The organism is Pseudomonas sp. AL10 (genome assembly GCF_029960685.1).
Lineage (GTDB): Bacteria > Pseudomonadota > Gammaproteobacteria > Pseudomonadales > Pseudomonadaceae > Aquipseudomonas > Aquipseudomonas lactis.
Genome location: NZ_JASBQZ010000013.1, coordinates 1 through 57,671, shown reverse-complemented (window position 1 = coordinate 57,671; position 57,671 = coordinate 1). Strand labels below are relative to the sequence as shown.

Genomic DNA, 57,671 nt, shown 5'->3' with positions numbered 1-57,671 from the left:
TTCGTTGACCCCAAGCGCACCCAACTGGGCCAGCCACCCGCACCCGGGCTGCTGCCGAGCAAGGCCGACCTGGAAAAACTGTTCGGCGAACTGGGCCACACCCCGGACGCCACCTATGTGGTCTATGACGACGAAGGCGGCGGTTGGGCCGGGCGCTTTATCTGGATGCTCGACGTGATCGGCCACCAGAAATATCACTACCTCGACGGCGGCCTGCTGGCATGGCTGGAGGAAGGGCACCCGCTTTCCACCGATGTGCCCCCGGCAGCCGGCGGCCCGGTCAGCCTCACGCTGCACGACGGCCCTACCGCCACCCGTGAGTACCTGCAAAGCCGTCTCGGTGCGGCCGACCTGGGGATCTGGGACGCTCGTGGCCCGCTGGAGTATTCCGGCGAGAAAGTGCTCGCAGCCAAGGGCGGCCACATTCCCGGCGCGGTGAACTTCGAATGGACCGCCGGCATGGACAAGGCGCGCAACCTGCGTATTCGCCGTGACATGCCGCAGATCCTCGAAGACCTCGGGCTGACCAAAGACAAAGAAATCATCACCCACTGCCAGACTCACCACCGCTCTGGCTTCACCTACCTGGTGGCCAAGGCGCTCGGTTATCCGCGAGTCAAAGGTTATGCCGGTTCCTGGGGCGAATGGGGCAACCACCCCGACACCCCCGTTGAGATTTAAGGTTTAAGGACAGTTATGAAAAAGCAGTTGTTTATCCTCAGCCAGTACTTGCTGCCGCACCACTTGCTGTCGCGCCTGGCCGGCTGTATCGCCGAGTGCCGCGTGCGCTGGTTCAAGAACGCCTTCACTGCCTGGTTCGCCAAGCGCTACCAGGTGGACATGTCCCAGGCCCTGGTGGAAGACCTGAGCGCCTACGAGCACTTCAACGCCTTCTTCACCCGCGCGCTGAAAGACGGTGCCCGCCCGTTGGATCCAACCCCAGGCGCAGTCCTGAGCCCTGCCGACGGCGCGGTCAGCCAGCTAGGCCCGATCGAACATGGCCGTATCTTCCAGGCCAAGGGCCACAGCTTCAGCGTGCTGGAACTGCTCGGTGGCGATGCGGCGATGGCTGCGCCGTTCATGGGCGGCGAGTTCGCGACTATTTACCTGTCGCCCAAGGACTACCACCGGGTGCACATGCCATTGGCCGGTACCCTGCGCGAGATGGTGTATGTGCCGGGTCGGATTTTCTCGGTCAACCAGACCACCGCCGAAAACGTGCCGGAGTTGTTCGCCCGTAACGAGCGTGCTGTCTGCTTGTTCGACACCGAACGCGGCCCGATGGCCGTGGTGTTGGTGGGTGCGATGATCGTTGCTTCGATTGAAACCGTGTGGGCAGGCTTGGTGACGCCGCCCAAGCGCGAGCTGAAAACCTTTCGCTACGACGAAGCCGCCCGCGCGCCGATTCATCTGGAAAAAGGTGCGGAACTGGGTCGTTTCAAACTGGGATCGACCGCCATCGTGCTGTTCGGGCCGGACCAGGTGAAGTGGGCTGAGGAGCTGGCAGCGGGTACGCCGGTGCAGATGGGCCAGGGTATCGCACTGCCAAAAGCCTGATATTGCAGTTGATCGTTCCCACGCTCCGCGTGGGAATGCAGCCCGAGGCGCTCTGCGCCCAAAGCGTGACGCAGAGCGTCACTGGAGGCGTTCCCACGCGGAGCGTGGGAACGCCTCCAGTGACAGTGAGATCGGCTTATAGCTGACCGTCGCGGTCACGCAAGCCCAGCAGGTACAGCACGCCATCCAACCCCAAGGTCGAAATCGCCTGCTTGGCCGATTGCTTGACCAACGGCTTGGCACGGAACGCCACGCCCAACCCGGCAATCGCCAGCATCGGTAGGTCATTGGCGCCGTCGCCGACCGCGATGGTCTGCTCCAGACGCAAGCCTTCCTTGTGGGCCAATTCCTTGAGCAGGTCGGCCTTGCGTTGCGCGTCGACGATCGGCTCCACCGCCACGCCAGTCACTTTGCCATCCACCACTTCCAGCTCGTTGGCGAATACATAGTCAATGCCCAGCTTGGCCTGCAACTGCTTGGCGAAGTAAGTGAAGCCGCCGGACAGGATGGCGGTCTTGTAGCCCAGGCGCTTGAGTTCGGCGAACAGGGTTTCTGCGCCTTCAGTCAGGCGCAGCGACGCGCCGATCGAATCCAGCACGCCCACGTCCAGGCCCTTGAGCAGCGCCAGACGCTCCTTGAAGCTGGCACGGAAATCCAGCTCGCCGGCCATCGCGCGCTCAGTAATCTCAGAAACTTGCTCGCCCACACCGGCCGCTTTGGCCAACTCGTCGATGACTTCGGCTTCGATCAAGGTGGAGTCCATGTCGAACACCGCCAGACGGCGGTTGCGACGGAACAGGGAGTCTTCCTGGAAAGCGATATCGACATTCAGCTCCTGGGCCACGCTCAGGAAGTCGGCGCGCAGCGCTTGCGCGTCAGCCGGTTCGCCGCGTACGGAGAACTCGATGCAGCCCTTGCCTTTGTCGGCCGGAGTGTCCAATGGCATGCGACCCGACAGACGGTCGATATGGTCGATATTCAATCCGTACTGCGCGGTAATGGAGCTGACGCGCTGCAGCTGCTCAGCCGTTACCTTGCGGGTCAACAGCGTGACAATATGGCGCTTTTTGCCCTGACCTTCGACCCAGTGCTGGTAGTCAGCTTCGGACACCGGGGTGAAACGCACCTGTTGATCGAGCTTATACGCCGTAAACAGGATGTCCTTGAGTACCGAGGAGGCCTGTTCGGTGCTGGGGATTTCCACCAGGATGCCGAACGACAAGGTGTCGTGGATCACCGCCTGGCCGATGTCGAGAATGTTCACACCACCCTGGGCCAGGACGCCGGTAATGGCTGCGGTGAGACCCGGTCGGTCTTCACCCGTGATGTTGATCAGGACAATTTCGCGCAAAGCGCACCCCCAGGCTGGAAAAAAACCGCATTCTACCCACTTTCAGTGACCATCGGGCACAGCCAGCGCTTTGCCGGCCATGGGCCTGTCGCTATACTGCGCGTCAACTTCACGGACCAAGAGCCGAGCGCAAGTGAACCGGCCCACGCCAGTAAAAACCGATAACTTCTTCCTGCTGATCTTCCGGGCACTGCGCCATCGCCGTGTACCGATTGCATTGCGCATCGCCAGCCATAACGTGATCCTGGTCGCTCTGGCCCTGGTGATCTACGCCTGCGTGATGGGTTTGCAGTTCAAGCAGGCCATGCACGAGCAGGCTGATGCCCTGGGCGCAAGCCTGACAACCCAGACCGCCACTTCGGCGACTGAGTTGCTGGTGTCCAACGACATCCTCAGCCTCAACGTGTTGCTCAACAACCTGACCAAGAACCCGCTGGTGGCCCACGCCGCTATCTATAGCGTGGACAACCGGATCATGGCCGAGGCCGGGCAGCGCCCGAAAAACGGCCTGCTCGGTGAGGCCGAAGGCCTGTACCAGAGCAATATTACGTTCCAGGACGTGAAGGCCGGCCAACTGCGTATCAGCCTTGATATGCAACAGTTCCAGCAGCCGATGACCATCAGCCTGCAAAGCATGGGCATCCTGAGCGCGATCCTGCTGGCTTTGGCCCTGGCCTTGAGCCTGCGCCTGGGTCGGCATATTTCCACGCCGTTGATGCAACTGCGCATCTGGCTGCGGGATATCGACGAACACACCCCGGCTACCGATCGCCAGGATGAAATCGGCGACCTCGCGCGCCAGCTCCACGCCAGCTTTGCCCCGGAGCCGAAAGCGCCTGAAGTCGAGCCCGAGCCTGAGTACGACGACACCGAGGACTACAACGACGAGCCTGAGTTTGAAGTGCGCGACCTGCGCGACCCAGGCTTCGATGACAGCGCCCCGGTGGCCGGCCTCAAGCCTGCACCGCGCCATGTGATCAAGGCCGAGGAAGACGAGCTGGACGACGAAGACCCGTTCGCCGACCTGCGCGACACCTCGGCAGTAGCACCGCTTGCCGCACCGAAACCGGTTGTGGTCAAGAACGCCGAGCCGCAGCACAGTGCCGTACTTGCCGTGCAACTGGGTGCCCAGGAGCAACTGCGCCGCCTGCCCCGTGCCCGCCTGACCGAACTGCTCGAACGCTACCGCGACTGCCTCGACCAGGCCGCTTCGCTCTACCAGAGCGAACTGCATACCCTGAACGATGGCAGCACGTTGATGCTGTTCCACAGCGAAGACAGTGGCGAAGACTACCTGACCAATGCCATCTGCTGCGGCGAACTGCTGCGCGCCCTGGGCCACGCCCTGCAGATCGAAGTGGCCGACAGCGGCATTACCCTGCAACTGCAGCTGGGCCTGACCGTGGGTGACGACCTGTTTGGCATGAGCCAGATCGACCTGCTGCTCACTGAAATCGCCCAGGATGCCCTGGCCCTGTCCCAGCACAGCCGCAACCTGCTGTTGGTGGAGCGCAAGATCAGCGAAGACACACTGATCCGCCAACGCGCGCGTATCCGCCCGATTGCCAGCCCTGAGGGGGCCAGCTGTGTGGAGCGATTGATGGAGCCGTATCCGTCGATGCTGGAGCGACAGTTGGCGCGGATGCACGAGACCCGTAAGCCCTGAGGCTAAGGCCTTTTGTAGGAGCGAGCTTGCTCGCGAAAAACTCACAGACGCCGCGTTTATTCAGAAAGCACGCGTTATCGTTGACGCTTTTCGCGAGCAAGCTCGCTCCTACAGAGCAGCCCAATAAAAAGGCCCGCTTATTCAGCGGGCCTTTTGTTTGTGCGCGATTCAGATCAGAACCTGAACACTTCCAAGTCCGTACGAATCGGCGTGGCCATCGGCATCTTCGGTTTTTCCGGGGCCGCAGGCTTGGCCTGGGCCGGGGCCTGTTTACGCGGTTGCACTTCGGCAATTGGTGGCTGGTTGGCCAATGGCTTGAGTGCCACCGACAACTGCTGCGCCAGGTGCTGCAACAGCACACCCTGGGCCTGGACCTGGGACGCGGTGGTGCCGGCGTGTTCTTCCTGCAGGTGCACAATGCGGTTGTCCCGCACCTGCCCGCGACGGTCGATCAGGCGCCACTGCGCATCCAGGATCGCCGGTTGCGACTTGCCGGAATCCAGCCGCGTAATGGTCAGCAACACCTGTACATCCGGAGTGAACCCGGAGGGCCCCGGTGCCAGGACCACACGCTGGCTGTCCAGCTGGCCGGCGACCTGACGCAACATCAACTGGTTGATATCCGACGACAGGCTACCGGCCCAACGACCATCTGTGGAACCTTGCAGGCTGCCGTCGCTCTGACGTTGAAGCAGGGTTTCGCGTTGCAGGTAATCGGCAACGACCACCGGCCCCAGCAATACTGCCATGCCAGCGGTTTGGGCTGGCTGAGCCGGACTTCCGCTGTCCAGCTGGTACAGCGACACGGGTTGGTGTGTGCTGCAACCCGCCAACCCCAAAAGGCCAGCGAGCATCAAAAATAGAGGAAGGCGTGGAGCAGTCATCATCCCATCCAAGTGGCTGCCACAAGGCGAACCACAATGTAATACTAAAAATAACCTGAACACGCTCGGCCACGCCGGCGCTGGAAAGGCCATATCATCCGTGAATATGCGCCATGACTCCAGCGCGAAAGCATCGATCTACGCGTTAAATCGTAGATCGAGGCCTCTAGTACCGATTAAACCGGCGTTTCGACCAGCAAGGCATCCACTCGCTGGAAACCTCGTGGCAGTTTGTTACCCCGCCGGCCACGCTCACCCTTGTAGTGTTCTAGGTCGTCAGGGCGCAATGACAACGTGCGCTTGCCAGCCTGGAGCACCAGGGTAGAGCCTTCCGGGATGACGGCGATGTCAGTCACATACTCTTCGCGACTGGCCACCCGGTCACCGGGAATCCCGATAATCTTGTTGCCTTTACCCTTGCCCAGCTGCGGCAAGTCGCTGATCTTGAACACCAGCAAGCGCCCTTCGGTGGTCACCGACGCCAGCCAGTTGCTTTCACGGTCCTCCACCGGCCTTGGCAGAATCACCTTGGCGTTGTTCGGCAGGCTCAACAGCGCCTTGCCCGCCTTGTTTTTGGCCTGCAGGTCTTCGCCCTTGACCACGAAGCCGTAACCGGCGTCGGAGGCGATGACATACAGCGAATCGTCATCCGGCAACAGCACGCACTCGAAATTCGCCCCCGGTGGCGGCGTAAGGCGCCCGGTCAACGGCTCGCCCTGCCCCCGTGCAGACGGCAGGGTGTGGGCCGGCACCGAATAACTGCGCCCCGTCGAATCGATAAACACCGCAAACTGATTAGAGCGCCCCGCGGCAGCGGTCTTGAAGCCATCACCGGCTTTGTACGAAAGGCCGGTGGCGTCAATATCATGCCCTTTGGCGGAGCGAACCCAACCCTTTTCCGACAAAACGACGGTAATTTTCTCGTTGGGCAACAGCTCGGTTTCGGTCAGCGCCTTGGCTTCAGCGCGCTCGACGATAGGCGAGCGACGGTCATCGCCATAGGTTTCTGCGTCTTTGATCAGTTCGCTGCGCACCAGCTTCTTGAGCTTGGCTTCGCTGCCCAGCAGGGCTTGCAGCTTGGCTTGTTCCTTGAGCAGCGCATCCTGCTCGTCGCGCAGCTTCATTTCTTCCAGACGTGCCAACTGGCGCAAGCGGGTGTCGAGGATGTAGTCCGCCTGGATTTCGCTCAGCTCGAAACGCGCGATCAGCTCGGCCTTCGGGTGCTCGGCGGTACGGATGATATGAATCACTTCATCCAGGTTGAGGTAGGCAATCAGCAAACCGTCCAACAGGTGCAGACGGCGCTCGACCTTGTCGAGGCGAAATTGCAGGCGGCGACGCACGGTCTGCACGCGGAATTCCAGCCATTCCACCAGCAGATTGCGCAGGTTCTTCAACTGCGGCTTGCCGTCCAGGCCAATGATGTTGACGTTGACACGGTAGCTGGACTCTAGGTCGGTGCTGGCAAACAAGTGCTGCATCAGCACTTCATGATCCACCCGGCTGTTGGTCGGGATGATCACGATGCGGCACGGGTTCTCGTGGTCGGACTCGTCACGCAGGTCGGTCACTTGCGGCAACTTCGACGGCTTGGCCTGCATCAACGCGGCGATTTGCTCCAGCACCTTGGCACCCGATACCTGGTGCGGCAGCGCGGTCACAATAATGTCGCCGTCTTCGATGTGGTACACGGCGCGCATACGCACCGAGCCCTTGCCGGTTTCGTACATCTTCAGCAGGTCGGCGCGCGGCGTGATGATTTCTGCTTCGGTCGGGTAATCCGGGCCCTGGATATGCTCGCACAGCTGCTCGACCGTAGCCTTGGGCTCATCCAGCAAGCGCACGCAGGCGGTGGCGACTTCGCGCAGGTTGTGCGGCGGCACGTCGGTGGCCATGCCGACCGCAATACCGGTGGTGCCATTGAGCAGGATATTCGGCAAACGCGCCGGCAAAACCAGAGGTTCGTCGAGGGTGCCGTCAAAGTTCGGGCCCCAGTCGGCCGTGCCCTGGCCCAGCTCGCTGAGCAGCACTTCGGAATAACGCGACAGCCGCGCCTCGGTGTAACGCATGGCGGCGAAGGATTTGGGGTCATCCGGTGCACCCCAGTTACCCTGGCCGTCCACCAGGGTATAGCGGTAGCTGAACGGCTGGGCCATCAGCACCATGGCTTCATAGCACGCCGAATCGCCGTGGGGGTGGAATTTACCCAGCACGTCACCGACAGTACGCGCCGATTTCTTGTGCTTGGAATCAGCGTCCAGGCCCAACTCACTCATGGCGTAGATAATGCGCCGTTGCACGGGCTTCAGGCCGTCGCCGATATGCGGCAAGGCACGGTCCATGATCACGTACATGGAGTAGTTGAGGTAGGCATTTTCGGTGAATTCAGCCAGCGACCGGCGTTCTACGCCATCTAAACTGTCTGCGAGGATGTCACTCATGCGGGCCTCATCATGGGGTAAGGCGCAGCGGAACTGCCGCTGCGCTGATTCAATTCAAAAAAATCTCGATTCATGGCTGGGCACTCCAGCCGCCGTCCGGGGCGGCGAAACGATAGACCATCGGACGTTTTTCACCATCGGCACGCGGGCCGAAATTGTTGTCGATCCCGACCCAGGCACCGTCGGCATCCACCAACAGGGCTTCAGCCAGGCCATACGACTGGGGGTAACGTCGCTGCGGCGTCAGGGCTTCGTCGGCAAACGACCAGCACTGCTCAACCTTGGCCGTGAGCGGGTCGCGCCGGCAGATCTGGAACGCATTGCGCTCCAGGGTAAACAGCTTGCCGTTGAACAGCGACAAGTCGGCAAAGTCCTTGGACACGGCCTTGGCGTTGGGGAACTGCGCCGGCTGCACTTCCTGGCCGGCCTCGCTCAACAATACACAACGACCATCGCAATCCCATACGCTCTGCCCACGCTTGATCGAGACCAGGCCACGGCGTTCGCGCTCGGCAGCCAGCCAGATCTGATTGCCTTCAGGGTTCACCGCCAGGCCTTCGAACAAGGCATTAAAGTGCAGCAACATGCCACTGGCCCTGGCTTCACGCACCATGCCCGGCGCGATTTTCAACCATTCGGGCGCGCCCGTCGCGGGCACCTGCAACACCGCGGCATGGGCTTCGCTGACAATGTAGCGGTTACCTGCGGCATCACAGCTGATGCCTTCAAAGTCCAGGTCACCGCCGCGTATAAACGAAGCGGCCTTGGTGCGCGAACGCAAGCCCCAAGGCAGGCCGGACTCGGGCACGGGCGGCACGTCGATCTTCAGCGCTTGCGCGCTCCAGGCCGGCGCACGGGTATCCAGGCGGTAGATCTGGTCATCATCGCGGTCCGAAACCGTCCACAGCTCGTTGTCACATAACGCCAGGCCCGACAGGTTCCCGCCGCGCATGCCGTCCACCGGGTGTTCCGAGACCAGCTTGAGCTCTGCCATGGGCGCGGCAGCCACCTGGGTGACCGCCAGCCCGCTCAACATCAGGATCGCCAGGGCGACGCCTGTGCGCATCAGCCCAGTACCTCGGCCAGGTTGCCTTTGGATTCAAGCCAGGTCTTGCGGTCGCCGGCGCGTTTCTTCGCCAGCAGCATGTCCATCATTTCCGAGGTGGCGGCGAAGTCTTCCAGGGTCAACTGCACCAGGCGCCGGGTGTTCGGGTCCATGGTGGTTTCGCGCAGTTGCGGCGGGTTCATTTCACCCAGGCCCTTGAATCGCGTGACCTGTGGCTTGCCGCGTTTCTTCTCGGCCACCAGGCGGTCAAGGATGCCATCGCGCTCGGCTTCGTCCAGGGCGTAGAAAATTTCCTTGCCCAGGTCGATGCGGTACAGCGGCGGCATGGCGACATAGACGTGACCGGCATCCACCAACGGGCGGAAATGCTGCACGAACAACGCGCACAGCAAGGTAGCAATGTGCAGGCCGTCAGAGTCGGCGTCGGCGAGGATACAGATCTTGCCGTAGCGCAACTGGCTCATGTCTGCCGCGCCCGGATCGACGCCGATGGCGACCGCGATGTTATGCACTTCCTGGCTGGCCAGCACTTCGCTGCCATCGACTTCCCAGGTGTTGAGGATCTTGCCGCGCAACGGCAGGATCGCCTGGAACTCCTTGTCCCGCGCTTGCTTGGCGGAACCGCCGGCGGAGTCACCTTCCACCAGGAACAGCTCGGAACGCATCGGGTCTTGCCCGGCGCAATCGGCCAGTTTGCCCGGCAGTGCCGGGCCCTGGGTGATGCGCTTGCGCTCGACCTTCTTGCTGGCTTTCAAGCGACGGCCGGCGTTGTTGATCGCCAGTTCCGCCAGGGCCAGGCCCAGCTCGGGGTGCTCGTTGAGCCACAGGCTGAACGCGTCCTTGACCACGCCAGAGACAAACGCCGCCGCCTCGCGGGACGACAGGCGCTCTTTGGTCTGGCCGGAAAATTGCGGTTCCTGCATCTTCATCGACAGCACGAACGCGATGCGCTCCCACACGTCTTCCGGCGCCAGTTTGACGCCGCGCGGCAACAGGCTGCGGTATTCGCAGAATTCACGCATGGCATCCAGCAAGCCTTGGCGCAAACCGTTGACGTGGGTGCCGCCCTGGGCCGTGGGGATCAGGTTGACGTAGCTTTCCTGCACGCTGTCGCCACCTTCGGGCAACCACAGCAGCGCCCAGTCCACCGCTTCTTTATTACCCGACAGGCTGCCGCAGAACGGCTCGTTGGGCAGGCGTTCGAAGTCGCTGACCGAGTCTTCCAGGTAAGAGCGCAGGCCGTCTTCGTAGTGCCACTCGACCTTCTCGCCGGTACCTTTGTCTTCAAAGCTGACCAGCAGCCCCGGGCACAACACAGCCTTGGCCTTGAGCACGTGCTTGAGGCGGCTGATGGAGAATTTGGGCGAATCGAAATACTTGGGGTCCGGCGCAAAGTACACGCTGGTGCCGGTGTTGCGCTTGCCCACGGTGCCGATCACTTCCAGGTCGGTGGCTTTGTAGCCATCGGCGAAAGTCATCTGGTACTCGTTGCCATCGCGCTTGACCTTGACCCGCACCAGGGTCGACAGCGCGTTGACCACGGAAATACCCACGCCGTGCAAACCGCCGGAGAACTGGTAGTTCTTGTTGGAGAACTTGCCGCCGGCATGCAGCTTGGTAAGGATCAGCTCGACGCCCGGCACACCCTCTTCGGGGTGAATGTCCACCGGCATGCCACGACCGTCGTCGGACACTTCCAGGGAATGGTCGGCGTGAAGGATGACTTGCACCGACTTGGCGTGCCCGGCCAAGGCTTCGTCGACGCTGTTGTCGATGACTTCCTGGGCAAGGTGGTTCGGCCGACTGGTGTCGGTGTACATGCCGGGGCGTTTGCGCACCGGGTCGAGGCCCGAGAGGACTTCGATGGCGTCGGCGTTATAAGAGCTAGCGCTGGGAGTGGCCATGGGGTCTCGTCGTGAGTCGTTCGATTAAAAAGTGACCTGCGATTTTCTACAGTGACGAAAAATCGAAGGATTGAAACTGATCTGCGCCAATGCCGGCAAAGCACAACAGTGCCGGCAATTGCTGGGCGAACCCCTGGTAACCATGGTCGCCACCGGCCTGGATGCGCAAGGCGCAGGCCCGGTAATACTGTTGGGCCAGGCGATAATCCAGGGTTTCGTCCCCGGTCTGCAACCACACCTGATAACGCGCGGCATCCTGGGGAGCCGGTACTTCCAGCTCGGCCAGGGCCGTGACGTGGTCCTGTGTCAATTCCCAGGTCTCATCGGTGTAGAGGTTCTTCTGGGTGCCCAGGTAACCGTCGAACATCCGATGGGGGCTGACCGCCGGGTTGACCAGCAGCGCCTTGAGGCCATGGCGTTCGGCAAGATGGGTTGCATAGTAGCCGCCGAGTGAGCTGCCGACCAGCAGTGGCCGGCCCAGTTGCGCAATCGCTTGCTCCAATTGAAGAATTGCCTGACGAGGGTGGTGATGCAGCGCCGGCACACGCAGCTGGTCGGACAGGCCAAGGGCATCCATCACAGTGGTCAACTGGCTGGCCTTGTTGGAAGCCGGCGCACTGTTGAAACCGTGGATATACAGGATCGAAGCGGACATGCCGGGCTCTCCGTGCTGAGGCCAAAGAGGCGCAGTTTACAGGGAATGCAGGCAGAAGCGGACCCAATGTGGGAGCTGGCTCGCCTGCGATGGCGGCGATTGAGTCAACGAGTCAGCGCCAGGTACACCGTCATCGCAGGCAAGCCAGCTCCCACCTTTTGATCAGTGTTTGCAGGCCTTAATAGCCGTTGCTGCCGTAATCGACCGTAAAAGCGAAGCCTTTGACCCGTTCCACCCCCGTTTCCAACCGTCCGTCGCCATGCAAGCGCAACCAGCGATACCCCGGTGCCTGCTCGCTGACCTGGAAATCCTCACTTCCCGGCGCAAACTGGATACAGGTAGACGGCGAAGCCAGCAGCCGCACACCGTCGCGCTCGCTGTCGATCTCCTGATGCACATGCCCCCACAGCAATGCCTTGGTCTGCGGAAAGCGCTCAAGCACTGCAAACAGCGCTTCGGGGTTGCGCAGGCCGATCGGTTCCATCCACGCACAGCCGACGGGCACCGGATGATGGTGGAAACACACCAGGTGATGGCGGCCCGGCGCCTCGCTCAAGGCCTGCGCCAGCAGTTGCAGTTGCGCGTCTTGCAGGTAGCCCGGCACCGACCCTGGTACCGCCGAATCCAACAGAGTGATACGCCAGTTGCCGATATCCACCACCGGTTCGAGCAAATCACTGTGCATGGCAGCCTGGGCCATGACCTGCGGTTCGTCGTGGTTGCCAGGAATCCAGCGCGCCGGAGCGCCAAGGGACGCGGTCAAATCGCGAAACTGCTGGTAGGACGCCAGCGTGCCATCCTGGGACAGGTCGCCGGTCGCCAGTATCAGGTCGATGGCCGGCTGTTGCGCGCGCACCAGCTCGACTACCCGCTGCAGGCTTTCACGGGTGTTCATGCCCAGCAGCGTGGCGTCAGCGTCAGCAAACAGATGGCTGTCGGACAACTGCACCAGCAACACGGCATCAGGATTCACGGCGGATACACTCGGCAAGGCGCTCTCCCTGGCAACTACAGGAATGGATAATTGGCGCGATTATGCTGGGGCAGGACACAAAGAGGAAACCCAAGGAAACAGACGCAGTTCACATCTACCGCACCACTTCAAACTCATGGCCCAAGGCCAGGCAGTGGCTGAGCCATTCGCCGAGGAACACATTGAGCTGTGCTTTCTCATCGGGCTGGTGCATGAACACGTTCGGGTAAGGATAGATGCTGCGAAAGCGTCGCGCATGTTCGGCGCTGATCACTTCGGCCATACGCGCGTCGTGGTACACCTGCACTTCCAATTGCGGCACCGGCAACCACGGCAGGCTGTGCTCCTGGCGTACCCGCAGGGTGGTGGTGTAGGGGCAGGTGAGAATGACTTCCAGGGTCAGCACGCCGAGCATCTGGTCGCCGTGGGTGACAGCAATGCGCCGCGCCTGGGGGGCGTGGCGCATGTCCGGGAGCAGGCGCATCAGCCGCGCATAGTTGGCCTCGCAGGCCGCTTGCAGCCCGATCAGGTCAACTCGATAACGTTCCCGTGCCTTTACTGCCATAACCCCCTCACTTCCGCGCGATTAAGCGCAAGCCATTGCAGGGCGATAATGCTGGCTGCGTTGGAAATCTTGCCGTCGCGCACCGCCTGCAAGGCATCTTCGAAGGCCCAGGCGGTGACGCGGATATCTTCTGCTTCTTCTTCCAATCCATGGACCCCACCCGCGCCCGAGCTGTCGCAACGGCCCAGGTACAGGTGGACAAATTCGGTACTGCCGCCAGGCGACGGGAAATACTTGGTGATCGGCCACAGCGCGGAGAATGTCAGCCCAGCTTCCTCTTCGGCCTCGCGGTGTGCAACCTCCTCGGGTTGCTCATCCTTGTCAATCAGGCCGGCGACCATCTCCACCAGCCAGGGGTTATCGGCACGGCCCATGGCGCCGACGCGGAACTGTTCGATCAGCACCACCTCATCGCGCTGCGGGTCGTAGGGCAGCACGCACACGGCGTCATGACGCACGAACACTTCGCGGTTGATCACCCGGCTCATGCCGCCGTCGAATTTTTCATGGCGCAGTTGCACGCGATCGAGCTTGTAGAAGCCTTTATAGGCATTGTCACGCTGAACAATCTCGATCTTGTTCGGTGTCGACTTCGCGATGTCGGTCATGGTGTCCCTCGTTAAGCTCGTGCAATGGGCGCCATCCTAACGCGCCGACGCCCGTTGATGCAGCCCCTTTGCGGTTGCCGGGAGAGGCGGCGAACGTCAAACTCACTGCAATCAGTTTAGTGGCGAACTGGCGGCCACGTTGGCAGTCCAAGCGCTACTCTTTTCGCTTTCCATCGATTTACGAAGGACACACATGTCGCTTTTAAGAATCGCCTCCGTGGCCTGTATTGCTTTGACCCTGGGTGCTTGCCAGAGCCTGTTCCAGCCCGCCTATCTCAAGCCGCTGGACGTTACCACCGACAAGTCGGAGCAGATCAAGCCCGGCTGCGACAGCCCGGCCTGCCCGCTGGTGAACATCGACACCGTGCATTTCCCTGCCGAGCCACAACTGGACAGCCTGGTGGAACAGCGCCTGCTGCAAATGACCCGCACCACGCCTGGCGCCAGCGTGCCGGCGAGCCTGAACGCCTATCGAAACACCTTCCTGCGCGAGTCGCCAGACCGCCACGGCATGTACTTGCAAGCCAAGGTACGTGACCAGCATGACGGACTGGTGATCGTTGAAGTGTCCAGCTACCTGGACACAGGTGTCGCCCACGGCGAGCCAGGCCGCGGGTTTATCAACTATTCACGGATTCTGCATAAGGAACTGACCCTGGCCGACATGCTGTTGCCCGGCCAGGAGCAAGCCTTCTGGAATACCGCTAAAGTTGCCCACAACAGCTGGTTGATCAGCACCAAGATGGACCGCGACCCAGAATTCGTGAAGAGCTGGCCGTTTCAGAAAACCCCGAACGTGGCCCTGACCAGCGGCGGCGTGGTGCTCAAGTACAACGTCAGCACCATCGCCCCTTACGCACAGGGGCTGATCGAAATCACCCTGCCCTATACGCGCCTCACCGGTGTGATCAAGCCTGAACTGGTGCCGGCACGCCGTTGATCGGTTGACGGTTCAAGGGTGTTATTGCAGAGGGAGATTGGGTGTTTGTCGGATCGTTATCGCGGGCAAGCCCGACTCCCACAGGGGACCGTTTGTGAACACAAAATCTGTGTACCACTCGGCCAACTGTGGGAGCCGGGCTTGCCCGCGATGACGGCGGTGCAGACACCGCCGCCTAAGGATCAGACCTTCTTGTAGAGCTGGCTACCTTCCTGCTTGAACCGCTCAGCCTGCTCGGCCAAGCCCTTGGCCACGTCCACATCCACCGCATCAATGCGCTGGTTGGCCGCGTACTCACGCACTTCCTGGGTGATTTTCATCGAGCAGAACTTAGGCCCGCACATCGAACAGAAATGCGCGACCTTGGCCGAATCCTTCGGCAAGGTTTCATCGTGGTACGAACGTGCGGTATCCGGGTCCAGGCCGAGGTTGAACTGGTCTTCCCAGCGGAACTCGAAGCGCGCCTTGCTCAAGGCGTTATCGCGAATCTGCGCGCCGGGGTGGCCTTTGGCGAGGTCGGCCGCGTGGGCCGCGATCTTGTAGGTAATGATCCCGGTCTTCACGTCGTCCTTGTTCGGCAAGCCCAGGTGCTCCTTGGGTGTGACGTAGCAGAGCATGGCACAACCGAACCAGCCGATCATTGCCGCGCCGATACCCGAAGTGATGTGATCATAGCCGGGCGCAATGTCGGTGGTCAGCGGGCCTAGGGTGTAGAACGGCGCCTCGTCGCAGCATTCCAGTTGCTTATCCATGTTCTCCTTGATCAGCTGCATCGGCACATGGCCGGGGCCTTCGATCATGGTTTGCACGTCGTGCTTCCAGGCGGTTTTGGTCAGTTCGCCCAGGGTTTCCAGTTCGCCGAACTGCGCGGCGTCGTTGGCGTCGGCAATCGAACCCGGGCGCAAGCCATCGCCAAGGGAGAAGCTGACGTCATAGGCCTTCATGATTTCGCAGATTTCGTCGAAATGCGTGTAGGTGAAATTCTCTTTGTGGTGGGCCAGGCACCACTTGGCCATGATCGAACCCCCACGGGAGACGATGCCGGTCACGCGCTTGGCAGTCAGCGGCACATACCGCAGCAATACCCCAGCGTGGATGGTGAAGTAGTCGACGCCCTGCTCGGCCTGTTCGATCAAGGTGTCGCGGAACAGCTCCCAGGTCAGGTCTTCGGCTGCGCCACCGACTTTTTCCAGGGCCTGGTAGATCGGCACAGTACCGATTGGCACTGGCGAGTTGCGGATGATCCACTCGCGGGTTTCGTGGATGTGCTTGCCGGTGGACAGGTCCATCACCGTGTCCGAGCCCCAGCGAATGCCCCAGGTGAGCTTCGCCACTTCCTCTTCGATGGACGAACCCAGGGCGCTGTTGCCGATGTTGCCGTTGATCTTCACCAGGAAGTTACGGCCGATGATCATCGGTTCCAGCTCGGTGTGGTTGATGTTGGCCGGGATGATCGCGCGGCCCCGGGCGATTTCTTCGCGTACGAATTCAGGCGTGATGATTTTCGGCACGCTGGCGCCGAAGCTGTGGCCGGCGTGCTGCTGATCCAGCAAGCCACTGGCACGGGCTTCTTCAAGCTTCATGTTTTCGCGGATGGCGACATATTCCATCTCGGCCGTGATGATGCCTTTGCGCGCGTAATGCATCTGCGTGACGTTGGCACCGGCCCTGGCGCGGCGCGGGTTCTTTACATGGGCAAAACGCAGGGCGGTCAGCTCGGCATCGCTCAAGCGCTGCTGGCCGAAGTGCGAGGTGAGACCGGGCAGGCGCTCGGTGTCGTCGCGTACTTCGATCCACGGCGAGCGCACGTCGGCCAGGCCTTTGCGCACGTCGATAATCACATTCGGGTCGGTGTAGGGGCCGGAGGTATCGTAGACGGTAACCGGCGCGTTGATTTCACCGCCGAAATCGGTGGGGGTCACGTCCAGGCTGATTTCACGCATCGGCACGCGAATATCCGGGCGGGAGCCCTGCACGTAGATTTTTTGCGAGCGGGTAAACGGCTGCACGGAGCCGGAGTCGACCTTGGCCGATTCACTCAGGTGCACGGTATTTTTTAGTTTTGTACTCATCACAGGCTCTCCAACTTATCCAGGCGGTGGATTTTTGTCGGAGCGAACCTGTGACGGACGGACGCACTGGAACCAGTGCTGTGCTTGGCGCACGAGGGCTGTTCGATTGTCGAACAACATCCCGGACGAAGCACAAGAGGACTCGCCGGGTGACGAGAAATCTTGTTCCCTACGCAGGCGCTAACCTGATCAGGTTCAACGGGATCCGGTATTTACCGATCTCAGCCTTCCAACAAGGCACCCCGACAAGAACGCGGCCAGTCTAGACCATGGCGTGGGCAAATTGCCAATAGCGGTTTATTCAGCGTGATGAATGGCGTGATCGTGGGATTGTTGTGCGCAGGCCCCGCTACTACACTCGGGCACGGCCTCAAGGCTTGACGCCAGGCATGGCCAGCCTTAGCCTTGGGCGCTGAATTATCACCGTAATATTCATACTAGGGATCGCCTCATGCTGCGCAAACTCTCACTGGCTGTTGCCGTGTCTTGTGCGACCAACGGACTGGTCTGGGCAGCTGAAGCGCCCTTGTCCGCCAACACCGACCTGGTCAGCGTCTATCAGGAAGCGGCGAACAACAACGCCGACCTGGCCGCTGCCCGTGCCCAGTACGGCGCGCAAAAAGAAGTGGTGCCCCAGGCCCGCGCGGGCTTGCTGCCGAACCTGTCCGCCGGCGCCGATAGCAACAACGTGCGCACCCAGATCGACCAGCCGGCCGCCACGGCCAACCGTGACGCCCACTCCTGGCGGGCCACCTTGAGCCAGCCACTGTTCCGCGCCGACCGCTGGTTCCAGCTGCAAGCCGCCCACGCGGTCAACGAGCAAGCCTCGCTGCAACTGTCGGCCTCGGAGCAGAACCTGATTTTGCAAAGCGCCGAAAGCTATTTCGCCGTGCTGCGTGCCCAGGACAACCTGGCGTCGACCAAGGCCGAAGAAAACGCCTTCAAGCGTCAGCTCGACCAGTCCAACGAACGCTTCGATGTGGGCCTGTCGGACAAGACCGATGTGCTGCAATCCCAGGCCAGCTACGACACTGCCCGAGCCAATCGCATCCTGGCCCAGCGCCAGGTGGACGACGCCTTCGAAGCGCTGATCACCCTGACCAACCGCCAGTACAACTCGATCCAGGGCATCGTCCACACGCTGCCGGTGCTGCCGCCGGCGCCGAACGACGCCAAGGCCTGGGTCGAAACCGCCGGGCGCCAGAACCTCAACCTGCTCGCCAGCAATTACGCGGTAACTGCCGCAGAAGAAACCCTTCGGCAGCGCAAGGCCGGCCACTTGCCGACCCTCGACGCGGTTGCGCAATACGAAAAAGGCGACAACGACGCCCTGGGCTTCAGCAACCCGAATCAGTTGCCTATCCCGTACGGCGGCGATGTGTCGCAACGCACCGTCGGCCTGCGCTTGAACATCCCGATCTACAGCGGCGGCCTCACCAGTTCGCAAGTGCGCGAATCCTATTCGCGCCTCGACCAGACCGAGCAGCAACGCGAGGGCCTGCGCCGCCAAATAGTGGAAAACACCCGCAACCTGCACCGTGCAGTCAACACCGATGTGGAGCAGGTGCAAGCGCGTCGCCAGTCGATCATCTCCAACCAGAGCGCGGTGGAAGCCACGGAAATCGGCTATCAGGTGGGTACGCGCAACATCGTCGACGTGCTGGACTCACAGCGCCAGCTGTACGCGTCGGTGCGCAACTACAACAACAGCCGCTACGATTACATCCTCGACAACCTGCGCTTGAAGCAGGCGGCGGGCACGCTCAACCCAGGGGACTTGCAGGATCTGGCGCGCTATCTCAAGGCCGACTACAACCCGGACAAGGACTTCCTGCCGCCGGACCTGGCCAAAGCCGCTGCCGAACAGCTCAAGGCCCGCCCCGGCTATTAAGCGCACCGCCAACCCAATGTGGGAGCTGGCTTGCCTGCGATGCAGACACCTCGGTACATCAGAGGTACGCCGAGGTGATGCTATCGCAGGCAAGCCAGCTCCCACATTGGGTTGGTGTTGTCAGTGTTTGATCAGTCTGTCCAAGCCATCCAGTAAACGCTTTAACGCGCCCTGGTTGGCCTGCATCACCTTGAGCCCCGCCTGCGCCATCTTGCGTGCGTCCTGAGGCAACTCAAACAACTGTCGCACCGCTTCGGCCAGCCCATCGGCATCGTCCACCTCCCGCAAAGCCCCGGCGTCGCGCATCATCGCGGTGATGTCGAGGAAGTTGAAGACATGCGGGCCCATGATCACCGGTTTACCCAGCGCGGCCGGTTCCAGCGGGTTGTGCCCGCCGGTCGGCACCAGGCTGCCGCCGACGAATGCGCTGTCGGCCAGGGCGTAAAGAAACAGCAATTCGCCCATGGTGTCGCCAAGCAGCACCGAGGTTTGCTCGGTGACCGGCTCACCACTGGAGCGACGCACGGTGGCAAACCCTTGCTGCACACAGCGCTCAAACGTCGGGCCAAAGCGCTCCTGATGACGGGGCACCAGAATCAGCAGTGCATTGGGATAGTTCGCCAGCAACTGGCGATGAGCTGCCAGCACCACGTCGTCTTCACCTTCGTGGGTACTCGCGGCGATCCAGACCGGACGCTCGCTGGCGCCCCATTGTTCACGCAGGGCGGCGGCGCGGGCCGTCAACTGAGGGTCGATGCTCAGGTCGAACTTGATCGAGCCGGTCACTTCCACGGTTTCAGGGCGTGCGCCCAGGCTGCGGAAACGTTCGGCCTCGGTCTCGGTCTGTACGGCGAACAGGCTCATGTCTGCCAGCATCGGCGCCGTCAGCTTGGCAAATCGCGCGTACCCCTTGGCCGAGCGCGCCGACAACCGCGCATTGGCCAGCGCCACCGGGATACCGCGCTGGGCGCAGGCATGGATATGGTTGGGCCACAGCTCGGTTTCCATGATCACCGCCAGCGTGGGCTGCACGCGGTCGAGAAAACGCTTGGCGGCACAGGGCAAGTCGTACGGCAAATAGCAGTGCTGGATGCGCGGCTCATTGGCAAATAGTGCCTGGATACGCTCGGAACCGGTGGGCGTCATGCAGGTGACGGTGATCGGCAACTGTGGATAACGCGCCATCAACCCGCGAATCATCGGGGCGGCGGCAATGCTTTCGCCCACCGACACCGCGTGCACCCAGATACCGCCGGGGCGCATCACCGGCAAGCCATAGGAGAACCGCTCGCCCACACGCTTGGCGTAGGCCGGTGCCTTGCGCGCGCGCAACCACAAGCGTAAGGCCACCAACGGCAGCGCCAGGTAAAACAGACAGTTGTAGAGAGTTCTATTCATGGCGGCGGAGTTTATCGGCTTTTTCAGTCGATCGCCTGCAAGCACTCGGCAAAACGTTTGGCCAAGAAGCGCGCGGCGGGCCCAAGGTGCTCGTCGCGGCGCCACACCAGTTCCACCACCAGGGCGGGCGGGGTCCATTCGCTGGCCAATTCGACCATCTGTTGCTGGTAGGTCGGGTATTGCACGATATGCCGAGGCAGCCAGGCCCAGCCCAGGCCACTCATCAGCCATTCGGCCAATACGTAGAAGCTGTCGGCGCGCCACACCAGGGGGCTGGCCGCCTCGCTGCCGGGGTAGACGCTGGTCTGGGTCGACATCAGCAACTGCCGAAACTGGGCCAGGTGTTGGCACGTCACGTACTGCTCCTTGGCCAACGGGTGATTGACTCCGCACACCGTGACCATTTCCACACTGCCCACCACCCGTCGCTCCAGGGCTTCGGGAATCTGGTCGTGATAGAACAGCAGCCCCAGGTCCGCCTTGCGCTCCACCAGCTTGCGCGCCACATCGCCCTGGGCTGCGCTGGACAACTGCACCTCCAGCAGCGGGTAGTGCACGGCCAGCGCCTCCAGGCTGTCGAGCACAGGCTGGAACAACATCGCCTCATCCTGGGCCAGGCGCAGGCAGGCTTCCTCGCCGCGGGTCAACGATAAGGCCCGGCCCGTGAGGCGCTCACACTGGCGCAGCACCTCACGCGCTTCCTCCAGCAACACACTGCCGGCCTCGGTCAGGCGCGGTTGCCGGCCGCTGCTACGTTCGAACAGCACAACGCCCAAGTCAGCCTCCAGCAGGGCAATGCCATTGCTGACCGCCGATTGCGCCTTTCGCTGCCCCCGGGCCACGGCAGAAAACGAAAGCTGCTCGGCGACGCTGACAAACAGGCGCATCTGCTCCAGATCCCATTGCACGCTCATGGCTCAACCCATCTCAATTCTAGATAGGTAATGACTTTACCCCATCTGGCGAACCTCTAGAATGCCGACCTTATCAAATGCGCATCACCTCGAGGATTGCCCCATGAATGCCGCCTACTATTACTTGGCCATCGCCATCTGCTCGGAAGTGATCGCCACCGTTTCCATGAAAGCCATCAAAGGCTGGAGCACCCCTATTCCGTTGTTGCTGGTGATCGTCGGTTACGGCGTGGCGTTCTGGATGCTGACCCTGGTGGTGCGCACCGTGCCGGTCGGCGTGGCGTACGCGGTATGGGCCGGGATGGGCATCGTGATGGTCAGCATCGCGGCGCTGTTCATCTACGGGCAGAAGCTGGATGTGCCGGCGATGCTGGGGATGGGCCTGATTGTGCTGGGCGTGGTGGTGATTCAGCTGTTCTCGAAAACCGCCGGGCACTGACCGCCACTCAACAGCCTGTATACTGCGCCTCTTGTCTTGAACACTGAGGTCGCCGATGCCATCCGTTATTTCCACCGACGTTCTGATTGTCGGCGCCGGGGTTGCCGGCCTCTGGCTCAATGCGCGCCTGCGCAGCCAGGGGTTTTCCACGGTACTGGTGGAAAGCGCCACCCTGGGCGGCGGGCAAAGCCTGAAGTCCCAGGGCATCATTCACGGCGGTGCGAAATACGCCCTGCATGGCGCCCTCACCGGCGCCTCCGAAGCCATTGCCGATATGCCGCGCCGCTGGCGTGAAGCCCTGGCCGGCAACGGCGAACTGGACCTGTCCGGCGTGCGCGTGCTGTCCCAGGCGCATTACTTGTGGTCGCCCGGCACGATTGCCGGCAACCTCACCAGCTTTTTCGCCAGCAAGGCCGTGCGTGGCCGCGTCGATCAGGTCAAGGGCGACGAACTGCCCCTGGCGCTGCAGAACCCTCGCTTCAAAGGCAAGGTCTATCGCCTGGCCGAGCTGGTGGTGGACGTGCCCAGCCTGATCAACCGCCTGGCGCAATTGGCTGGCGACGGTCTGCTCGCCGGTCAGCACATCGAACCGTTGCTGGACGGTGACACCCTGGTGGGCTTGAAAGTCGATGGCCGTGAGATCCGCGCCCAGCGCATCGTCTTGAGCGCTGGCGGCGGCACGGCGGATGTGCTCGCAGCCCTGGGCCTGAGCCAGCCAGCCATGCAAAAACGTCCGCTGCACATGATCATCGCCAAAGGCCCTGGCCTCAAGCCGCTGTACGCCCATTGCCTGGGCGGCGGCACCAAGCCACGGATCACCGTCACCACCCACCCGGCCGCCGACGGCAACTGGGTGTGGTACATGGGCGGCGATATCGCCGAGGCTGACGGCGTGGCGCGTACGCCTGAACAACAGATCGCCACCGCGCAGAAAGAGCTGGCGCAACTGCTGCCCTGGATCGACATGAGCCAGACCCAGTGGGCCACCCTGCGGGTGGATCGCGCCGAGCCGCTGCAATCGGGGCTGAGCCGTCCCGACAACGCCTTCCTCGCCGAAGACGGCCGCTTGCTGGTCGGCTGGCCAACCAAACTGGCGCTGGCGCCGGACTTCGCCGACCGCGTACTCCACGCCCTGGAGCGCGATGGCATCCAGCCAAGCGCCAGCGCCGCCCTGCCCGAGTTGCCAAAACCGGCAATCGGCCAACCCGCCTGGGAGCAACTGTTGCCATGAGCCTGCCAACCCTGCACGACCTGTATCGCCCGCTGGGCAGCACCGGCATGCTGGTGTCGCCCCTGGGCCTGGGCACCGTCAAGTTGGGCCGCGACCAAGGGGTGAAATACCCCAACGGCTTTCAGATCCCTGGCGACGACGAGGCCCGCATGCTGTTGCGCCAAGCCCGCGAGCTGGGCATCAACCTGATCGACACCGCGCCGGCCTATGGCATGAGCGAAGAGCGCCTGGGGCCGCTGCTGCGTGACCAGCGCAAGGACTGGGTCATCGTCAGCAAGGTTGGCGAAGAGTTTGCCAATGGCGTGTCCCACCACGATTTCAGCGCGGCCCATACGCGAATGTCGATCGAACGCAGCCTGAAACGACTTGAAACTGATTTTATCGACCTGGTGCTGGTGCACTCCGACGGCAACGACTTGCATATCCTCAACGATTGCGAGGTTTACCAGACCCTGGCGCAGTTGAAGAAAGACGGCAAGATTCGCGGTTTCGGCTTCTCCGGCAAAACCGTCGAGGGCGGTGTGAAAGCACTGGAACAGGGCGATTGCGCGATGGTCACCTACAACCTCAACGAACAGGCCGAGAAGGCCGTGATCGACTATGCCGCCGCCCACGGCAAGGGCATCCTGGTGAAAAAGGCCCTGGCCAGCGGCCACGTATGCCTGGAAGCGGGAATGGATCCAATTCAGGCCAGTTTCACCTTGTTGTTCGCGCAAACGGGCGTTGCCAGTGCTATTGTCGGGACCATTAATCCGCTGCACCTGGCCCATAACGTAGCAACTGCTGCCCGGGTCATTCGTCAACTCTGATGCCGCCCACGCGGCCGACCCCGTCGCAAGAAGGAGCCGACATGCCGCGAACGCTCATAAGAAAGAACCCCAGCAACTTCAAGACACTGCCGCTGCACGTCGAAGCCACCCCCGAGGGCCTGAGCTACCAGAGCGTCGGCATGCCGCTCAACTTCGCCCAGACCCTGCAGCGGCGCAAGCCGGTCGAGGTGCCAGACGCCGAACGCTTCGCCCTGGAACTGGCGAACCTCGGCGTCTCGGTACGCCTGACCCTGCACTGGCAAAACAAGGACTACTGGGTGCTGGTGCGCCAACGCCGCCAGGACCGTGGCGACGTGGTGCTCAAGCTGATCTCCGGCTACGTCCCGGCCCATGAACTGAACCTGCCGTTGCACACCGCCATCCAGGAAATCGCCGAGGAGTGCCTGCTCGAAACCCCCGAAGGCTGGCTGGGCGGGCGCTTCAACGACACCTGGCTGCCGGCGCCCTACTCCGCTGCCCTGCATTACCGCGAGGCCCTGCCGTTTCGTCTCAGCCCGCTGTCCGGCGCCGCGCGCCCGGTGCGCTGCGCCACCATGCAACTGATCGAGCGCCCACGGGCCTACGTGCACTTGCCGACCGCCTCGCTGCAATTGATTTATGACCTGCGCCTGGAAGTGCCGAAGGAAGCCAAGTCCCTCAGTTTGTTTCATGTGGATGAGCGTTTGGAGGGTGACCAGTTGGTGGCGCGCCTGGATCGCCAGCGTCCGGACTTGTACTTGATGCCGCTCAAAGATGGCGAGCCACTGGCAGAGTTGTACACGGTCAAGAAAGACCAGCTGTATCCGGCCAGCACGCGCGGCCTGTATCTGGCGGAAAGTTTTGCCCAGCAAGAGGGCTGGCTGGTGCGCGATGAGCGCATTCGCTGGAAGGACTGGCTCAGGCAGCAGGGCCTGGCAGAGCCGGAAAAGGACTCAAAACTCAAGCGCTTGACCGGCAAGGCGCGGCAGATGCTGCGCAAGATCGTGCCGAAGAAAAGCTAGGGGCGAGCAGGCTCGCCCCACGGGGTATCACTCGTTGTTGCGGATCTTCTCGACAATCGCGGTGGTCGAGCTGTTTTCAACCAGCCCCAGCACTTTGACCGTGCCACCGTAGGCGCTGACGATGTCCGCACCCACCACCTGGTCGACACTGTAGTCACCGCCCTTGACCAACACGTCGGGCTTGACCTGGGCCAGCAGGTTTTCCGGGGTGCCTTCGGAAAAGCTGATCACCCAGTCCACCGCGCCCAGACCCGCAAGTACCGCCATGCGCCGGTCAACGCTGTTGATCGGACGGCCAGGGCCTTTCAAGCGGCTGACCGAAGCGTCATCGTTGACCGCAACGATCAGGCGGTCACCTTGAGCGCTTGCCTGTTCCAGATACGTCACGTGCCCGGCGTGCAGGATGTCAAAACAGCCGTTGGTGAACACAATGCTTTCGTTGTGGGCGCGGGCATCGTCAATCGCCAGCAGCAATTGCTCCAGGCCCAGCACACCGCGCTCCGAGCCTTCGGAACGCTGGATGGCGCGGCGCAATTCCGGTGCGCTGATGGCGGCAGTACCCAGCTTGCCTACCACAATGCCCGCCGCCAGGTTGGCCAGGGCCACGGCATGGGGCAGCTCCTCACCGGCGGCAATGGAGGCTGCCAGGGTAGAAATCACCGTGTCACCGGCGCCGGTGACGTCAAACACTTCACGGGCACGCGCCGGCAGGTGCATGGCCGGGTGGCCCGGACGCAACAGGGTCATGCCGTGCTCGCCACGGGTCACCAGCAAGGCGCCCAGGTCGAGATCCGCCATTAGCGCCGCGCCCTTGCTCACCAACTCGTGCTCATCGGCACACCCGCCGACGATGGTCTCGAACTCGCTGAGGTTTGGCGTGAGCAGGCTGGCGCCTCGGTAGACCGAGAAGTCCTTGCCCTTGGGATCGGCGAGCACCGGAATGTTGCGGGCCTTGGCGGCCTGGATCAACACCTGGTGATTCTGCAAGGCGCCTTTGCCGTAGTCGGACAACACCAGCACCTTGATACCGTCGAGCAGCGCGTCGACCTGGTCGCCAAGGGCCAGGGCGTCGGTGGCGAAGGGTTCTTCAAAATCGATACGCAGCAACTGCTGGTGACGGCTCATGACCCGCAGCTTGACGATCGTTGGCTGATGGGCGATGCGCTGGAACAGCGCACGCACACCGGCACCCTGCAGGCTGTTGGCCAGACTTTCGGCCGCTTCGTCGTCGCCGGTCACCCCTACCAGGGAAGCCGGGGCGCCGAGCGCGGCAATATTGAGTGCGACGTTGGCAGCGCCACCTGGGCGGTCTTCGATTTGCTCGACCTTGACGACCGGCACCGGCGCCTCAGGGGAAATCCGTGAGGTACCACCATGCCAGTAACGGTCGAGCATGACATCGCCGACCACCAAGACAGCGGCTTGATTGAATCGCGGCATGGACAACTTCATGGAGCAACCCACATACAAAATGAACAGGGGCGCGATATTAGCACAGGGTTTGCGATGGCTTGCGACCACCGCAGGGCAAATGTGGGAGGGGATTTGCTCTCTGTAGGAGCGAGCAAGCTCGCTCCTACATTTCATTTACCCCGTGATGCCGGGTGGATCAGGTGATATCCGCCTGCACCGGTGCATCCAGGCCCATGGCATGCAGGCGGGCGTAGTAACCGTTCTGCGCCAACAACTCGCCGTGGGTACCACGCTCGACAATCCGCCCGTCGTCCATCACCAGAATCAGGTCAGCCTTCTCGATGGTGGACAGGCGGTGTGCGATCACCAGAGTCGTGCGGCCTTGCATGACCTTATCGAGTGCCGCCTGGATATGCCGCTCGGACTCGGTATCGAGGGCCGAGGTGGCCTCGTCGAGGATCAGCAATGGCGCATTCTTGAGCAACGCACGGGCAATCGCCAAGCGCTGACGCTGGCCACCGGACAACAACACACCGTTCTCGCCCACCTGAGTATCAAAGCCCTTGGGCAATTGATCGATGAAGTCCTTGGCATTGGCATCCGCCGCCGCCGCTTCAACGTCGGCACGAGGCGCACCGGCCAGGTCGCCGTAGGCGATGTTGTTGGTCACGGTATCGCTGAACAGAGTGACATGCTGGGTAACCTGGGCAATGTGCTTACGCAGGTTGAGCAGCTTGTAGTCCTCGATCTCGATGCCATCGAGCAGGATCTCACCACTTTCATGGTGGTAGAAACGCGGGATCAGGCTGGCCAGGGTCGACTTGCCACTGCCCGAACGCCCCACCAGCGCAATCATCTGCCCAGGCTCAGCGGTAAAGCTGATGTCCTTGAGCACATGGCGATCGGTACCAGGGTAGGTGAAGTTCAGGTGACGCACTTCCAGGCGACCGCTGACCTTGTCACGTTCAACAGTGCCGTGGTCGACCTCAACGTCTTCGTCCAACTGTTCGAAGATGCTTTCGGCGCCCGCCACACCTTTCTGGATGGTCGAGCTGACCTCCGAGAGTTGACGAATTGGCTTAGGCAACAAGCCGGCCAGGGTGATGTAGGCCACCATGTCGCCCGCCGAGGCGTCGCCACGCAGGTACAGCACCAGGAACATCAGCACGGCCATGGCGGAGTAGATCACCAATTGCAGCGCCGGGGTGTAGATCGCCCCGGTGCGGGTCATGCGCAGTTGCTTGTTGGTGTTGCTCTGGCTGGCCTTGAAGAAGCGCTTCTGTTCGTAGACTTCGCCGCCGAAACTGCGCACCACGCGGTAGCCCTGGATGGTCTCCGAGGCCACGTGGGTCACGTCGCCCATGGCCACCTGGATCTTCTTGCTCTGCTTGCGAAATTTCTTGCTGGCAGTACTGACCATCACGGCAATCAACGGCAGGATCGCGATCATCACCAACGTGAGGCGCCAGTTCATGTACAGCAAAGAGGCGAACAGGAAGATCACCGTCATGCCTTCGCGAATCACCACCTTGATGGCATCGGTCGCGGCACCCGTGACCATGGTCACGTTGAAGGTGATGCGGGAAATCAGATGCCCGGAGTTGTGGTTATCGAAGTAGCGGTTGGGCAGCGTCAGCAGGTTGTTGAACAACTGCACCCGCAAATCGTGGACCAGCCCCAGGGAGACCTTGGCCAACAGGTAGTTGCCCAGGAACGAGCCCAGGCCTTGCCAGGCCGCGATCAGGATGATCAGCAACGGCACCGCCTGCAGCAATTGCAGGTCGCGCAAAAAGGGCACGGTCGGGAACAGCACAGCTTCCGGATTGGAGAGACCATCGACAAAGTACTTGAGGATGTAACCCAGCATCGGTTGGGTCGACGCGAAAATCAGAAATCCAAGGATACTCAACGCGAACAAGCCCATATAGGGCTTAACGTAACTGAGCAGGCGGAAGTATATTTTCAAGCTCGAAGGGCTTGCGCTCGGACTGGAGTCGGTCATATCACGCGGCGTTTTGAAAAAGGAGGCTGACTTTAGCACAGCTTCTCTGTTGTACTTGCACCCGGCGTAAGCCGCGGCCCGGTTGGATCCTACCGGCGACATTACTTAGCCACTAGCTTAAGATGGTCGGCTTTCTCTTTCTGGAATGGCTTTACTGTATGCACTCCAAGCGCCTTACCTATGGCTCAAATCGCGTTTTCGACTTCCTGGTCCTATGGATTTTGCCTGTTGGCTTGCTGCTGCTCCTGAGTGCACTGTTCTTTGTCGGCAATCGCAATGTACTGCACCGCATTGTCTACATCCTGTTCAGCGTACCGACCTTGTTTCTGTTGTGCATACGCCCTCGGGAGTTCAAGGACCTGCTGCGCGAGCCCCTGGCGATCGCGTTCCTGGCGTTCTCCGCCTGGGCGTTGACCAGTCTGCTCTGGAGCCCCGCGCCCAGTTCCGATACCGACCTGTTCAAGCGACCGCTGAATACCTTCATGCTGTTTGGTGGCTGCGGGCTGTTGCTGCATTACCGCAACGAATTGTTCAAACCGATCTTCTTCAGCGCTGCGGTGATTGCGCTGGTGGTGAGCCTGGGTAATCTGGTGGCGTTCGCCAAGGGCTATTCGCCCGGTTTGCGCATGATCGGCGGCCTGGGCGCGCTTGATAACCCGCTGTTGAGCTCGCATCTTTTTGGGTTCTTCACCGTGTACTGGCTGTACGTCTGCATGACCACCCAACGCATGAAGGTGTTGTGGTTCAGCGTACCGGCCCTGACGATCATGACCATGGCCGTACTGGCGACCGGCTCACGCACGCCACTGGTGGCGCTGACGCTGGCCATACTTTGGATGAGCTTTGTAAGCCGAAATCGTCGTTCGGCATTGCTGATCAGTGGAATGATCCTAGGCGCAGTCGCACTACTCCTGTTTTACCCTGAGTTAATCACCGAGCGAGGCACCTCATTCCGTCTCGAGCTGTGGAGTATTTCACTGCAGCTTATCGCCGAGCATCCCTGGATCGGACATAGCTACGATTCCGAGCTTTACCTGACCCTAGCGGAAGGTTATCAACTGCGCGAGCCCCACAGCTTTGCCCTCGGCGTGCTCTATTACGTCGGCATCATTGGTTTTATCCCCTGGGCCTTCATGCTCGGCTGGGGCCTATACAAAGGTTTGAAGGAGCGCGCCCAGCCGCTGTTCATCCTGGCATCGTCCCTGCTGGCCTATGGCATCGGAGCAGGCCTGACCGAAGGCGGAGGGATCCTGTCACGGCCCAAGGAACATTGGTTCCTGCTGTGGATTCCCCTGGCAATTATCACTGGCCTGAGCCTCGCCCAACGCCACCGCAGCCTGTTGCGCATGAAGGCGCAGAACCTCAAGCCCGCCGCGTTTGAACAGCTGTGCAGCAACGCCCACGTGATTGAAGCCGATGGCCTGGGGCCCAAAGTCCTGCGTCTGGAAGACGGCAGCTTCCTCAAGCTGTTCCGCCCACGCCGCTGGTACACCTCCGGCAGTTTCAACCCGTACTCCGAGCGTTTTGCCAGCAACAGCGAGCAACTGCGTACCCTGGGCATTCCTACGCCGCACATCCTCGGGCTCTACCGCCTGAACGACGCCAGCAGCGCAGTGCGCTACACGCCGTTGCCCGGCCTGACGTTGCGCCAAGCGTTGCAAAGCCTGGACAGCAGCCTGCGTGAGTCACTGGTGGAGCGCTTTGGCCGGTTCATGGCGCAACTGCACGAGCGCGGCGTGTACTTCCGTTCGCTGCACTTGGGTAACGTGTTGTTGATGGACGATGGTGAATTCGCCCTGATCGACGTGGCCGACCTGCGTATCTACCCGTCTTCACTGCGTTACGCATTGCGCCAACGTAACCTGCGCCACATGCAGCGTTATCCCCAGGACCGCAACTGGCTGTTCGAAACGCACTTCGAACAACTGGTCAAAGGTTACGCCTCGGTGGCAAGCCCAGCCGCCACGGCGAAAATCCGCGAACAGGTCCAGAGCCTGTAAACCCCCTCTGTAGGAGCGAGCTTGCTCGCGAAAAACTCACCGGCACCGCGTTTATTCAGGAAGCACGCGTTATCGTTGACGTTCTTCGCGAGCAAGCTCGCTCCTACAGGGTGCGGTGGCGGTTCAGTTTTTGAGCGGTGCCAGATACAACCGCACCAGCCCCCGCAAGGTCTTGCGCCCCCAGAACTTCAAAGGGATCTGCTTGAGAATCTCCCGCGCCAACGGGCGGTCGCGGTCGGCGGTCTTGAGGAACATCGAGTTCAGGAAGTTGTAGCGAACCGCGTCATAGGCCGGGTGCTCGCTGAACTTCGCGTAGGTCTTGAGGATGTTCTGGATCATGTAGCGGTGGTTCTTGTACGTGTTGTTAGCGTGCTGGCGATACTTGGCCATCACCACGTCAAGGGCGTCGATGGTATAGCCCGCCGCCGTGATCTTCAGTTGGATCAGCAAGTCTTCCAGGGGAATCTGTGGGTCGAAACCACCGACCTCCTCCAGCACTTCGCGACGTATCAGCATGGTCGGCGCCGGTGGAAACGGCTTGCGGTCCAGGAACAGGTCGTCGAAATCCAGACGGCGAAATGGCACGTCGCGACGTTGTTTCTTTTCTGGATGCAGGTTGCCGTCCCCGTCGATCAGCTCGATATTGCCAGCACACATGCCCACCTTCGGCTTGCCGTCCATATACGCCACCTGGGTGGCGATGCGGTCCGGCAACATGATGTCATCCGAGCCGAACGGCGCAATCAGGCTGCCCTTGGCGCGAGCAATCGCACCGTTCAAGGTAGCGCTGAGCCCTTGGTTCTGCTGCACCTGAAAATCAAAGCCGTGCTCGGCCTGCAAGCGCTGGATACGTTCGACGCTGTCATCCCTGGAGCCGTCGTCGACCACCAACAGCTCGATATTGGGGTAGGTCTGCCCCAGCACGCTAAGAATGCTTTGCTCGATGTACTGGCCATGGTTGTAGGAAGCGATGATCACCGAGACCAGGGGTTGTGGCTGATTCATGCTCTACCTACTTCACGCAAACCGGTTTCAATCAGGGTCAGGTACTTGTGCTTGAACTCGTCGAGGGTGTGGTTGGCCTCCAGATAGCGGAACACCTCTTCACCCTTGGCACGTAATTGTTCGTCGCTCAAGGCCAGGTAAGTGTCCAGGGCCGCAGCCAGTTGTTCGACGTTGCCCGGGTCGTGGGACAAGCCGCCCGCGCCCTGCACCAGCGGCAGCATCGCCGGGCCGTTGGAGGCAATCACTGGCAGATGGCCGCTCATGCCTTCCAGCAAGGCCAGGCCCAGGCCTTCGAACAGCGACGGCATGGTCCAGATATCGAAGCCGCGCACGTACTTCATGCCGTCTTCGCGAAAGCCCAGCAAGTGCGCACGGCCGGTCAGGCCCAGGCGCTCGATGTCGGCACGCAGGTCGGCTTCGGCACGGCCAGAACCAATAATCCCAACCTGCGCCTCAGGGTATTTGTCCTTGAGCGTGGCGAAGGCTTGCAGCAGATGGGTATGACCTTTGATCGGTACCAGGCGCCCCAGGGCGCCGACCATCCGCGCATCCATGGGCAGGCCCAGGGCCTTGCGCGCGTCCTCACGGGACAACTGCAAAGCCTCTGCCTGGGGAATGTCGATAGCGTTGGTGACGTAGGTGGTGTTCTCACGGGTGAACCCGCAGTTGAGGTCTACCAGGTAGTCCTTGACCGCTTCGGACACACCGACAAAGCGCCACGCCGGGCTGACCCAGCGTTGGGTCTGACGCCGACGGTAACCACGGGCGTACTCGCCAAAGCCGTGGGAGATGCCGATGCACAGCGGGATCTTCAACCAGCGGTTGAGCGACAACATCATGTTCACCGACTTGAAGCGGTTACAGATGACCACGTCGAACTTCTGCTCGCGGCAGTATTTGTAGATCTGCCACATGGCGCCAAAGCGAATGCCCTTGAGGGACTTCTCTGGCAGCTCGAAATAGTGGGAGTGTTCGGCCACGCTCAGGGGCTGGCCAGGCAGCGGGCGCCCGCTGAGAAATCCGGAGGTCACCTCAAAGCGCTCAGCCGGCAGGGATTTGACGATTTGCTCACCCAAGTCGGCGAAGTCATGGGTCTTGACGTTGTAGTCCGGCTGTAACTGCAAAACCTTGAAACGAGGCTTCATAACTCTCCATGCAGCGATCTGGCTACGGGCACGCAGCCCGGTAAAAAGGGCGACAGGCGCATACCGGCCTGCCTTCAATCGGCTCTCAGTCCTGCTTCAGGACCCACAACAGCTCGTGACGGCGCACGGCCTTGCGAAAGAATTCGTTCTCGCCATAGGGCGACGGCCTACGGCCCGCCAGCAGTTGCTGCAACCACCTACGCACTCGACGCTTGAACGGCGCTGACGGCTGCAGGTCGTGCATCATGCCCAGGGCCATGGCCTTGTCCTGCTGCTGGCTCAAGGCGAGGGCGAAACTGCACGGCACCAGCTCCACAGCACTATCGAAACGCGGCGGCAACGCCACGCCAGCGCCGGAATCGCCCATGGGCCAACGGTCGTTATCATGCAGGTGATTGGCGTAGCCGAGCAATGTGTCGGGCTGCCACGCCAGGCCCTGCAAGGCTTCCAACACTGCCGCATGGGCGCAGATATGGTCGGCGTGGGGGTCCAGCAACGGCGTGGGCAACACGATGACCTGGGGCCGCGCCTTGAGCAGCAGCGCCCGCAGGTCGGCGATCAGGTTATGCCAGGTCGGCGCGCCATCAGCATCGCCAGGCAGGGCAAAACCATTGAACTGGCGAAACAGCCGCGTATCGGCCAAATCCGCTTCGCGGGAGGCTTGCGGCTGATCCGGCGCGGCTTGCATGGCTTGCAACTGCATGCAGAAGTAGCCCAACTGCACGCACTGCGCCTCGGGTACGCCCGCCCAGCGCGGCACCGCGACGCTGTCCCAGGCCCGCAAACGGCCCTTGAGGCGCGCAGCTTCAGCCTTGGGCAAGCCCATATGCTGATAATGCTCGGCCTCGATTTCACCGGCCGTCAGCGTGACGATCCAACTTTCAGTCGCCTGGCTGTAAAGGCTGAACGCAGCCAGTTCGGCATCGTCGGCATGGGGCGCGATCACCATCACACGTTGCTGGCGATAGTCCGGCTGGCGAAAGCGCCACAGCGTCGGCTGGCCCTTGATCCGGCAAAAACGCCCGCGCAATTTGAGCTTGCCCGCGGCCAAGGCTTCGGCGGCGCCGGTCAGGTTCAGATAACGCCGCCCAGCGACGCCGCGCTCGAAGGCTTGCCGGTCCGGGCTTGCCAGGCCCAACAGGTCCACCGCAGGGTCGAAGAAACGCCCCAGCCAGGTACTTTTCAACTCAACGCCGACGATCAGGGTTTCATCCGCCGCCAACGGCGCATCCAGCAGCAGCCGGCCCGCCTCCAGGTGCAAGCCGGGCTGTTCGCTGCCGGCCGGGAAGGCATACTCATAGCTGTCTTTGGGCGAGTAAAACAGGTGATCGGCAAACCAGGCTTCATGGGCGGCCCACAGCAGCACCGCAAGGATCAGCGGCAACCACCAGGCCACCAGTACGCCGGTGGCGACCAACACCAGCACGCCGATCAATAGCGCAATACGCTTGTTACGCCGATGGCGCTTGAGCAGTTGCTGTTTACGGCTCATACACTGAACACCGGCACCGGGTTGCACCAGCGCTCCTTGTATTCACGGTCGGAACGCCCGAAGGAAAAGCGCAGTGACTTGTTCGCCGCCCGCGCCTGCTCCCAGGCACTTTGGGTATTGAGAAAGCTCAGCACGCTGCCGGGGCTGAATGCACGGGTTTCAGGGTCCACGCCGCCGTTGACATACTCGGCGCTGAACCACTCGTTGGACTGCACCTGATACACCAATTGCACTGCAATCGGCGCGTCGTTCAGAAACAGCACCGAGCCGAACAGGAATTCCTTGAGCAACTCCAGCACCTCGGCCAGACGCGCCGCGCCCGCCGCCGGGAAGCCCCAACGACGCTGGAACAGGTCGCAATAAATCGCCGCCAGTTCTACGCTGGAAAACTCACTGACCGCCCGTACCACGCCGCCCGCCTCTTCCAACAGGCGCAGTTCACGCCGCTGGTTATAGCGAAACTTCTTCGACAGGTCTTCGGGCGTGCGCGCCATGGCCAATTGCTCGGCCTGAGGCTTGAGGGTGCTCACGCGCCCCTCGTTCAGCGCCGAGAGGTAGCGCGCACGGTGCCGTAACGGTACCTGCGCATCGGCGGCAATCGGCAGGATGATCTCGGCGTTGCCCAGGTCAAACAGGCCTTTCTTGCCGCTGCGCTTGAGCACGTCCTTGGACAGCGCCAGGTCGCGCCCCCAGGTGGCGATCGCCCCCTTGAACTCACCACCTTGCTCCCAGCCCAGGTAGCGCACGGGTATCTGCGCCAGGCCGGCCAGCCGCTCGATCACCTGGGGATGGGTCGCCACGCTGCCGCCGTAACGCTGCCAGGCCTGGGCGTAAACCTCGGCCTCGACAGGCGCCCAGCCACGTTCACGCCAGCCCTGGAAGCGGTTCAGCATTTAAACCACGGCGTCATAAGGGTCCACGCCGTCCTTGACCACCAGGATGTCTTCCATGATCAGGTACTGCAGGTCCGAGCCGAAGAACATGTTCAGCGCGTCGGTCGGCGAGCAGATCATCGCTTCGCCACGACGGTTGAGCGAGGTGTTCAGGGACACGCCGTTGCCGGTCAGCACTTCCAGCTCTTTCATCATGTCGTAGTAGCGCGGGTTGTATTCACGCTTGAGCACCTGGGCGCGGGAGGTGCCATCTTCATGGACTACTTCCGGCACACGGGTCTTCCATTCTTCCGACACTTCAAAGGTGAAGGTCATGAACGGCGCCGGGTGATCGACCTTGATCATCTGCGGGGCCACGGTGTCGAGCATCGACGGGCAGAAAGGCCTCCAACGCTCGCGGAACTTGATCTGGTGGTTGATGCGATCCGCCACGCCGGTCGCACTTGGGCAACCAATGATCGAACGACCGCCCAACGCACGCGGGCCAAACTCCATGCGGCCCTGGAACCAGGCCACCGGGTTGCCGTCGACCATGATCTTGGCAATGCGCTTAGGCATGTTCTCGATCTTGCGCCAGTTCGGCTTGCTCTCGTGCTTGGCGCACGCGGCAATCACGTCTTCGTTGCTGTAGGACGGGCCGAGGTAGACGTGCTCCATCTTCTCAACCGGTACGCCACGAGCGTGGGACACATAGGCAGCCGCGCCAACAGCGGTACCGGCATCGCCGGAGGCCGGTTGCACGAACAGTTCTTTGACGTCGTCACGGGCAATGATTTTCTGGTTCAGCTTGACGTTCAGCGCACAGCCGCCAGCGAAGGCGAGCTTGCCGGTGTCCTTGAGAATGTCGCCCAGGTAATGGTCGATCATCTGCAAGGCCAGTTTCTCGAACAGCGCCTGCATGCTGGCCGCGTAGTGGATATACGGCTCGTCGGCGATGTCGCCTTCGCGCTTGGGGCCCAGCCACTCGATCAGTTTTGGCGAGAAGTAGAAACCCTTGCCCTTCTCTTTGTAGCGGCGCAGGCCGATGACGTTGGCGTAGTCGGTGTTGATCACCAGCTCGCCGTTTTCAAAGGAGGCCAGGCGCGAGAAGTCGTATTTGCTGGCATCGCCGTACGGCGCCATGCCCATGACCTTGAACTCACCGTCGAGCATCTCGAAACCGAGGAACTCGGTGATTGCGCCGTACAGGCCGCCGAGGGAGTCCGGATCGTAGAATTCCTTGATCTTGTGGATCTTGCCGTTTTCGCCGTAGCCAAAGAAGGTAGTGGCGTACTCGCCCTTGCCGTCAATGCCCAGGATCGCGGTTTTTTCCTGGAAGCCCGAGCAGTGGTAGGCGCTGGATGCGTGAGCCAGGTGGTGTTCCACCGGTTCGATCTTGATTTTCTTCGGATCGAAGCCCAGTTGCTCCAGGCACCAGACGATCTTGTTGCGATAGCGCTTGTAGCGACGGTTGCCCATCAGGATCGCGTCGAGGGCGCGGTCCGGGGCGTACCAGTAACGCTTGGCGTAGTGCCAGCGCGCCTCGCCGAACAGGCTGATCGGGGCGAACGGGATCGCCACTACGTCAACGTCCGAAGGCTTGATGCCGGCCTGTTCCAGGCAGAACTTCGCCGACTCGTAGGGCATGCGGTTCTTTGCATGTTTGTCGCGTACGAAGCGCTCTTCTTCGGCGGCCGCAATCAGCTTGCCGTCGATATACAGGGCTGCGGAAGGATCATGGCTAAGGGCGCCGGACAGGCCAAGAATCGTCAATGCCACTGGGGTCTAGCCTCTTTTAGTCTGCATGCAGGCGCATCGCGCCTGAAAAAAGTGTGTTTCCCGCCGGGGCGGGAAACAGCTAAAGGGCGGGATTATAGCTTAAAAGCGGTAGGAAGCTGTTAGCGCAGCTCGATGCTGCCGTCCGCGCTTTGGCGGTAGATCGTGTAGGGCAGCACGAGCGTGTCCAGGACAGCAGAGACGGGCACATCAAGAATGACCCAGGGAATACCATTCAACGAGAGATCACTGGCAGAGTTCGGCGGCCCATGCAAGACACACAAGTCATAAACCACGCCGCTATAAACACGCGGAACAGAGTTGCAGTAGGTATTCTTCCTCTTGAGGTCCAGAACAGTGACGTCATCGCCACGCAGCACCGTGGTCGTAGTGCCGCAGCCTCCCATGAGCAACGATATTCCCAGCAATACCAGCAACCTCAGAATAGGAGTCCGCATAGTTGATTCTTCTTGTTTGTTAAAAAGACCGAGAACCTAACACCACAGAACCAAGGCTTCAGGCTTACGCAGTCGACGCTAGGCGTAGGAAGCATCCCATTGCGCCCAGCGGTAAGGATTTCGGCAAATCAGAGGACGAGTCGTTAAACTTGTAACATTTTCGCCTGCGCCCCTCATTTGCGCGCTACCAACCGGCCCTTTCATGACTCCTCTGCTCCAACCTGCCTTGCCTTACTGCTGGGCCTGTGTAACACCGCCCAGGCCGACAATGCGCCCCTGATCCTGGACCCCAGCGTGGTCACCGGCTCGCGCAGCGCCAGCCCGACGTTCGACCTGCCGTATTCAGTGGACGGCATCAACCGCGAACAGATCAACGACGGCCAACTCGGCATCAACGCCTCCGAAGCCCTGTCCCGCGTACCCGGCCTGGTGGTGCAAAACCGCCAGAACTATGCGCAGGACCTGCAAATTTCTTCCCGAGGCTTCGGCGCCCGTTCAGCATTCGGCGTGCGCGGCATCAAGCTGATCGCCGACGGCATCCCCGCCAGTACCCCGGATGGCCAGGGCCAGGCCGCCACCTTCAACCTCGATACCGCCGAACGCATCGAAGTGCTGCGCGGCCCGGCGGCGACGCTGTATGGCAGCAACGCCGGCGGCGTGATCCAGATGTTCTCCCGCGACGGCGAAGGCCCGCCGCGTATCGGCGCCGAAACCCTGGTGGGCAGCGACGGGCTGAACAAGAACCACCTCAGCGCCGAGGGTGCGGCAAACGGCGCCGGGTTTGTGCTCGACGCCTCGCGCATGGACACCAATGGCTACCGCGATCACAGCAGCGCGCGCCGTGACCAGACTTTCGCCAAGCTCAATTTCGAGCCCGATGACGACAGCAAGCTGGCGCTGATCTATAGCAGCCTGGAGCAGAACGGTACGCAGGATCCGCTGGGGCAGACATGGGCGGCATACAAGGCCGACCCGCGTTCGGTGAGCGCCAATACGCTGAACTACAACACGCGCAAAAGTATCGATCATCAGCAATTGGGGATGAATTACGAGCGGTATTTCGGTAGCGCGACCTTGCAGGTCAATGCTTATACCGGGCGCCGTAGTGTGATTCAGTACCTGTCGATCCCCAAGGGCACGCCCGCCAACGAACGCGGCGGTGGCGTGGTGCAATTTGACCGTAAGTTCTACGGCGGCAGCGTACGCTGGATGCAGCCCATCGAAAGCGCGCCTGGCGAGCTGATGATCATCACCGGCCTGGACTTCGACCAAAGCGAAGACAGCCGCCATGGCTATCAGAACTACAGCGGCAACACCCTCGGCGTGAAAGGCCAACTACGCCGCGACGAAATCGACACGGCTCGCAGCCTCGACCCGTATATCCAAGCCAACTGGGCCCTCGACCGCTGGACCCTGCAAGCCGGCGTACGCCACAGCACGATGCAGATGGACGTTGACGACCAGTTCCTCAGCAATGGCGACGCCAGCGGCAACAAGACCTACCAGAAAAACACACCTTCAATGAGCGTGATGTATGCGTTCACCCCCGACCTGCATGGCTACATCAGCGCAGGCAAAGGCTTTGAAACCCCGACCCAGGCCGAGCTGGCCTATGCGCCGGGCAACACCGAGGGCTTCAACTTCGGCTTGAGGCCGTCTGAAAGTACCCAATATGAAATGGGTGTGAAAGCGCAACTGAACAACACGCGGATCAACGCCGCCGTTTTCCAGATCACCACCGAGGACGAACTGGTGGTGCAGCAATCCATCGGTGGCCGTACCAGCTACCAGAACGCCGGTCGCACATTGCGCCGCGGCTTCGAACTGGGCGTTGAAAGCCAACTGAGCGACCACTGGAGCACCAGCCTCGCCTATACCCGCCTGCAAGCTCAATACGACAGCGACTTCGTCAATAACGGGAAAACCATCGACAAAGGCAACTACCTCCCCGGTGTGCCACAAACCACTCTGTTCGCCGAACTGAACTGGAAACCACGGGACTGGGTCAGCACCGCCATCGAAGGCATGTACCGCAGCAAGGTCTACTTAGAAGACACCAACCAACAACGCGCCGCACCGGCCTACAGCGTCTTCAACTGGCGCGCGCGGTTTGAGCAAAAGGTAGAGCACTGGACCTTTCACCAGACCCTGCGCCTGGATAACCTGCTGGATCGCCAGTATGTGGGGTCGGTAATTGTGGGCGACGGCAATGGTCGCTATTACGAAGCCGCGCCGGGGCGGTCGTGGTATGCGGGGGCTGGGGCGCAGTACCAGTTCTGAATGCAGCGCCTGGACGGGCGCCATCGCAGGCAAGCCCGCTCCCACATTTTGACCGCGTTCACAGATCAAGTGTGGGAGCGGGCTTGCCCGCGATAGATTTAACTGCCGACACCCGCCTCTTTGGGCAAGCGCTGGTCAATCACCTGGTACAGCGCACTGCCCTGCGGCCAGTTACGCATAAATCGCGCACGGTCTTTGGCATACGCAGGGGCGAAGCTGGACAGCGAGCCGTGCTGACACATGGCATCCAGGTCGATCATCGCCCAGCGCCCGTCGCTCCAGAACAGGTTATGGCCTTTGAAATCCCCATGGCTGATGCGCTCGCGGATCAAGTCGGCAAACAACTGGTCCAGTGCCTGCAACTCGCTCTCCGGCGCCTCGCCGCTCTCCACATACGGCGCAAAGCGCTCGATGATGTCTGACCCAGGCAGGTATTCGGTGACCAGGTAAGCACGGCTGCGCAACCACAGAAACCGTTTCTCCAGCACCGCCAGCGGCTTGGGTGTGGCAAAACCCAGGAAGGCCAGGCGGTTGCCTTCGCGCCAGGAGTGCCAGGCGCGGCTCGGGCGCCAGAAGCGCTTGAGCCAATGGGCAAAGCCCTTGATGTTGTAGCGTTTGATCACCAGCGGTCGGCCGGCCACGTCAACCTTGGCCACGCTCGCCGCGCCACCGGTCTTGTACAGGTGACCCTGGTCGAGCAACGCATCGGCCTGCTCCAGCACCGGCACCATGGCGGCTTCTTCTTCGCGGCGGATCGCACGCAGGCCAAAAGCGCCACGCACCACACTGAACAGCGTGCATTCGCGGCCGGTCTTGTCCAGGTAGTCTCTCAAACGCCAAGCGCTGACTTTACGCACCTGCTTTTCCAGGGCTTGCATTGGCAAGGCGTGTTCGCCGTTGGCCAGCAGGTAATACACCAGCAACTCTTCGTTAAACGGCTCAAGGCTCTTGGGCAGTTGGGCGAAGAACACACCGAGGTTTTCCAGCACGCGATTGCGTGACAGCGGCTTGCCCGCCTCTTCGACACGAATGCCGGCGCCATCGATCAAGTACAGCTTGCCGTCTTTGCGCAGCAGGTTGTCCAGATGCAGGTCTTCCTGCCACAGGCCCTTGGCATGCATCTGGGCAATCGCGCCCAGCGCTTCGGCGAGCACGGCAGTTTGTTCGTCCGCCAACGGCGGCAGGTTTTCGACGGCGAGCCAAGCGTCGGACAGGCTTTGAGCGCCCTCGATAAATTCAAACAGCAGCCAGCCACCCTCGCCGTCCTGCAAACCATCGGCCAGCAGCAACGGCGTGGTCAGGCCCTGCTCAGCCAACAGGCGTACACCTGTGAGCTCACGCTGAAAATGCCGCGCCGCCTTGCTGCCCACCAACAACTTGGCCAACACCGGGCGACCCCGCCACACGGCGGCCCCCACGTAGCGCTGCCCCGGCAACACCCGCAGCAGGCTCAGCAATTGCAATTGCCCAGGGCCGGCGGCATCCGCCAGGTCGAGGGTCAGCGGCAGGCTGGGGGTACGCCCAGCTGTTTTCAGCTCGGATAAGCGCATCAGCGGTTCTCCTTGTGGCTGCGGCGTGCGGTCAGGCGCTGGTGCCAAGTGGCGACCAAGGCACTGTCCTCGGGCTGCTCAAGGTACGCCGCCAGCAGTTGGCGCACCTGCGCATCCGACCATTGCGGCGCGCGGCGCAGCAGCGGTTCCAGGTCCTTGACCCGGTCACGCCAGCCAAACAACAGCGGGCGGGTTTTCTCCAGGTCGATCAACTGCGCGGCGTAACCCTCACCGGCAGGCTGCAGGAAAATATGCTTGGGGTAAAAACAGCCATGCACCTGCCCGACGCTGTGCAGATGACGCGCCAGCTTGCCGCACGCCGACAGGATCGCACTGTGCTGGGCCGCGCTCAATTGCGGCCACTGCTCCAGCAACGAGTCCAGGTCATTCCAGCCATCCAGCGCACGGGTGAGCAGCATCGCCCGGCGCTCGCCCTTGACCTTGCGCTCACCGAAGAACGCCGCTTGCAGGGCCGGGATGCCGAGCTTTCGATACAGGCTGATGTTACGAAACTCGCGGGCAAAACTCGGCTCGCCAAACGGGCGGTGCAAGGTGCGCGTGAGGTAATTGCTCTGGCGTTTGAGGTAGTAACCCTGCCCCTCAAGCTCCAGGCGATACACGCTGCTCCAACCGTCGCCGCTGGTGTTCGGCTCGTCCACCGCATCCAGTTGCTTGGCCCACAACGCGTCGAAGGTCGCCAGACCGTTGCGCTCAAGCAGAGCGCGGTCTTCGGCCGCCAGGAAGTCACTCATTCGCGTCCCTCGAAAAACTTCACCACATGGCGAATTCGCTGTTTGTCCGACGCGGTCAAGTGCGCGCGCTGGCGATATTGCAGGTAGAAGCGCAGGCGCTGGGTGGCCGACAAGTGATACTTGGCGACTTTGTCCAGGCAGGCCAGGTCTTTGGTGATGCGGTACTTGAGCCAGAAGCCGCGCCAGAAATCGCCGTTGGGGCAATCGATCAGGTACAGGGTGCGCTGGTCGTCCACCAGCAGGTTGCGCCACTTCAAGTCGTTATGGGTGAAGCGGTGATCGTGCATGGTGCGCGTGTATTCGGCGAGCTGGCGGCTGATGCCATCGACCCACCGGGGATCTTTGAGGCGCTCATCGTGACGCTCGGCCAGCACCGACAGATCTTCGGTTTTGGGCAGTTCACGGGTGATCATGGCACCTCGGTTATAGGCCAGGCCCTTGCGGTCCAGGCCCCAGGCCACCACGTCGGCGGTGGGGATGCCCCACTTGGCGAAACGCTTGAGGTTCTGCCATTCGGATTTCACCCGTGGCCGGCCCAGGTAACGACGCAGGCCCTTGCCGGCACCTACGTAGCGTTTGACGTAATAATTGACCCCGCCACGCTCCACCCGGATCACTTCAGACAACGGGTCGCGGGTCAGCCGCTCGCCTTGCAGGGCGAACACCGCGTCCAGGCTTCCAAAGTCATCCGCCAGGGCGGCGTAGGCAGGTTCCAGATTCCAACCCGCCATCAGATCGCATCCCCGTATCGTTGTTTACGCGCATACAGCTTTGCTGCCATGCGTTCCAGCGCAGACAACAGCGCGGTTTGCTCCGCCAGGATCTGGCGCAGCGGCTGCTGGAAGTAAGCCTTGAGAAAACGCAGCTTGTCGCGCTGGGTCAAGCCGATCTCCAGCGCGGAGTAATACAGGCCGGCCAGGTCTTTATTGCGCCAGCGCACAGGGATCGTCGCTCGCACCTGGGCGCGGTGCAGATCGATCACCGACAGCTTGAGGTTGTCGACGCTGATGGGCCGGTCGGTGTGCAGCAGGAAATGGCACAGGTAGCAATCACGGTGGTTGACGCCGCCACGGTGCATCGCGCCGACGGTACGCGCCAGTTCAAGGGTCAAGGCATGCTTGATGGCCGGCACGGGCGGTTGCTTGACCCAGTCCAGGGTCAGGTCTTCCAGGCTGATGATGGGGGTCAGTTCCTGGGTGATGATGAACGAATGCTGGTCGGCCGGGTTGCTGCCTTTTTCACCGAACGCCACGGCGGTCATGGTCGGCACGCCAAGCGCCTGCAAACGCTGGATCGCCACCCACTCCTGGCCCGCGCCCAATACTGGCAATTTGGCGGTGACCAGGTTCTTGAGGATCTCGCCCCAGCCGATCCCACGGTGAATCTTCACAAAATAAGGCTGGCCCTCGACCACCGTACGTAACGTACGGCGAGCGGCCAGCTCGCGGAACACCTGGCCTTCCAGCTTCTCGACCTCGGCGAACGCATCGCGCCCGTCCCAGAGGGTCTTGAAGGGTTCGGCTAGAATCAACTTCATCGGTTTGGCTCCGCCAGAATCAGGTCCGCAGCGTACTGCGGCATGCTAAAGAGGTCGGCCGTCTCAGCGAAGGCCAGACCATTGCGACTCCAGGTCGCACGCGCTTGTGGGTCGTCGAGCATATCGACCAGATACTGGTTGAGCTGGGTTTGCTCGAACGGCTCGTCCAACACCCGGCCGCTCTGGGCCTTGTCGATGTAGAACGCATAGCCGCACACCTGGCTCACCAGTACCGGGAGGCCGGCGACCACCGCTTCGACCAGCACCATGCCGGCCGCCTCGTTGTACGCGGGGTGAATCAACAGGTCGGCCCCCAGCAGGAAGCGCGGAATATCATTGCGGCCCTTGAAGAACTGCACCTGGTCGCCCAGGCCCAGCGCTGCGCTCTGCAATTGGAATACTTTGGGGTCGTCCTGGCCGATTACAAATAGCCGGGTGCGTTTCTTCAGGCGCGAAGGCAGTGCGGCCAGCGCCTTGAGGCTGCGGTCGACGCCCTTGGTCTTGAACCCCGAACCGATCTGCACCAACAGCAAATCATCTTCAGCCAAGCGAAATTCAGCGCGGAACTCGGCACGGATCTCGGCGGCGTTCGGCGGCGCGCGGCGGTCGCGGGCGATACCCGGTGGCAACAGGTGAAAACGCTCAGCCTGGGTGCCGTAGTACTGGGTGAACAACTGCTGCTGATGCTCGGACAACACCATGATCTGCGTCTTGGCGTTCTTATCGAACACGGCGCGCTCGTATTCGGCAAAGTGCTTGTAGCGCCCGAACCAGCGATACATCGGGTTGCGCAGAGTCTGGGCCTTGTCCTCGAACACACCGTCGGCGGCAAAGTACAGGTCCAGCCCCGGCATCTTGTTGAAGCCCACCACGCGGTCTACCGGGCGCTTGGCCAGGTCGGCCTGAATCCAGGCGTAGAGCTTTTCGTTGCGGCGGTGGTTGACCAAGGCCTTGACCGGCGCCACCAGCACTTCAAAGCCTGGCGGGATATCGCCTTCCCAGATCAGGGTGTACACCCGAATGCTGTGGCCGCGCTGCTGACACTCCAGGGCGATGCGCATGAAGTCGCGTTGCAGGCCACCGAAAGGGAAGTACTTGTACAGAACAAAAGCCAGTTGCATCAGTGCTGCTCCTCGGCCAGTAACAACGTGCTCAGCCGGCTTGCGACACGCTCAGGATTCAGGCTCGTGAAGCACAGGGGTGACTCGCGCGCGATGTCGAACCGCCGCAGGTCGTCGGCAGTGGGTTGATACGTGCACTGTTTTTGCAGGCAAGGCGCACACGGCCAGTCGCTGGCCAAATGGATCTGGCCTTTGCCATAGGCGCCGGTAAGGCCTGGGTTGGTGGGGCCGAACAGGGAAATGGTCGGCACGTCCAATGCCGCCGCCAAGTGGCCGAGGCCGGTGTCGACGGCCACGCAGGCACGGGCGCTCGCCAATATACGGGCCACGCCCGCCAGATTGAGCTTGGGCAACACTTCAGCGTTGGGCAGGCCCAGGGCCAAGCGTTCGGCCCGCGCCTTTTCGGCGGCGTTGCCCCACGGCAGTTTCACGTCCACGCCCAGGCGGCCCATGCGTTCGGCCAGCTCGCGCCAATAGGCTTCGGGCCAGTGCTTGGTGTCCCAGGTGGTACCGTGCAGCAGCAATACGAACGGTTTTTTCGGCGGCAGGCCGAGCAGTTTTTCGACGCTCAGGCCGTAGTCGCCCAGGCGTTGAGGCAGGTCGTACCCCAGCGCCACAGCGAACAACTGGCGCAAGCGTTCTACCGCATGCTGCCCACGGGCCACGGCCAGGCGCCGGGAATAAAAGCGCGCAGCCAGAGGTTCTCGCGCAGAATCTTTGTCGAAGCCGGCGATGGGCGCCCGCACATAGCGGGTCAGCCAGGCGCTTTTGAGCAAGCCCTGGGCGTCGATCACCAAGTCATATTTGGTCGACTGCACCGCCTGCTTGAAGCGCCGCCATTCGCCACTCTTGACGGTTTGCCAAAGGTTTTTGCGCCAGCGGCGGATCGCCACCGGGATCACCTTGTCGACCGCCGGATGCCAGGTGGGGATTTCGGCAAAGCCTTCTTCCACCACCCAATCGAACCGAATGCCGGGGATCGCCCGCGCGGCGTCGGTGAGCGCCGGCAAGGCATGGATCACGTCGCCCAGGGATGAGGTCTTGATTACCAGAACCCGCAACTCAGCGAACCTCGACCACGTCGCCCTGCAACCGCTGCAAGGCATCGGTGACCGGCTGGGGCAGCAACTGGCGCAGGCAGTTGTAGTGGCCGAAGCGGCAGGTACGCTCAAAGCACGGGCTGCAATCCAGGCCCAGGCGCACCACTTCGACCTTGTCGGCCAACGGCGGAGTGAAGCCTGGGGATGTGGAGCCGTACACCGCCACCAGCGGACGGTTCAGCGCCGCCGCCACATGCATCAGGCCGGAGTCGTTGGACACCACCGAGTCGGCGCACGACAACAGGTCGATGGCCTCGGCCAGAGACGTGTCGCCACTGAGGTTCACCGCCTCTTCACGCAGACCGGGGATCAGGCGCTGGCGGATGTCTTCACCCACCGAATGATCGTTCTTGGAACCGAACAACCACACCTGCCAGCCTTCGCGGATCTTCGTCTCGGCAACTTTGGCGTAATGCTCCGACGGCCAGCGCTTGGACTCGCCAAACTCGGCGCCAGGGCACAGAGCCAATACGGGCCGATCCAGGGTCAGGCCAAACTTGGCCAGCGCCGCGTCGCGGGTCACCGGGTCGATCTGCAAGCTGGGGCGCGGGTACGGCTTGGGCAGTTCAGCGCCCGGCTCGTAGGCCAAAGCCATAAAGCGTTCGATCATCAACGGGTAGCGGCCTTTATCCAGGGTGCGTACGTCATTGAGCAGCACATAGCGAAACTCGCCGCGCCAGCCGGTGCGCTTGGGGATACCGGCAAAATACGGCACCAGCGCCGACTTCAGCGAGTTAGGCAGCAGGATCGCCTGGTCGTACTGGCCCGCCATGGACTTGCCGATACGTCGGCGAGTCGCCAGCTCCAGGGCGCCGTGGCCGATCGGGAAGCTCAAGGCCTTGCGCACCTGGGGCATGCGCTCAAGGATCGGCCGGCTCCACTCAGGGGCGAGCACGTCGATCTGGCAGTCTGGATAGCGCAGGCGCAGGCACTGAAACAGTGTCTGTGCCATCACCATGTCACCGACCCAACTGGGCCCAACGATCAGAATATTCATGTAGTTTCCACAAACGATGCGGGGAGGCCTATGCCTCCCCGCCTCGATAATGACTGTAGATCGCGGTGCGCCAGGGAGCATCTTTATGTGGGAGCTGGCTTGCCTGCGATTGCATCACCTCGGTATCACTGATAAACCGAGGCGCCTGCATCGCGGGCAAGCCCGGCTCCCACATTAATCCGCATCCCATATAAAAATTGGCGTCGCCAATCAGTCGAGTTTCAATTTAAGCCCAGCGCTTGCCAGATTCGCATCACCTGTCGCCGCTCGTCGGCGAACTGGTCCCCCGCGACCGTGCCGGCCTCGTTCTGCAAAGCCTGGCGGTGCGCGGCGGAGCGGTAGGCCTTGTACACCTCACGCAGCAAATGGGCATCGGCGGCGGGCATCAGCCCGACCTGCTCCAGGCCCTCCAAAATGCGGATATTGTCGGTGTAGCGCAGCAACGATGGATGTTGCGCAGACCACGCCAAAGCCGCGTATTGCACCATAAATTCAATATCGACGATACCTCCGGCGTCCTGCTTGAGGTCGAACACCGCCGTGGCCTCGAAGGCATTGGCGCCCCTGCCGGCCGTCGTGGCCTTGGTGCCCAGGTTGTCACGCATCTTGGCACGCATCTCGCTCACCTCCTGGCGCAGCTTCTCCAAGTCCCGTTCACGCCCCAACACGTTGGCCCGTACCTGCTCGAACGCCTGGCCCACATCCTGGCTGCCTACCAGCACCCGCGCACGGATCAGGGCCTGATGTTCCCAGGTCCAGGCTTCATTTTGTTGATAGCGGTCAAACGCCCCCAGGGAACTCACCAGCAAGCCGGAGGCGCCGGAAGGTCGCAGGCGCATGTCCACTTCATACAGCTGGCCGGAGTTGGTCTGGGTGGTCAGCAGGTGAATGATGCGCTGGCCCAGGCGCGTAAAGAACTGCGCGCCATCGATCGGCTTGGCACCGTCCGTCTCGGCCTGGGGGTCGCCGTCATGGATAAACACCAAGTCCAGGTCCGAACCATGCCCCAGTTCGATGCCGCCGACTTTCCCATAACCGACAATGATGAAGCCAGGATCGCACAGGGTGCCGTCCAGGCGCTGCGGCGAGCCGTGACGGGCGACGGTCTGGCGCCAGGCCAGGGCCAGCACTTGTTCAAGAATGGCTTCGGCCAGCCAGGTGAGGTAGTCGCTGACCTTCATCAACGGCAGGCTGCCGGCGATTTCCGAGGCAGCCACCCGCAGGCGGTGCGCCAGTTTGAAATGGCGCAAGGCTTCCATCTGTTGCTCAAGGTCATCTTCGGGAATACGCGTGAGGCGCTCGCGCAACTCCGCAGCCAGTTCCGGCGCCAGCGGCGGCTTGAACAAGCGGCCTTCGTTGAGCAATTCATCCAGCAACAGCGGGAAACGGGTGATCTGTTCGGCGATCCACGGGCTGGCTGCGCACAAGGTCAACAGGCGACGCAGGGCGTCGGGGTTCTCGGTGAGCAGCACCAGGTAGGCCGAACGCCGGGCCACGGCTTCCACCAGCGGCAACACGCGTTCCAGCACCAGGTCCGGGTTGGCATGTTCGACGGCCTGGGCCAGCAGGCGCGGGATAAACGCATCCAGGCGCTCGCGCCCAAGGCGCTGCATGGCGCGCAACTGCGGGCTGGCGCGCAGGCTGGCCAAGGCCTTGAGGGCCTTGGGGGCATCGGTGAAACCGCCTTCACTCAATTGGCGACACGCGGCGTCGTCATCCTGGGATTCCTCCCACAGCGGCAACCATTCACCACCGACCACCAATTCGCTTTCTTCACCCTCTTCTTCATCAGGGTCGGCAATCACTTGGCGAAAGTGCCAGTCCACACGGCCGCGCCAGTACATCAGGCGCTCGTGGAACGCCGCCCAGTCACTGAAGCCCAGCATAAAGGCAATGCGCGCCTGGTCTTCGGGGCTGTCCGGCAGCATTTGCGTCTGGCGGTCGGCAATCGCCTGGATCGCATGTTCGGTGTAACGCAAAAACTCGTAACCGCTGCGCAGCTCGCTGATCACCGCCGCAGGCAAATAACCCTGGCCTTCCAGGGTGCCCAGCACGTTCAACAGCGGGCGTTGCTGCAGGCTGAGGTCGCGGCCGCCATGGATCAGCTGGAAGGCCTGGGCGATAAATTCCACCTCACGAATGCCGCCCGCGCCCAGCTTGATATTGTCGGCCATGCCCTTGCGCCGCACTTCCTGCTGGATCAATTGCTTCATGGTGCGCAGCGCTTCAATGGCCGAAAAGTCCAGATAACGGCGATAGACAAACGGGCGCAGCATGTCGAGCAGTTGCGCGCCAGCCACCTGGTCGCCGGCCACCACCCGCGCCTTGATCATGGCGTAGCGCTCCCAGTCCCGGCCCTGATCCTGGTAGTACTGCTCCAGCGCGTTGAAGCTGAGCACCAAGGCGCCGGCCGAACCGTAGGGACGCAGGCGCATATCGACGCGGAAGACAAAACCGTCGACGGTCATCGGGTCCAGGGCCTTGATCAGCTTTTGACCCAGGCGGATAAAGAACTCCTGATTATCCAGGGCGCGCTTCACGCCCATCGTTTCACCGCCTTCTGGATAAGCGAAGATCAAATCGATATCCGACGACAGGTTCAGCTCCACCGCACCGAGCTTGCCCATGCCGAGGATGACCATGTGCTGCGCCTCGCCGCTGCGTGCGCCGGTCGGCGTGCCGAATTGGGCGCAGTGGCGCTGGTACAGCCATTGATAGGCCTGGTCGATGCAGGCGTCGGCCATGTCGGACAGGTCGCGACAGGTTTGCACCAAATCGGCCTGGCGTGTGAGGTCGCGCCAGATGATGCGCACCTGCTGGCGCGTGCGTTGGCGGCGCAGCACACGGCCCAGCTCATCTTCTGTTTCGGCCTGTTGCACGGCGCCGGCTATCTGGCTGCACAGCTCGCCGGGCGCAAAGCCGCGGTCCAGCTCGCCCCAGGCCGCTAGCTCAAGCAACATCAAAGGGTCACGAACACTCTGTTCAATGACGAAATCACTGGCGGCGCACACGCGGGCGAAGTCGGCCCACCGTTGCGGCATCCACGCAGAAAGGCCATGATCGCCATCCAGCGCGGCCACTGCGTCACGAAATGACTGCTCGGCCCGGTTGGCGTAAGGCAACAGAATGGCCGGCAGTTCGGCCAGCGTTGGAAGGCTCATGGTCTATCCTTGATCGGCGTGTAAATGGCGTGTAGTTGTGAAGGCAAGAGCCATGCTCGGTGAAGGACTGTCGAACAAAGGTTAGAAATAGCTGAAATTAAATTAATCTTGGCAGGCAACATCAAAGTTTCACCTTTTCTTGTTCGCAATAGACCAACAATAACGATTATGCTCACCAGCAAGACCGAGCCATACGCTCAGTCTTGTGTAGTTTTACTACTCGTATATACATTCGAAAGGCTGAAATGGCCGACGATTTGTAGTAAAACTACAGGACGCCGAAGCAACCTTCGGCCATCCAAGAATTTATGTCGTCTGCCCACAAGGCCAGTCGCAAACTTCAGGCAACCGATTCTGGTAGCCTTTCCGCCCTGGAGCAAGCCATGCAAGACCTCGATCCCGTCGAAACCCAGGAATGGCTGGACGCCCTGGAATCGGTTCTCGACAAAGAAGGCGAAGACCGTGCTCACTACCTGATGACCCGTATGGGCGAACTCGCGACCCGCAGCGGCTCGCAACTGCCTTACGCCATCACTACGCCATACCGCAACACCATCCCCGTTACCCACGAAGCACGCATGCCTGGCGACCTGTTCATGGAACGCCGCATTCGCTCGCTGGTACGTTGGAACGCCATGGCGATGGTAATGCGCACGAACTTGAAAGATTCGGACCTGGGCGGTCACATCTCCAGCTTCGCTTCCAGCGCAACCCTGTATGACATCGGCTTCAACTACTTCTTCCAGGCCCCGACCGACGAACACGGCGGCGACCTGATCTACTTCCAGGGCCACACCTCGCCAGGCGTCTACGCCCGTGCGTTCATGGAAGGTCGCATCAGCGAAGAACAAATGAACAACTTCCGCCAGGAAGTCGACGGTCAGGGCCTGTCGTCCTACCCGCACCCTTGGCTGATGCCTGATTTCTGGCAGTTCCCGACCGTTTCCATGGGTCTGGGCCCGATCCAGGCGATCTACCAGGCACGCTTCATGAAGTACCTGGAAGCCCGTGGCTTCATCCCTGAAGGCAAGCAGAAAGTCTGGTGCTTCCTGGGCGACGGCGAGTGCGACGAGCCGGAATCCCTGGGCGCCATTTCCCTGGCCGGCCGCGAGAAGCTCGACAACCTGATCTTCGTCATCAACTGCAACCTGCAGCGCCTCGACGGCCCGGTTCGCGGCAACGGCAAGATCATCCAGGAACTCGAAGGCGTGTTCCGCGGTGCTCAGTGGAACGTGACCAAAGTCATCTGGGGCCGCTTCTGGGACCCACTGCTGGCCAAGGACGTCGACGGTATCCTGCAACGTCGCATGGACGAAGTCATCGACGGCGAGTACCAGAACTACAAAGCCAAAGACGGCGCGTTCGTCCGTGAGCACTTCTTCAACACGCCTGAACTCAAGGCGATGGTTGCCGACCTGTCCGACGACGAGATCTGGAAGCTCAACCGTGGCGGCCACGACCCGTACAAGGTCTACGCGGCGTACCACGAAGCGGTCAACCACAAAGAACAACCCACCGTCATCCTGGCCAAGACCATCAAGGGTTATGGCACCGGTGCCGGCGAAGCGAAGAACACCGCGCACAACACCAAGAAAGTCGATGTCGACAGCCTGAAGTTGTTCCGCGACCGCTTCGACATTCCGGTCAAGGACGAAGAGCTGGAGAACCTGCCGTTCTTCAAGCCAGAGCCAAACAGCGCCGAAGCCCGCTACCTGAGCGAGCGTCGCAGTGCACTGGGCGGTTTCGTGCCACAGCGCCGCGCCAACAGCTTCAGCGTACCGACGCCAGACCTGAGCACCCTCAAGGCTATCCTTGACGGCTCGGGCGACCGTGAAATCTCCACCACCATGGCCTTCGTGCGTATTCTGGCGCAGCTGGTCAAGGACAAGGACATCGGCCCGCGCATCGTCCCGATCATCCCGGACGAAGCCCGTACCTTCGGTATGGAAGGCATGTTCCGTCAGTTGGGCATCTACTCCTCCGTCGGCCAGCTCTACGAGCCAGTCGATAAAGACCAGGTGATGTTCTACAAGGAAGACAAGAAGGGCCAGATCCTCGAAGAAGGCATCAACGAAGCGGGCGCCATGAGCTCCTTCATCGCTGCCGGCACTTCGTACTCCAGCCATAACCAGCCAATGCTGCCGTTCTACATCTTCTACTCGATGTTCGGCTTCCAGCGTATCGGCGACCTGGCCTGGGCCGCTGGCGACAGCCGCACCCGTGGTTTCCTGATCGGCGGTACCGCCGGCCGTACCACGCTGAACGGCGAAGGCCTGCAACACGAAGACGGTCACAGCCACATCCTGGCTGCCACCATCCCGAACTGCCGCACCTTTGATCCAACCTACGGCTATGAGCTGGCGGTGATCATCCAGGACGGCATGAAGAAGATGACCGAAGAGCAGCAGGACGTTTTCTACTACATCACCGTGATGAACGAGTCCTACCAGCAGCCAGCCATGCCGGCCGGTGTGGAAGAAGGCATCATCAAGGGCATGTACCTGCTCGAAGAAGACACCAAGGAAGCGGCGCACCACGTACAGCTGATGGGCTCTGGCACCATCCTGCGCGAAGTGCGTGAAGCGGCGAAGATCCTGCGTGACGAGTTCAACGTCGGTGCCGACGTATGGAGCGTCACCAGCTTCAACGAACTGCGCCGTGATGGCCTGGCCGTGGAGCGCAGCAACCGTCTGCACCCTGGCCAGAAGCCAGCCAAGAGCTACGTCGAAGAGTGCCTGGCCGGCCGTAAGGGCCCAGTCATCGCCTCTACCGACTACATGAAACTGTTTGCTGAACAAATTCGCCAGTGGGTCCCGTCCAAGGAATTCAAAGTCCTGGGCACCGATGGTTTCGGCCGCAGTGACAGCCGCAAGAAGCTGCGTCACTTCTTCGAAGTCGACCGTCACTTCGTGGTGTTGGCAGCCCTGGAAGCCTTGGCTGACCGTGGTGAGATCGAACCTAAGGTGGTGGCTGACGCTATCGTCAAGTTCGGGATCAACCCGGAAAAACGCAACCCACTGGACTGCTGAGGAGATTTTTTGTGAGCGAACTCATTCGCGTACCTGACATCGGCAGCGGTGAAGGTGAAGTAATCGAGCTGTTTGTGAAGGTCGGCGACACCGTCGAAGCCGACCAGAGCATCCTGACCCTGGAGTCGGACAAGGCGAGCATGGAAATCCCTGCTCCCAAGGCCGGCGTGGTCAAGAGCCTGAAAGTGAAGCTGGGCGACCGCCTGAAAGAAGGCGACGAACTGCTGGAGCTGGAAATCGAAGGCGCTGCCGATGCAGCCCCTGCGGCCGCGGCTCCGGCCGCTGCTGCACCTGCACCAGCCGCTGAAAAGCCTGCCGCTGCCGAGGCTGCTCCAGCTCCGGCCGCTGCACCTGCCGCCGCGACCGTCCAGGACATTCACGTCCCGGACATCGGCTCGTCGGGCAAGGCCAAGATCATCGAGCTGCTGGTCAAGGTCGGCGATACCGTCGAAGCCGACCAGTCGCTGATCACCCTGGAGTCCGACAAGGCCTCCATGGAGATCCCATCGCCGGCTGCCGGCGTGGTGGAAAGCATTGCGGTCAAGCTCGAAGACGAAGTCGGCACCGGTGACTTCATCCTCAAGCTCAAAGTACAAGGTGCTGCGCCAGCCGCCGCACCAGCACCGGCTGCTGCTCCGGCGGCCAAGGCTGAAGCGGCACCTGCCGCTGCTGCTCCTGCGCCGGCCGCAAAAGCCGAAGCTGCGCCAGCCCCTGCGGCTGCCGCACCTGCGCCAAGCGGTGCCAAGGTTCACGCCGGCCCAGCCGTGCGTCAGCTGGCCCGTGAATTCGGCGTCGAGCTGAGCGCTGTTGCAGCCAGCGGCCCTCACGGCCGTGTGCTGAAGGAAGACGTGCAGGATTACGTCAAAGCCATGATGCAAAAAGCCAAGGAAGCTCCGGCTGCCGGCGGCGCTACCGGTGGTTCGGGCATTCCGCCGATCCGTACCGTGGATTTCAGCCGTTTCGGCGAAATCGAAGAAGTGCCGATGACCCGCCTGATGCAAATCGGCGCGGCAGGCCTGCACGCCAGCTGGCTGAACATCCCGCACGTGACCCAGTTCGACCAGGCCGATATCACCGACCTGGAAGCGTTCCGCGTTGCGCAGAAAGCCGTGGCCGAGAAGGCCGGCGTGAAGCTGACCGTGCTGCCACTGCTGCTCAAGGCCTGTGCACACCTGCTCAAGGAACTGCCGGACTTCAACAGCTCGCTGGCGCCAAGCGGCAAGGCGATCATTCGCAAGAAGTACGTGCATATCGGCTTTGCGGTCGACACCCCGGATGGCCTGCTGGTACCGGTCATCAAGAACGTCGACCAGAAGAGCCTGCTGCAACTGGCTGGCGAAGCGGCTGCGCTGGCTGCCAAGGCCCGCGACAAGAAGCTCACCCCGGACGACATGCAGGGCGCCTGCTTCACCATCTCCAGCCTCGGCCACATTGGCGGCACTGGCTTCACGCCAATCGTCAACGCGCCGGAAGTGGCGATCCTGGGTGTGTCCAAGGCCACCATCCAGCCTGTGTGGGACGGTAAAGCGTTCCAACCCAAGCTGATGCTGCCACTGTCGCTGTCCTACGATCACCGCGTGATCAACGGCGCCGCGGCTGCGCGCTTCACCCAGCGCCTGAGCCAGTTGCTGAACGACATCCGCACCATCCTGCTGTAAGTCACAGGGCCTTCCTGTTACCGGGAAGGCCCTTGCCACACCGATTTCCGAGCGCCACGCTCGTACCTCAACCCCGCCACTTGGCGGGGCTTTTTTTGCCTGTTTTTTTTGTAGGAGCGAGCTTGCTCGCGAAGATCGTCAACGATGACGCGGACCTTCTGGATAAACGCGGTGCCCTGGCGTTTTTCGCGAGCAAGAACTAGGCGTCCCCCTCGCTCCTACAGAGGACAGGCGTGAACCATCGATCACCCCAATTACAGAAAACCCTCGCGCGGCCGATAACAGGCTTATAGCACTTAGCCTTCATCCTCTCTTGTCACTGCGTGCTGCATGATGCAACCTTGCCGCAGTCGACAGTCAAGAGGGCGTGAGCCCAGCGCAGTGCGCATTTTTCCAAGCGAGTTTCCCCATGAAAAGCCAACCCGATGTCGCCCGTATGGCGGCCGAGGTAGTGACGCAATTACCGGTGCCTTCGCGCCTCGGTATGCTGCGTTTCGAGCGGCTTAATGAGGCAAGCTGGGCGCTGCTCTACCTCGACCCCAATTGCGAGCGTCAGTTTGGCCTGCCAGCGGTTGAACTCTGCGCCTTGATCGGCACGCCCTACGCCAGCCTGATGGAACCCCAGGCGCGCTATCAGTTGCACGATGCGATCCAGCAACAACTGGCCCAGAGCCCCCATTATCTGGTGCGCTACACCCTGCACACCCATGACGGCCCGCTAAGCGTTTTGGAGATGGGCGAAGCCTACAAACAACACAACCGCCACCTGGTGCGCGGCTACCTGATGGTGGTTGAGGGGCTGTTCAGCGAGATCAGCACGCCCGCCCCGACCGTCGACCTGGAAAACCAGAACAGCCGCCTGCAAATCGCCCTGGAGCTCAACCAGCGAGCGCAGCAGGAACAGTTGCAGCACCTGGAGCGGGTGCGTGCCCAGCAGGAGTTGATCCTGCTGCTGGCGCGCCAACGCTACACCACGCCCAACTCCCTGCAAGAAGCCGCTGAGCTGATCACGCGCAGCGCCTGCGACATCTACCAGATCGACTGCGCCAGCATCTGGAACCTCGAAGGCCATCACCTGGTACCGATCTCGGCCTACCACCGTGCCGATCAACAACACCACCTGCCCGAAGCCATCGACGCCAGTGGCTTCCCGGATTACCTGGAAGCCCTGCACTCGAGCCGCGCCATCGATGCCACCCATGCGCTGCGCGACCCACGTACCCGGGAAATGGCCGAAAGCCTGCGCGCCAAGGACGTCCACGCGATGCTCGATGCCAGCATCCGTGTCGATGGCCAGGTCGTCGGCGTGCTGTGCCTGGAACAAGGCGGCAGCCCGCGCGCGTGGCAGTCCGATGAGATCGCGTTCGCTGGCGAGCTGGCAGACCAGTTCGCCCAGGTCATCAACAACCACAACCGCCGCACCGCCACCAGCGCCTTGCACCTGTTCCAGCGCGCGGTAGAGCAAAGCGCCAACGCGTTCTTGCTGGTCAATTGCGATGGCGTGGTGGAGTACGTCAACCCCAGCTTCACCGCGATTACCCAGTACAGCGCCGAAGAAGTCCACGGCCATCGCCTGGCCCAACTGCCGGCCCTGGAAAACCTCAGCGAGTTGCTGTTCGACGCACCCTCGGCCCTGGCCAAAAGCAACAGCTGGCAAGGCGAGTTCAAGAGCCGCCGCAAGAACCTGGAACCCTACTGGGGCCAGTTGTCGATTTCCAAAGTGTATGGCGACAACCGCGAGTTGACCCACTACATCGGCATCTACGAAGACATTACCCAGACCAAGCTGGCGCAGCAGCGCATCGAACGCCTGGCCTACACCGACAACCTGACCAACCTGGGCAACCGACCGGCGTTCATTCGCAACCTCGACGAACGCTTTGCCCGCGACAGCGACAGCCCGATCAGCCTGCTGTTGGTGGACATCGACAACTTCAAGCGCATCAACGACAGCCTCGGCCACCAGACTGGCGACAAGTTGCTGATCAGCCTGGCGCGCCGCCTGCGCAACAGCTTGAGCAGCGGCGGCAGCCTGGCGCGTTTTGCCAGTAACGAATTCGCGGTGCTGTTGGACGAGGCCGACCTTGAGACCGGCCAGCAGGTGGCCAGCCAGTTGCTGGCCACCCTCGACAAGCCGATGTTCGTCGACAACCAGCTGATCAGCGTCACCGGCTCCGTGGGCCTGGCCTGCGCGCCGCTGCATGGCCGCGACCCGCAGACCCTGATGCGCAACGCCGGCCTGGCCCTGCACAAGGCCAAGGCCAATGGTAAGCACCAGGTGCAAGTGTTCACCGAAGCGTTGAATGCCGAGGCCAGCTACAAGCTGTTCGTGGAAAATAACCTGCGCCGTGCCCTGACCCAGAACGAACTGGACGTGTTCTACCAGCCCAAGCTGTGCCTGCGCAGCGGCCGCTTGCTGGGCATGGAAGCGCTGTTGCGCTGGAACCATCCGGAAAAGGGCATGATCCGCCCCGACCAGTTCATCAGCGTGGCCGAAGAAACCGGGCTGATTATCCCCATCGGCAAATGGATCGCGCGCCAGGCTTGCCGCATGAGCCGGCAATTGACGGCCGCAGGCCTGGGCAACTTGCAGGTGGCCATCAACCTGTCGCCCAAGCAATTCTCCGACCCGGACCTGGTGGCGTCGATTGCGACCATCCTCAAGGAGGAACAGCTGCCGGCCAACCTGCTGGAGCTGGAGCTGACCGAAGGCTTGCTGCTGGAAGCCACCGAAGACACGCGCCTGCAACTGGACCAGCTCAAGAGTTTCGGCCTGACCCTGGCGATGGACGACTTCGGCACCGGTTACTCGTCGCTGAGCTACTTGAAAAAATTCCCCATCGACATCATTAAGATTGATCGCAGCTTTATCCATGAAATCCCGGACAACCAGGACGACATGGAAATCACCTCAGCGGTGATCGCCATGGCCCACAACCTCAAGCTCAAGGTGGTGGCCGAAGGCATCGAGACCGCTGAGCAGTTGGCCTTCCTGCGCCGGCACCGTTGCGACGTGGGCCAGGGCTATCTGTTCGACCGCCCGATCCCGGGTGCCGAGCTGCTGCACAGGCTTAAACGCTACCCGCGCGGGCCAATCGCCTGACAGCGCTGTAACACTCGGGCACACTGGCTGTCTGACAATTTACTGTTACTCAACCTGACGAGAGGACTGATCATGGTCTTGCGCTCGGAAATTCTGGTGAACAAAAACGTGCTGCCTACTCAAGAACAAGCTCTGCCTGGTCGTGAAACCCCGATGAAGTTGCCCGAAACGCACTTCGTCAACGGCAACCCACTGCTGGGCCCGTTCCTGGATGACGTCGGCTTTGCGATCTTCGGCCTGGGCTGTTTCTGGGGCGCGGAACGCAAGTTCTGGCAGCGCGACGGCGTGGTCAGCACCGTGGTCGGCTACGCCGGCGGCTTTACGCCCAACCCGACTTATGAAGAAGTCTGCTCTGGCCTCACCGGCCATAGCGAAGTGGTGCTGGTGGTGTATGACCAGGCCAAGGTGAAATACGAAGACTTGCTGAAGATGTTCTGGGAACTGCACAACCCCACCCAGGGCATGCGCCAAGGCAACGACATCGGCAGCCAGTACCGTTCGGTGATCTACGCCACCACACCTGAGCAACTGGCGGCGGCCAAGGCCAGTGCCCAGGCTTATCAACAAGAGCTCAGCAAGGCCGGCCTGGGTGAGATCACCACGGAAATCGAAGAGGCCCCGACGGTGTACTTCGCCGAGGCGTATCACCAGCAGTACCTGGCGAAGAATCCACAGGGTTACTGCGGGATCGGCGGTACGGGCGTGACCTGCCCGATCTAAGGTCAACATAAAACCAAATGTGGGAGGGGGCTTGCCCCCGATAGCCATAGGTATCTACACAATTTTGTAGGTTGTCTTAGCCGACGGTAACCACGATGCGAAGCGAGCCGCTCTTGATCTTGATCTGCTTTTGAT

43 protein-coding genes and 1 riboswitch (1 of these 44 running past the window's edge) are annotated in these 57,671 nt (G+C 61.6%); of the genes, 15 read left to right on the top strand and 28 right to left on the bottom strand.

Translation table 11 applies throughout. The features are described from left to right. A protein-coding gene (locus QK296_RS14805) for a rhodanese-like domain-containing protein (RefSeq protein ID WP_034134751.1) crosses the window boundary here: on the top strand, positions 1 to 681 show its 3' portion. Its footprint begins 135 nt before the window's first position; 681 of the gene's 816 nt are visible here — the last part of the coding sequence; its start codon lies off the left edge, out of view; it ends in the stop codon at positions 679 to 681. A gap of 15 nt (positions 682 to 696) precedes the next feature. Beyond that, positions 697 to 1,557: an archaetidylserine decarboxylase gene (gene asd / locus QK296_RS14800; protein WP_003188035.1), complete on the top strand. Its 861-nt coding sequence runs from the start codon at positions 697 to 699 to the stop codon at positions 1,555 to 1,557. A 136-nt stretch (positions 1,558 to 1,693) separates the two neighbouring features. On the opposite strand, the gene serB is transcribed toward asd, so the two are convergent. Then, positions 1,694 to 2,908, bottom strand: coding sequence for a phosphoserine phosphatase SerB (serB, locus tag QK296_RS14795; RefSeq protein ID WP_003188034.1), 1,215 nt, complete (start codon positions 2,906 to 2,908; stop codon positions 1,694 to 1,696). Between the two features lie 133 nt (positions 2,909 to 3,041). On the opposite strand from serB, the gene QK296_RS14790 reads away from it, so the two are divergent. Further along, entirely contained in the window at positions 3,042 to 4,574 is a 1,533-nt protein-coding gene (locus QK296_RS14790) for a HAMP domain-containing protein (RefSeq protein WP_003188033.1), read from the top strand. A 173-nt stretch (positions 4,575 to 4,747) separates the two neighbouring features. On the opposite strand, the gene QK296_RS14785 is transcribed toward QK296_RS14790, so the two are convergent. From QK296_RS14785 to QK296_RS14750, 8 genes are all read right to left on the bottom strand, one after another. Then, positions 4,748 to 5,461, bottom strand: coding sequence for an ABC-type transport auxiliary lipoprotein family protein (locus QK296_RS14785; protein WP_282391055.1), 714 nt, complete (start codon positions 5,459 to 5,461; stop codon positions 4,748 to 4,750). 173 nt (positions 5,462 to 5,634) lie between these two features. Continuing rightward, positions 5,635 to 7,899, bottom strand: a complete 2,265-nt coding sequence (gene parC / locus QK296_RS14780; protein WP_034134750.1) for a DNA topoisomerase IV subunit A — start codon at positions 7,897 to 7,899, stop codon at positions 5,635 to 5,637. 70 nt (positions 7,900 to 7,969) lie between these two features. After that, positions 7,970 to 8,965 carry an esterase-like activity of phytase family protein gene (locus QK296_RS14775; protein WP_282391054.1) on the bottom strand — a complete coding sequence of 332 codons (996 nt, stop codon included), beginning with the start codon at positions 8,963 to 8,965 and terminating at the stop codon, positions 7,970 to 7,972. Next, positions 8,965 to 10,869 (bottom strand): DNA topoisomerase IV subunit B, encoded by a 1,905-nt coding sequence (parE, locus tag QK296_RS14770; RefSeq protein WP_003188026.1) that lies wholly within the window; start codon positions 10,867 to 10,869, stop codon positions 8,965 to 8,967. Before parE ends, QK296_RS14775 begins: the two co-directional genes overlap by 1 nt. 46 nt (positions 10,870 to 10,915) lie before the next feature. Then, complete coding sequence (locus QK296_RS14765) at positions 10,916 to 11,524, bottom strand: YqiA/YcfP family alpha/beta fold hydrolase (protein WP_032893865.1); 609 nt, start codon at positions 11,522 to 11,524, stop codon at positions 10,916 to 10,918. A gap of 178 nt (positions 11,525 to 11,702) precedes the next feature. Continuing rightward, positions 11,703 to 12,515 (bottom strand): 3',5'-cyclic-AMP phosphodiesterase, encoded by an 813-nt coding sequence (cpdA, locus tag QK296_RS14760; protein ID WP_282391053.1) that lies wholly within the window; start codon positions 12,513 to 12,515, stop codon positions 11,703 to 11,705. A 97-nt stretch (positions 12,516 to 12,612) separates the two neighbouring features. Further along, positions 12,613 to 13,062: a DUF1249 domain-containing protein gene (locus QK296_RS14755; RefSeq protein WP_003188022.1), complete on the bottom strand. Its 450-nt coding sequence runs from the start codon at positions 13,060 to 13,062 to the stop codon at positions 12,613 to 12,615. Beyond that, positions 13,053 to 13,670 carry an NUDIX domain-containing protein gene (locus tag QK296_RS14750; protein WP_003188021.1) on the bottom strand — a complete coding sequence of 206 codons (618 nt, stop codon included), beginning with the start codon at positions 13,668 to 13,670 and terminating at the stop codon, positions 13,053 to 13,055. Before QK296_RS14750 ends, QK296_RS14755 begins: the two co-directional genes overlap by 10 nt. Positions 13,671 to 13,863: 193 nt before the next feature. Here QK296_RS14750 and QK296_RS14745 point away from each other — a divergent pair, with 193 nt between their 5' ends. Further along, entirely contained in the window at positions 13,864 to 14,610 is a 747-nt protein-coding gene (locus tag QK296_RS14745) for an RsiV family protein (RefSeq protein WP_003188019.1), read from the top strand. A gap of 182 nt (positions 14,611 to 14,792) precedes the next feature. On the opposite strand, the gene thiC is transcribed toward QK296_RS14745, so the two are convergent. After that, entirely contained in the window at positions 14,793 to 16,682 is a 1,890-nt protein-coding gene (gene thiC, locus QK296_RS14740; protein ID WP_034134747.1) for a phosphomethylpyrimidine synthase ThiC, read from the bottom strand. A 149-nt stretch (positions 16,683 to 16,831) separates the two neighbouring features. Next, positions 16,832 to 16,937: riboswitch (TPP riboswitch) on the bottom strand. Positions 16,938 to 17,133: 196 nt separating this feature from the next. On the opposite strand from thiC, the gene QK296_RS14735 reads away from it, so the two are divergent. Next, the gene (locus tag QK296_RS14735) at positions 17,134 to 18,573 is read left to right on the top strand and encodes a TolC family outer membrane protein (RefSeq protein WP_169856955.1); all 1,440 of its coding nucleotides are present in this window, start codon (positions 17,134 to 17,136) and stop codon (positions 18,571 to 18,573) included. A gap of 120 nt (positions 18,574 to 18,693) precedes the next feature. Here the strand turns inward: QK296_RS14735 and waaA are convergent, their stop codons facing one another. Together waaA and QK296_RS14725 are read right to left on the bottom strand one after the other, a co-directional pair. After that, on the bottom strand, positions 18,694 to 19,971 hold the full coding sequence (gene waaA, locus QK296_RS14730; RefSeq protein WP_169856954.1) for a lipid IV(A) 3-deoxy-D-manno-octulosonic acid transferase: 1,278 nt from the start codon (positions 19,969 to 19,971) through the stop codon (positions 18,694 to 18,696). Positions 19,972 to 19,994: 23 nt separating this feature from the next. Next, complete coding sequence (locus QK296_RS14725) at positions 19,995 to 20,885, bottom strand: LysR family transcriptional regulator (RefSeq protein ID WP_034134745.1); 891 nt, start codon at positions 20,883 to 20,885, stop codon at positions 19,995 to 19,997. A gap of 103 nt (positions 20,886 to 20,988) precedes the next feature. Between QK296_RS14725 and QK296_RS14720 the strand changes: the two genes are divergently transcribed. Genes QK296_RS14720 through QK296_RS14705 form a run of 4 tightly spaced genes read left to right on the top strand, consistent with a single transcriptional unit; the run spans position 20,989 to position 24,365 of the window. Further along, positions 20,989 to 21,324 carry a multidrug efflux SMR transporter gene (locus QK296_RS14720; protein ID WP_003188013.1) on the top strand — a complete coding sequence of 112 codons (336 nt, stop codon included), beginning with the start codon at positions 20,989 to 20,991 and terminating at the stop codon, positions 21,322 to 21,324. Positions 21,325 to 21,379: 55 nt separating this feature from the next. Beyond that, the gene (locus tag QK296_RS14715) at positions 21,380 to 22,555 is read left to right on the top strand and encodes an FAD-dependent oxidoreductase (RefSeq protein WP_169856953.1); all 1,176 of its coding nucleotides are present in this window, start codon (positions 21,380 to 21,382) and stop codon (positions 22,553 to 22,555) included. Beyond that, positions 22,552 to 23,364 carry an aldo/keto reductase gene (locus QK296_RS14710; protein ID WP_169856952.1) on the top strand — a complete coding sequence of 271 codons (813 nt, stop codon included), beginning with the start codon at positions 22,552 to 22,554 and terminating at the stop codon, positions 23,362 to 23,364. Before QK296_RS14715 ends, QK296_RS14710 begins: the two co-directional genes overlap by 4 nt. A 41-nt stretch (positions 23,365 to 23,405) precedes the next feature. After that, positions 23,406 to 24,365, top strand: coding sequence for a hypothetical protein (locus tag QK296_RS14705; protein ID WP_003188010.1), 960 nt, complete (start codon positions 23,406 to 23,408; stop codon positions 24,363 to 24,365). Between the two features lie 27 nt (positions 24,366 to 24,392). Here QK296_RS14705 and hldE read toward each other — a convergent pair whose 3' ends face one another. Both hldE and msbA read right to left on the bottom strand, forming a co-directional pair. After that, entirely contained in the window at positions 24,393 to 25,817 is a 1,425-nt protein-coding gene (gene hldE, locus QK296_RS14700; protein WP_032893882.1) for a bifunctional D-glycero-beta-D-manno-heptose-7-phosphate kinase/D-glycero-beta-D-manno-heptose 1-phosphate adenylyltransferase HldE, read from the bottom strand. Positions 25,818 to 25,974: 157 nt separating this feature from the next. Continuing rightward, positions 25,975 to 27,780, bottom strand: coding sequence for a lipid A export permease/ATP-binding protein MsbA (gene msbA, locus QK296_RS14695; RefSeq protein ID WP_034134743.1), 1,806 nt, complete (start codon positions 27,778 to 27,780; stop codon positions 25,975 to 25,977). Between the two features lie 158 nt (positions 27,781 to 27,938). Here msbA and QK296_RS14690 point away from each other — a divergent pair, with 158 nt between their 5' ends. Continuing rightward, positions 27,939 to 29,780, top strand: coding sequence for a bifunctional O-antigen ligase/aminoglycoside phosphotransferase family protein (locus QK296_RS14690; RefSeq protein WP_169856951.1), 1,842 nt, complete (start codon positions 27,939 to 27,941; stop codon positions 29,778 to 29,780). A 123-nt stretch (positions 29,781 to 29,903) separates the two neighbouring features. On the opposite strand, the gene QK296_RS14685 is transcribed toward QK296_RS14690, so the two are convergent. From QK296_RS14685 to QK296_RS14660, 6 genes are all read right to left on the bottom strand, one after another. Beyond that, complete coding sequence (locus QK296_RS14685; protein WP_003188004.1) at positions 29,904 to 30,785, bottom strand: glycosyltransferase; 882 nt, start codon at positions 30,783 to 30,785, stop codon at positions 29,904 to 29,906. Continuing rightward, positions 30,782 to 31,930 carry a glycosyltransferase family 4 protein gene (locus tag QK296_RS14680; protein WP_003188003.1) on the bottom strand — a complete coding sequence of 383 codons (1,149 nt, stop codon included), beginning with the start codon at positions 31,928 to 31,930 and terminating at the stop codon, positions 30,782 to 30,784. Before QK296_RS14680 ends, QK296_RS14685 begins: the two co-directional genes overlap by 4 nt. A gap of 85 nt (positions 31,931 to 32,015) precedes the next feature. Then, complete coding sequence (locus QK296_RS14675) at positions 32,016 to 33,422, bottom strand: PIG-L family deacetylase (protein WP_003188002.1); 1,407 nt, start codon at positions 33,420 to 33,422, stop codon at positions 32,016 to 32,018. Then, positions 33,419 to 34,315 carry a GNAT family N-acetyltransferase gene (locus tag QK296_RS14670; RefSeq protein WP_014716635.1) on the bottom strand — a complete coding sequence of 299 codons (897 nt, stop codon included), beginning with the start codon at positions 34,313 to 34,315 and terminating at the stop codon, positions 33,419 to 33,421. The genes QK296_RS14675 and QK296_RS14670 overlap by 4 nt, the downstream gene beginning before the upstream one ends. Next, the gene (locus tag QK296_RS14665) at positions 34,316 to 36,073 is read right to left on the bottom strand and encodes a carbamoyltransferase (protein WP_003187998.1); all 1,758 of its coding nucleotides are present in this window, start codon (positions 36,071 to 36,073) and stop codon (positions 34,316 to 34,318) included. Between the two features lie 119 nt (positions 36,074 to 36,192). After that, positions 36,193 to 36,528 carry a YceK/YidQ family lipoprotein gene (locus QK296_RS14660; RefSeq protein ID WP_032900370.1) on the bottom strand — a complete coding sequence of 112 codons (336 nt, stop codon included), beginning with the start codon at positions 36,526 to 36,528 and terminating at the stop codon, positions 36,193 to 36,195. Positions 36,529 to 36,762: 234 nt separating this feature from the next. On the opposite strand from QK296_RS14660, the gene QK296_RS14655 reads away from it, so the two are divergent. Continuing rightward, positions 36,763 to 38,808, top strand: coding sequence for a TonB-dependent receptor (locus QK296_RS14655; protein WP_169856983.1), 2,046 nt, complete (start codon positions 36,763 to 36,765; stop codon positions 38,806 to 38,808). Positions 38,809 to 38,906: 98 nt separating this feature from the next. On the opposite strand, the gene QK296_RS14650 is transcribed toward QK296_RS14655, so the two are convergent. From QK296_RS14650 to glnE, 8 genes are all read right to left on the bottom strand, one after another. Continuing rightward, positions 38,907 to 40,358: a lipopolysaccharide kinase InaA family protein gene (locus QK296_RS14650; RefSeq protein WP_169856949.1), complete on the bottom strand. Its 1,452-nt coding sequence runs from the start codon at positions 40,356 to 40,358 to the stop codon at positions 38,907 to 38,909. Continuing rightward, on the bottom strand, positions 40,358 to 41,110 hold the full coding sequence (locus QK296_RS14645) for a lipopolysaccharide kinase InaA family protein (RefSeq protein ID WP_003187994.1): 753 nt from the start codon (positions 41,108 to 41,110) through the stop codon (positions 40,358 to 40,360). Before QK296_RS14645 ends, QK296_RS14650 begins: the two co-directional genes overlap by 1 nt. After that, positions 41,107 to 41,841: a lipopolysaccharide kinase InaA family protein gene (locus QK296_RS14640; protein ID WP_003187993.1), complete on the bottom strand. Its 735-nt coding sequence runs from the start codon at positions 41,839 to 41,841 to the stop codon at positions 41,107 to 41,109. The genes QK296_RS14645 and QK296_RS14640 overlap by 4 nt, the downstream gene beginning before the upstream one ends. Next, positions 41,841 to 42,647 (bottom strand): lipopolysaccharide core heptose(I) kinase RfaP, encoded by an 807-nt coding sequence (gene rfaP, locus QK296_RS14635; RefSeq protein WP_003187992.1) that lies wholly within the window; start codon positions 42,645 to 42,647, stop codon positions 41,841 to 41,843. Before rfaP ends, QK296_RS14640 begins: the two co-directional genes overlap by 1 nt. After that, positions 42,644 to 43,768, bottom strand: a complete 1,125-nt coding sequence (locus tag QK296_RS14630; protein ID WP_003187990.1) for a glycosyltransferase family 4 protein — start codon at positions 43,766 to 43,768, stop codon at positions 42,644 to 42,646. The genes rfaP and QK296_RS14630 overlap by 4 nt, the downstream gene beginning before the upstream one ends. Continuing rightward, a complete protein-coding gene (gene waaC, locus QK296_RS14625; protein WP_169856948.1) occupies positions 43,768 to 44,829 on the bottom strand; it encodes a lipopolysaccharide heptosyltransferase I in 1,062 nt (353 codons plus the stop codon). Before waaC ends, QK296_RS14630 begins: the two co-directional genes overlap by 1 nt. Before the next feature lies 1 nt (position 44,830). After that, complete coding sequence (gene waaF / locus QK296_RS14620; RefSeq protein WP_282391052.1) at positions 44,831 to 45,865, bottom strand: lipopolysaccharide heptosyltransferase II; 1,035 nt, start codon at positions 45,863 to 45,865, stop codon at positions 44,831 to 44,833. A gap of 221 nt (positions 45,866 to 46,086) precedes the next feature. Next, on the bottom strand, positions 46,087 to 49,026 hold the full coding sequence (gene glnE, locus QK296_RS14615) for a bifunctional [glutamate--ammonia ligase]-adenylyl-L-tyrosine phosphorylase/[glutamate--ammonia-ligase] adenylyltransferase (RefSeq protein ID WP_169856947.1): 2,940 nt from the start codon (positions 49,024 to 49,026) through the stop codon (positions 46,087 to 46,089). A gap of 383 nt (positions 49,027 to 49,409) precedes the next feature. Here glnE and aceE point away from each other — a divergent pair, with 383 nt between their 5' ends. The 4 genes from aceE to msrA all read left to right on the top strand — a co-directional run bounded on the left by aceE (position 49,410) and on the right by msrA (position 57,536). After that, entirely contained in the window at positions 49,410 to 52,055 is a 2,646-nt protein-coding gene (gene aceE / locus QK296_RS14610) for a pyruvate dehydrogenase (acetyl-transferring), homodimeric type (RefSeq protein ID WP_003187985.1), read from the top strand. 11 nt (positions 52,056 to 52,066) lie between these two features. Continuing rightward, positions 52,067 to 53,713, top strand: a complete 1,647-nt coding sequence (gene aceF, locus QK296_RS14605; protein WP_169856946.1) for a dihydrolipoyllysine-residue acetyltransferase — start codon at positions 52,067 to 52,069, stop codon at positions 53,711 to 53,713. Positions 53,714 to 54,122: 409 nt separating this feature from the next. Then, positions 54,123 to 56,816, top strand: a complete 2,694-nt coding sequence (locus QK296_RS14600; RefSeq protein WP_282391051.1) for a GGDEF and EAL domain-containing protein — start codon at positions 54,123 to 54,125, stop codon at positions 56,814 to 56,816. A gap of 72 nt (positions 56,817 to 56,888) precedes the next feature. Further along, positions 56,889 to 57,536 carry a peptide-methionine (S)-S-oxide reductase MsrA gene (gene msrA / locus QK296_RS14595; protein ID WP_034134734.1) on the top strand — a complete coding sequence of 216 codons (648 nt, stop codon included), beginning with the start codon at positions 56,889 to 56,891 and terminating at the stop codon, positions 57,534 to 57,536. The last annotated feature ends 135 nt before the right edge of the window (positions 57,537 to 57,671 follow it).

Excerpts from the sequence above, each read along its gene's own strand:
- asd (WP_003188035.1), top strand. The coding sequence starts at position 697 with ATGAAAAAGCAGTTGTTTATCCTCAGCCAGTACTTGCTGCCGCACCAC.
- QK296_RS14785 (WP_282391055.1), bottom strand. The coding sequence starts at position 5,461 with ATGATGACTGCTCCACGCCTTCCTCTATTTTTGATGCTCGCTGGCCTT.
- parC (WP_034134750.1), bottom strand. The coding sequence starts at position 7,899 with ATGAGTGACATCCTCGCAGACAGTTTAGATGGCGTAGAACGCCGGTCG.
- QK296_RS14775 (WP_282391054.1), bottom strand. The coding sequence starts at position 8,965 with ATGCGCACAGGCGTCGCCCTGGCGATCCTGATGTTGAGCGGGCTGGCG.
- parE (WP_003188026.1), bottom strand. The coding sequence starts at position 10,869 with ATGGCCACTCCCAGCGCTAGCTCTTATAACGCCGACGCCATCGAAGTC.
- QK296_RS14765 (WP_032893865.1), bottom strand. The coding sequence starts at position 11,524 with ATGTCCGCTTCGATCCTGTATATCCACGGTTTCAACAGTGCGCCGGCT.
- QK296_RS14755 (WP_003188022.1), bottom strand. The coding sequence starts at position 13,062 with ATGGCAGTAAAGGCACGGGAACGTTATCGAGTTGACCTGATCGGGCTG.
- QK296_RS14750 (WP_003188021.1), bottom strand. The coding sequence starts at position 13,670 with ATGACCGACATCGCGAAGTCGACACCGAACAAGATCGAGATTGTTCAG.
- QK296_RS14745 (WP_003188019.1), top strand. The coding sequence starts at position 13,864 with ATGTCGCTTTTAAGAATCGCCTCCGTGGCCTGTATTGCTTTGACCCTG.
- thiC (WP_034134747.1), bottom strand. The coding sequence starts at position 16,682 with ATGAGTACAAAACTAAAAAATACCGTGCACCTGAGTGAATCGGCCAAG.
- QK296_RS14735 (WP_169856955.1), top strand. The coding sequence starts at position 17,134 with ATGCTGCGCAAACTCTCACTGGCTGTTGCCGTGTCTTGTGCGACCAAC.
- waaA (WP_169856954.1), bottom strand. The coding sequence starts at position 19,971 with ATGAATAGAACTCTCTACAACTGTCTGTTTTACCTGGCGCTGCCGTTG.
- QK296_RS14725 (WP_034134745.1), bottom strand. The coding sequence starts at position 20,885 with ATGAGCGTGCAATGGGATCTGGAGCAGATGCGCCTGTTTGTCAGCGTC.
- QK296_RS14720 (WP_003188013.1), top strand. The coding sequence starts at position 20,989 with ATGAATGCCGCCTACTATTACTTGGCCATCGCCATCTGCTCGGAAGTG.
- QK296_RS14715 (WP_169856953.1), top strand. The coding sequence starts at position 21,380 with ATGCCATCCGTTATTTCCACCGACGTTCTGATTGTCGGCGCCGGGGTT.
- QK296_RS14710 (WP_169856952.1), top strand. The coding sequence starts at position 22,552 with ATGAGCCTGCCAACCCTGCACGACCTGTATCGCCCGCTGGGCAGCACC.
- QK296_RS14705 (WP_003188010.1), top strand. The coding sequence starts at position 23,406 with ATGCCGCGAACGCTCATAAGAAAGAACCCCAGCAACTTCAAGACACTG.
- hldE (WP_032893882.1), bottom strand. The coding sequence starts at position 25,817 with ATGAAGTTGTCCATGCCGCGATTCAATCAAGCCGCTGTCTTGGTGGTC.
- msbA (WP_034134743.1), bottom strand. The coding sequence starts at position 27,780 with ATGACCGACTCCAGTCCGAGCGCAAGCCCTTCGAGCTTGAAAATATAC.
- QK296_RS14690 (WP_169856951.1), top strand. The coding sequence starts at position 27,939 with ATGCACTCCAAGCGCCTTACCTATGGCTCAAATCGCGTTTTCGACTTC.
- QK296_RS14685 (WP_003188004.1), bottom strand. The coding sequence starts at position 30,785 with ATGAATCAGCCACAACCCCTGGTCTCGGTGATCATCGCTTCCTACAAC.
- QK296_RS14680 (WP_003188003.1), bottom strand. The coding sequence starts at position 31,930 with ATGAAGCCTCGTTTCAAGGTTTTGCAGTTACAGCCGGACTACAACGTC.
- QK296_RS14675 (WP_003188002.1), bottom strand. The coding sequence starts at position 33,422 with ATGAGCCGTAAACAGCAACTGCTCAAGCGCCATCGGCGTAACAAGCGT.
- QK296_RS14670 (WP_014716635.1), bottom strand. The coding sequence starts at position 34,315 with ATGCTGAACCGCTTCCAGGGCTGGCGTGAACGTGGCTGGGCGCCTGTC.
- QK296_RS14660 (WP_032900370.1), bottom strand. The coding sequence starts at position 36,528 with ATGCGGACTCCTATTCTGAGGTTGCTGGTATTGCTGGGAATATCGTTG.
- QK296_RS14650 (WP_169856949.1), bottom strand. The coding sequence starts at position 40,358 with ATGCGCTTATCCGAGCTGAAAACAGCTGGGCGTACCCCCAGCCTGCCG.
- QK296_RS14645 (WP_003187994.1), bottom strand. The coding sequence starts at position 41,110 with ATGAGTGACTTCCTGGCGGCCGAAGACCGCGCTCTGCTTGAGCGCAAC.
- QK296_RS14640 (WP_003187993.1), bottom strand. The coding sequence starts at position 41,841 with ATGGCGGGTTGGAATCTGGAACCTGCCTACGCCGCCCTGGCGGATGAC.
- rfaP (WP_003187992.1), bottom strand. The coding sequence starts at position 42,647 with ATGAAGTTGATTCTAGCCGAACCCTTCAAGACCCTCTGGGACGGGCGC.
- QK296_RS14630 (WP_003187990.1), bottom strand. The coding sequence starts at position 43,768 with ATGCAACTGGCTTTTGTTCTGTACAAGTACTTCCCTTTCGGTGGCCTG.
- waaF (WP_282391052.1), bottom strand. The coding sequence starts at position 45,865 with ATGAATATTCTGATCGTTGGGCCCAGTTGGGTCGGTGACATGGTGATG.
- glnE (WP_169856947.1), bottom strand. The coding sequence starts at position 49,026 with ATGAGCCTTCCAACGCTGGCCGAACTGCCGGCCATTCTGTTGCCTTAC.
- aceE (WP_003187985.1), top strand. The coding sequence starts at position 49,410 with ATGCAAGACCTCGATCCCGTCGAAACCCAGGAATGGCTGGACGCCCTG.
- QK296_RS14600 (WP_282391051.1), top strand. The coding sequence starts at position 54,123 with ATGAAAAGCCAACCCGATGTCGCCCGTATGGCGGCCGAGGTAGTGACG.
- msrA (WP_034134734.1), top strand. The coding sequence starts at position 56,889 with ATGGTCTTGCGCTCGGAAATTCTGGTGAACAAAAACGTGCTGCCTACT.